Below are 42,645 nucleotides of genomic sequence, written 5' to 3'. Positions count from 1 at the left end.
GAAGATCCCCGTTTCGTTCGCCGTGATCAGGTTCTCCGCGATGAGGGCGTTGCCGATGTACGAGCGGATGCCGATGGTGTTGTCCTGAAAGGTCGAGCGGCGGATCCGGACCGGGCCGCTTCTGAAGCGCATGCCGCCGAAATTGTGCCGAATCAGGCAATCGGTGACGGCGAGATCCGTGAAATGACTGTGAATGCCCCAGGTGGCGTACTCGACGATGCAGTTGGAGATGACGCTTCCCGTGGCGTATTCCAGCAGGATTTCGTTCCAGTCGGAGGGCCCTTTGCGGTCGACAGAGGTGAACCGGATCGTGCCGTCCCGTTGTCCCGATGCAAGGAGCTTGCCCTTGATCTCAAGGCCGGTGCCGGCGGCGAACTGCACCGTTGTTCCCGGGGCAACGGTCAGGGCCGCGCCGGGGAGTACCGTCGTGGGGACGGCCACGGTGATGACGCCGCGCCAGACCGTATCGGCGGCCACGGTCGCCAGCGGCCAGACAAAGGGGGTGGGAGCGGCCCCCGGCCGGCCGCAATCGACACGCCCCAGCCGCGGATCGTCCCGCTGGTCGTTGATCACCTGGGCCGGGTCCCGTCCCCCCCACCAGTTGCCGGGGGCGGAAACATCGCCGCTACCGTCCAGATCGATGGCATAGAGACCGTTCCCGGCGAAATTGTTGCCGCTGATGATCCCGGCAAAGGACAGGATTCCCATCCCCCGTTCGCCGTTGTCGGCAATCAGGTTCCCCGTGATCAGGGAGCCGGAATCCTGGATGTTGAAGCCGCTCAGGCCGTTGGCCGTCACCGCGTTGCCGGCGAACTCGACAGAGTCGACGTTTTTCAGGGAGATGCCCGTTTCGGCGTTGCCGGAGATGCTGTTGCGGTTGACCTCGCCGTGGTAGAGATCGGCCGCCATGAGGCCGAACCGGTTGCCGTCGAACAGGTTCTCCCTGACCGTTACCGCTCCTTCGCGCAGGCGGAGCCCTTCCCTGCCGTTGGCCACGATCCTGTTCCCGCGGACCGTGAGGGTGGTGCGGAAGAAATTCCCTCCCACCTGGTTGCCGCAGAGCAGGTTGTCCACCAGTTCAACCTCAGAATCGCGCCCCTGAACCCCGCTCTTATTGCCGCAAAGGGTGTTGCCGTGCAAGGCCACCACCGACTCCTGGAACTGGATGCCGCGGTAGTTGTTCGTGAGGGTGGTGTTATGGATCGCCACCGTGGAGAAGTGGAAGTGAAGCCCCCGGTAGGCGTGCTCAATCCGGCAGTGTTCCACCAGGTTCTGGCCTGCCGAGCTGTTCATGATGTTGACGGCATCCCAGTCACCCATGCGCCGGTCCTTTTCGGCGGAACGGAAGGTGATGGGGCGGTCGGGAGTCCCCTTGGCCAAAAGGCGCCCCTGGATCATGATCCCGTTTTCGCCGATGCCGTCGCCGTTGGTGTCCCGCCGGGTAAACTCGACGATCGTTCCCGGCAGGATGACCAGGCGGCTCCCCTCCGGCACCCTCACCGTGCCGTCCACCAGGATTCTCCCCTGCCACAGGGTCTCGCCCAGCAGGACCATGTCCTGGTACCGGCGGCTGAGCGGCGCCTCCTCGTTGACCGGCGGCCCCTTCGGCAGGGTGTGGGGCCGGACCGCTGCCGTGTGGGCGTCCTTCTTCCGGTTGCGGGCCACCTCGGTGGCATGGGCGGTCACCCGGGCACCCTGAAGGGATACGACGCCGTAATCGTTCTCGATGATCCGCGCACCCTCCACCGTGATCCGCGACGCTGCCCCCTGCGCCACCAGGCCGTACCGGTTTTCCCGAAGCGTCGACGAGGAGAGATGCAGCGTCCCCTCCACCACGGAGATCCCGCTGTCGGCGTCGGCGACCAGGCATTCCCTGATGGCGGCGGTGCCGCCGTCGATGAGGATTCCCGCCCAGCTTCCCGCCCTCTTCTCCTGGCCGGAAAACCGGACCGGAGCCGTCACGGTGCCCTCAACCGCCAATCTCCCCCGGATGGTTATCTCCGTGAGGGGCGAGAGATATTCGGGGTCGGTCTTGGTGCTTTCCGCGGCCGCGACCGTGACGACGGTGCCGGCCCGGACGGTCAGGGTGACCCCCTCGGGCACGACGACGTCTTCCGTGACCGTGACGTTCCCCTGCCAGACCGTATCGGACGTTATCACCCCGGCGATCGCGCCGGCGGGGAGGCCGAACAGCAGGGCGGACAGCAGCGTCAGGGAAAGGGCGGCAATTCTGGCGAGCGGCATGGGTTCGAGCATAGTCTCACAAAAAGCAAAAGAGGTGCCGACGAATACGGTTCGGCACCTCTTTTAGGGATTGTGGCCGGTTTCTCAGCAGGGATGAACCACCGCACTCCCGACAACCCTCGGACGGATATAGCTTTTTTTCTTCACCTGATTTTCCTCCTTTGTTTCCGTGCGTACCGCACTCTGTGCATCTGCCGGGAACGACCTTCCAGCCGATGCCCTTATCGTTCCGTTGCCGGTGCCGGAGCAGGGCAGCCGCCGATGATTTCGCCGGCTGCCCTGCTCCGGCCTCGCCTGCTACTTGTCGTCGGACCAGCGCGGCGTCGGCTGGAAGTGGCAACTGACGTTCCAGCAACTGCCGGTGGCATCCGGGGACTGCTTCGAGTACCACTGTCCCTTATCGGCGTTGAACTTGTACGTCGGATCGATCTTCACGTTCACTGCCGACTTCTTCTGCTGGGTGCTGCCGCCGGCCCAGACCGACTCGTCGCCCACGTGGGCCGCGGCACCGTCGTAGTGGCAGGTGAGGCATGGGGTGAAGCCCTGGGACGGCCGCAGGTTCGACATGAGGTGACCCAGCTTCACGTGGGCGCCGCCGCCACCCGAGTAGTTCTCGAGACGTGCCGTCGAGTAGTTGGCCTGGCTGGCAACGAAGCCCCTGGGAGTCGGCGGGTAGCCGTGACACTCGTCGCATGCCTTCGGCTTGAAGGCAAACGTGTTGCGGTGGGAGTGGCAGTTCAGGCAGCCGGTTGTGGGGTGGCCGGCCCCCTCGTTGACGCCGCGCCGATAATGGCTCGTTTTGGTGTGGCAGGTCTGGCATACGCCGCGGTACGGAGCCTGTAGCTGCACGAGATCGGCCGTGGTGGCATAGCTGATGGTGGAGGTCAGTGCCCCGAAAACAAGGGTGGTCCGGACCATGGCCCGGTTGCCGGTGCCGTGGACGTCATGGCAGGTCTTGCACTCCATGGTGTAATTGCCCAGGTCCACGGCATGGCGGGTCACATTGCGCCTGGTGGCGGTGGGAACCTTGATGGCGTCATTGTGGCAGCCTGCGCAGAGGGTGTAGTCGTTCACGGCGATCCGCTTCTGGTCGCCCGAAGTGCCGTTGATGTGCCCGCTGTCGGCATCGTGGCAGCTTGCGCACTGGCGGCTGGCGTCGAAGCCGGCCCCGGCCTGGCCGTGGCCGCTGGCGGTGAAGTTCGTTTTTGCCGGTGCGGTCTTGCCGCCGATGACCGAGAGGAGCCCCGTGTGACAACTTTCGCAGGTCACGCGGCCCGAGGTCCAGGTGGCGCCGTTCTTGTGGCAACTGGACGTACAGTTGGCCGAAACCACCTGGACGGAGCCGTTCACGTGGGTGGCAGCCGTTGAGGTCGTGTAGGTGTGGCAGCTCTGGCAGGCGGATACCGTTGCCCCCAGGATGGCCTTGGGACCATAGTCGAGGGTCAGGTGGGCCGCGTGGCCGTTGGTCCCGATGGTCTGGGCGCTCGTGGCGGCGATGGTGGGGGTGGCGTAGTGGCACTTACCGCACGCGCCGGTCGTCGGATCGACCCACTGGGGAGTCGTCACCGGCGCGCCGCCGCGGCCGTCGCCGTGGCATCCGGCAACGCTGCAGGTCGCCGTGTTCACATTGTAGGTACCGCTGCCGACGTTGATGGTTCCCCGGGCGACGCCGTTGAAGACGACGGTTTTCACGCCATCCACGTGGACCGATTTGTCCTTGATGGTGGAAGGGCCGCTGAGCGTCGCGTAGTGGCAGTTCTGGCAGTTCATGATCCCTGCGTTGAAGTGGGCCGGGTGGGCGTTGGTCAGGGGGAATGCCGCGTGGCACGAGCCGCAGCCCGACAGCGTGCCCACGCCATTGCCCCACGTGAACGTCGTATTGCCCGGCGCGCCGACCACGGCCTGCAGCGAAGCGTTGCGGGGAGCGCCGTCCGAGTGGCAGTAGGTCGCCGTACAGGTGCCTTTGCCGGCCGGGTTGTAGGTGGGGTTGGCGCCGGAACCGATACTGGCGATGATGCCGGTCTTGTCGACGAACACATCCTGGAACGTGCCGGTATTGTGACTGAACCCCTTGTGGCACTGGTCGCACGCTATGCTGTAGTTGGCCCCGCCGCCGGCATGCCGGGCGTGGGGGGTCTGGGTTTCGTTCTTGAACACACCGGAGGTTGAATAGTCACGAACGCCGTCCTTGCCGTAGCCCGACGGCCCGCCGGCCGTGTTGACGGTGGGGGGAAAGCCGTGGCACTGGGTACAGTTGGCCGAGAAGCCCTGGGAGTGGGTGTGGCAGCTCCGGCAGTCGGCTGCGTTGGTGCTCGAGTGCTGCCCGATGGTGCCCGGCAGGGGCGAGTGGCAGGCCAGGCAGACGCCGAAGGCATCCTTGTTCCAGTTTTTCCGGGCAACCGAGGTGTACTGGTACATGACCTTGGCGTTGCGGACCGCCCCGTACTGGGTGGAGATGTTCATGTACCGGTTGATGAGATAGGCGTTGGGGGCGGTCCCGTCAGCCTCGTCCACGTGGCCGCCGTGGCAGTCGGCGCACTGGACGTTCTGGTTCTTGGTGCCGTTGTGGTTCTTGACGCGGGCAGTGGTGTTTGCCGGGTCGTCGGCCGACTTGTGGCAGTTGGTGCAGATGTTGGGATCGCTGACGGTCCTTCCCTTCAGGTCCGTGCGCAGCAGCATGCCCCGGGAAGTGGAAAGGAGCCCCATCCGGGCGCTTGATGCATTGTCGAAGGTGCGGCTATTGGAATCAGTGTAGTGCACCCCGTGACAGGTGGTGCAGACGACCGCGCCGCTGCGCGACATCCTCATGGCCGATGTGGGGTTGGCCGGGTTGCTGTTGCGCGGCGGGCTGTAGAATTCGTCGGGCCGGGCCGCGGCCTTGGTCGAGTAGTTCACCGTGACGGGGTGGGTTCCCCTGGTGTGGTCAACGGTCTTGCGGGGCCGGTGGCAGTCGAGGCAGAGCTGGTCCTCGTCGTTGCGCACCCGGAGGAACGGTTTCGAGTTGTAGGCCGATGAATAGAGGTCGTGGATGTTGTGGCAGCGGGCGCAGGACACGGTTCCGATGAGGAGCGACTTGGTGAGCCTGACGTCCGTGGGAGCCACCGCGCCCGCCTTGGGCACCACGTCCTTGCCGATCCAGTTGTGGGAGGTCTGGTACGTCACCGCAGGCCGGGCACTCGTCCAGGTGCGGAAGGGGTTGGCGAAGTCGGCCATAGCAAAGGGCTTGCCTGAGCCGTAGGGATCGCTCGGGTTGTGGCAGGTGAGGCAGACGTTGTTGTAGCCCGTGGAACCGAGGGTGCTGTGAACGGTATGGCAGGAGGAACACTTGTAGCCCTTGACGCTGCCGAGTTCGTGGGGAAAGTCGATGGCCCACGCGGCGATCGGGACGAAGAGCGCCACTAGTGCCGTGACGAGGGTCCTCAGTGGTATTCCGTTCATGGTTGGCTCCCGGACAATTGCACAAAAAGCATTAACATTATTTGTTGTGACAGGCGAGGCACATGGCACTCCCCTCATTGCTGCGGGTGAGGAACGGCGTCAGGGATTTGTCCCCCACGCCGGTGTCCTGCCGGTCATAGGTGTAGCCGTAGGCCACGTGGGGGTCGTGGCAGGTGGAACACTCCATCCGGTCGCGGTTGGGACCGAAGAACCGCAGCCCCTGGGACTTGGGGGTCTCAATGGGCCTCAGCGACGAGAGCCCCGCATCCACTTTTTCCTGGTAGGCTGCGGCATAGGAAAAAGAGATGGGGTGATCGTCCATGAGGTTGTTCCCCGCATAGGGATCCGCATCGCTCTTTCCCAGGTTAGCCCGGTAACCGCTGCCGAACATGGGAAGGTTGAGGGAGAAGTCCCCGGTCGGATGCGCGCCGAAAGGGTCGTCGTAATCGCCCCCGATGTCGACCTTCCGGTCACTGCCAGCGGCAATCCCGTAGTTGCCGGTATGGATGACGTTGATGGCGGTCCTGCCGTCATGGCAGGAGAGGCAGAGCAGGGATTCGGGTCCCGGCGCGGTCACCGCCTTGGCCGTGCTCGTCAAGGTTGCCGACGAGGTGTACATTTTGAATGCCTGGGTCGGCATAACCTTGTTCCAGAGTGGCTTGGCCGGCTCCGAATGGTGCGGCGTATGGCAGAAAATGCAGACCTGATCGACACCGAGGCTCACGAAATGGCGCTGCCCCTGGGTGAGCCCGCTGCCCGCATCCGTATTGTTGGACATATTGTGGGCCGTCCAGCGGATATTGTTGTTCCCCGCGTGGACAGCCGTCCAGGCCGTCATCACCATTCCTAGTATCACCGCTTGCACAACACTCTTCATCCGTGCGACCTCGTTCCGTATAGATCCGTTTTCAGGCTGCGTCCCGGCACCAATCCGGCCGATTCCCTACCAGCTTTGCAATCCGAGTGCCTTTCTCAGGATCAGAAGCGCGTCCACCAGGTCAATGACCCCGTTGGGCCGGGCCTTGCCCTGATAGAGGGGGCCGATGTCCCCGCTGGCCAGATGGGATGCGGTGGGAGCCATCTGGCCGGTGAAGATCCTGAGCGCCACCAGGGCGTCGAGCACCGTGACCTTGCCGTCGCCGTTCACATCGCCGTCAGGTGCCCGCACCACCAGGGTCCGGACCGTGCTGTTGCCCGCGGCATCGGTGGCCTTCACCGCCAGCGAATCGGGATCGTAGCCTCCCAGCGTCAGCACCGCGTGCCAGGTGCCGTCCGTAACCGCGACCTCGCCGGCGGCGCCGCTGCTGTCCTCCACGACCACGGTCGCGCCATGCTCCACCGTTCCGGACAACTCAGCCGGATAGGCGGTATTCACTTCGTTGAGCGACAGGGCGGGCGGGGTCACGTCGTAGATGAGGGTCCGCGTCACCACACCGGCGTTGCCCGCGGCATCCGTGACCCGGACGGTGACCGCGTGGGCACCTTCGTCGGCAAGGTGCACCGCCAGGGAGAATGCCCCTTCGGCCATGGTTACCTCAACCGGCACACCGTCCACTTCGGCAGTCACCGTCACGGGGCTCGTGTCGCTCACGCTCCCCACCAGCCCCACGACCTGACGATTGACCGCCATGTCCTGGGCCGGCGAGGTAATGACGATCGCCGGGCTGCCCGCATCATAGGTCAGGGTCCGCTTCACCGCGGTCGTGTTGCCGGCGAAATCCACCGCCACCACTTCGATCGTATTGAGCCCCTGTTCGAGCGTCACGTCGGCACTCCAGACGCTGCCGTCGAACCGTGCCGGCTGGCCCGCAACCGTTACGGTGGCAGCCTGGTCGACGGTGCCGCTGACGGTCACGTGTCCGACGGCAACGAAGGCCCCGTCCGCCGGTGTCGTGAAGGTCACCACCGGGCGGTCGATATCGAAGATGATAGTGCGCGCATTCACGGTCAGGTTGCCCGCAAGGTCGGCAGCGGCAACGGTAATGACGTTGGCCCCGGGGCTGAGCGTCACCGCCGTGCTGCCGGCACCGTTCGTCATCGCGACCGGCTGGCCGTTCACGGTAACCTCACCCGGATGCGCATCGCTCGCCTCGACCCGTACGTTCTGGACCTGTTCGCTGGTATAGCTGCCATCGGCAAGGGCCGAGACCGTAAGGACCGGAGCGGCGGTATCGAGAATCGCGGAGAAAGCGGCCAGGGCTGCCGCGCTCAGGGGACGCACCGCCTTCACCGTTACGCTGTTCACGCCGGGGGCGAGCATGACCGTATGGCTCCAGGTATCGCCGAACACCGTGGCATTGGCGGTGGCGCCGGTGGCCGCGTTGGTCACGGTAACCGCGCAACCGGGTTCCACTGCCCCGGAGATGTGCTGGGCAAAAACATTGGTCACGGAAGCGGGAACGCTATCGATCGTCAGATAGGGGGCCTGCTGCAGATAGGTGACCGATGCGGTTTTGGTGCTGGTATTGCCGGCCGCATCCCGGGCAATGACCGTCAGGACGGTTTCACCGGGGGCAAAGCCGGTGAGGGAGACTCTCCAGGTGGACGGCGTCGGGAAGGAAAGCGTGCCCACCGTGGTCCCGCCGCCGGCCGTCACCGTTACCGATGCCCCTGCCTCCACGGTGCCGTGAAGTTCGAGCGTCGGCGTGTAGAAGGGGCTCACCAGCGGATCGATGTCAAGGGCGGGCGGGATTGTGTCGGTTGTCAGACCGCCGCCGTCGATGCCGTAGACGGTCAGGTTGCCGTAGCCGTTCACGACCAGCAGACGGCCGCTGGCCTGATCAAAACGAAGATCCGAGGGGACCATCAGCTTGCCGTTGGCGGCGCCGTATCCCCCGATATACGAGAGAAACACCGGCACGGCGGCCGGCTCCACCACCTGGACCTGGCCCTGGAAGGTGTCCACCACATACATCCGCGCGAGAACCGGCGTCGGATCGTTGGAATACTCGAAGGCAACCCCTTGGGGGGCGGTAAATTTCAGGGGACCGGAACCGAAGGCGCCGATGCTCCTCACAAAGGTGCCGTTCGTATCGAAAAACTGGATGCGCCCGTTTCTGGTGTCCACGACCGCCAGGTGGCGGGCACGCTTCTCGAAGGCGATGCCCGTGGGGGTGGAAAACTGGCCCGCAGCAGCACCGAACGTGCCGAAGCGCCGCACGAAACCGCCAGCCGGACTGAACACCTGCACGCAGTTGTCGAGGCTGTCAACCACGTAGATGTAGCCGGTATCGTCGACGGCAATACCGTTGGCCATTTTGAACTGGCCGGCGCCGATGCCGAGCTGTCCTGTCACGGAACCGGCACCGTCGACCATGACCACGCCATTACCCTGACTGACGACCAGGCTGCCATCCGCGGCAACGGCTACGCCCTGGGCAGGCGCGGCCGTTTTGATGACATCCGTTAAATGACCAGCATTGTCATACTTCAGAACACCACCGGAAAGCGCATCGGTGACATAGAAATTGCCTGCGTCATCCCCTGCGATTCTAAGTGGAGAGCGAATTCCCTCCGTAACGGGAGCGTACGTTGCCACCACGGGAGCAGGTACGGCAAAAGCGCTCGAAACCAGCGAAATAACAACTAGCGCCAGCGAGAAGGCAGTAAACAGCGATCGTCCTGGTGACCTGTGCACCATGGCAATGCCTCCGGAGTTATTGGGGAGGACCGTACGGTTCCCCATTTCACGGCAAAATTATAGTTCTTCTACATTAAGGAGCAGCAATTATGGTGCCAACGGCACGGCAAAACAGCCTCTTGACACAGTCGCTGCCCTGACGGGACAACACCGCCCCTTCTCGCGGTGGCAGCAGCCTTGACAGGCCCGGCTTTAGAGGAGAGAGCACCATTGCAGACGTCTTCAGACTGACAAATTATCGACACGGAGACACAAGAAGCGGCCTTCAGGCCAATGGAAACGGCCCCCTGCGTATTCCCGAAAGGGGACAGGGGGCCGCTATATGACGGAGAGCTACTGAGTGGCGAGGCTGGTTATTTAAGGAAGCCGAACTTCTTCATCCGGTAACGGAACGCATCGATTCCCAGATTAAGCTTCTTGGCAGCCTTGGACTGGTTCCACTCGCTCATTTCCAGGGATTGGCGGATCAGTTCCTTTTCAACCTCTTCAATATCGACCCCGTCGGGCGGGAGCTTGAAGGTCGCCAGTCCCGTGGTCTGGTTGGATGCCTTGGCAACGATTTCCAGGGGCAGGTGCTCCAGCAGCAGCGTGTCTTCGTTGCCAAGGATGATGGCCCGCTCGATCACGTTCTTGAGCTCACGGATATTGCCGGGCCAGTGGTATTCCAGGAGCAGCTTCTCGGCCATCTTCGAGATGCCGGTCACGTGCTTGTTGAATTCGCGGTTGAACACCTCGATGAAGTGGTTGACCAGTTGCAGGATGTCTTCCTTGCGCTCCCGGAGCGGGGGCAGGTAAATGGGAATCACCTGGAGCCGGTAGTAGAGATCGTTGCGGAAATTCTTCTCCTCAATGGCCTTCAGCAGGTCGCGGTTGGTGGCGGAGATGATCCGCACGTCAACGGCAAAGGCCTTGGTGCCGCCGATCCGGCGAAAGGTCCTTTCCTCCAGGAAGCGCAGGAGCTTCGCCTGCATTCCCATCTCCATGTCGCCGATCTCGTCGAGGAAGACGGTGCCCCCGTCGGCCAGCTCGAAGAGACCTTTTTTCATTGCCTTGGCGTCGGTAAAGGCGCCTTTCTCGTGGCCGAACAGCTCGCTTTCCAGAAGCGTGGCAGGTACTGCCGCGCAGTTGATGGCCACAAACGGCTTTTCCGCGCGGGCAGACTGGTAATGGATCCACTTGGCCACCAGCTCCTTGCCGGTGCCGGATTCCCCCTGGATCAGGACCGTGGAGGCATCGCTCTTGGCCACCTTTTCCATCATGTCCAGAACGTTCTTCATGTGCCGGCTGGCACCGATGATGTCGGGGGGACCGAACTTGCGCGACTGTTCGCTGCGGAGCCGCTGGACCTCCCGGCGCAGATCGGAGGTTTCCAGTGCCTTGCGGATGACGATGGACATTTCGTCCAGGTTGAACGGCTTGTTGATGTAATCGTAGGCGCCGAGCCTCATGGCATGGACCGCCGTCTCCAGGGCGCCGTGGGCGGTCACCATGATGACGAGGATTTCCTCGTCGTATTCCTTGATCTTTTCCAGCGCTTCCAGGCCGCTTATCCCCGGCAACTGGATATCGAGCAGCACCAGGTCGGGCTGCTCCTCCCGGACGATCCGCAAGGCATCCTCGCCGTTACCGGCGGAAACCACGTCATACCCCTGCTTCTTCAGGTTCTGTTCAAGGGACCAACGGATGAGGTGCTCATCGTCCACCACCAGTATCTTTGTCTTTCTCACGTAAGCTCCTTTAACGCATTGAATCGTATAATGAACCCACTATAGCATTACCGGTAGCAGATAGGGAAATCCTTTGATGCGCACGGCGCACTCCCGTGCCGGCAGCAGCGACCACGCCTCAGGCGGCACCGCCGGTCTCCACCTCGGTCATGGGGAGGTCGATGGAGAAAACGGTACCCGTGGCGGGCGTGCTCAATACATGGAGGGTCCCGCCATGCTGGGTGATGAGCTTCTGGCAAATGGCCAGGCCAAGCCCTGTCCCCTGGGCCTTGGTGGTGAAAAAGGGCGTGAAGATCTTGCTGATGATCGGCTCGGGAATGCCCGGGCCCGTATCGGCCACCTCCACGCGGACCCACAGCCCCCCCTCGCGCTCCGCGATGCGGCTGGCGACCGTGAGGGTGCCCCCGGTTTCCTGCATGGCCTGAATGGCGTTCAGGATCAGGTTGAGCACCACCTGCTGCACCTGTTTGGGATCCACGAGCACCAGCGGGAGCGGCTCCTGGAGCTCCAGCCGCTTCTCGATGTTTTTCCCGCCCTTGTGCTGGAGGGCAAAGAGCAGGGTCTTGCGCAAGACGTCGTTCAGGTCGGTGGGAGCGGGCTCCGGATGGGTCGGCTTGCCGAAGAAGAGAAGATCGTTGACCGTCTTGTCCAGGCGGTTGACCTGCTCGATCACCTCGCCGATGATTTCCCGGCGGGGGTCCTCTTCCTGGAAATCCTGGCGGATGATGGTCATGGCGGCGGATATCCCGGCCAGCGGGTTCTTGATCTCATGGGCGATGCCGGCGGCCATTTCCCCCACGGATGCAAGCCGGTCGGCCCGCTCCATCTGCTGGAAGTGATACTGCTCCAGCTCCTGCTTGGCCTTGTCGAGCTTGTCGACCATGGAGTCGAAACTGGTGATCAGCCGGCCGATCTCATCCCGGCCGCCGTCGACCATCCTGACCGTCAGATCCCCCTGCTCCACCCGGGCCATGCTCTCCACGATACGGTTGAGCGGCTGCCGCACGAAACGCACCATGACGAGGGAGACTGCTGCTGCACTGAAAAGGATGATGGCGCCGGTGGAAAAGAGGAAGAGACGGGTCGCCTCGTTGATGCGCCGGTTGGTGTCCGCCAGGGAGTAATTGACGTTGAGCACCCCGATGACCCGCCGCTTGCGGCCGTGGCAGATGTGGCACTGCTCTTCGTTGTAGATCGGCTTGATCATGCCGAAGACTTCGCCGTGGCTGCCGCTGACGAAGATCCCTTCCCGCAGGCTGTTGGCAAAGAGCTGGTAGTCTCCGTCCGGCACCGTGCCGCCCATTTCAGAGGGAAGCGACGACTTGAGGACGACCCCCTGGGGATGGAAGATCCGCACCCCCAGGAGCTTCGAGTGGCTCTTGCCGACCATCTCCAGCATGCGCTGGACGTCCTGGGTGTCGCCGATGCTCATGGAGCGATAGATGCTCCGCTCGATGGTATTGAGGAGCAGGAGCGTATTCTCGCGGGCAGCCGCGATCAACTGGCGCTTCTCCCGCTTGAAGTTGAGATAGGTGAAGGTGCCGATCCCCACGGAAAGCAGGCCGACCAGAATGATAATCACACGTGTTGTGAGGCTTCTGAATACCAACCTGCCCCCATGGGCCGGCTGTTCGCGAAGGACAGCCGGCGGGTGATGTGGCTACGGAGAAAAACATCAGTAAGGCCGGAGCCGGAGCGCACCTACTGAATCGGCAACCGGGACGGCGTGGTTGCCTGCGTCCGCGCCCCCTGGTTCTGCTGTCCGGCCGGGGCACCGATGGTGAACACCCACTTCTTGTACTGGTCCTGGTTCTCGAAGGTGGCCAGTTCATCGGGGAAGTTCGTCTTCTTGAGCGGCTCCTTGTCGCTGGTGCTCATGACGCCCACAATCCCCTTGCCCGGCTGGACAATGGTAGCGAAATCCTCACCGGTGATCGGGTCCTTGTAGAGCCGCCGCAGATACTTTTGCCGCCTGGCGCTCTGGGGATCCTTGAGGAGATCCTTCAGGTCGTTGAGCGGCCTGGGAGCCCCTCCGCCCGATCTGGTCGGAGTGTGCCACTGCTCCAGGGCGATCCGGTACTGGTTTCCCCTGAACAGGAGCTCTTCCTCCCGCTCCCGCTTCATCACCATCTGCCAGCTCTGCCCCACGATCCCCAGCATGATTCCCATGAGGATCACGATCATCAGGGCGCCGACAAAGGTGAAGCCGCCGGAGGATGCAAGGATTCCCCTCACCCCTCGCCCCTCACGGCCGCTTGCGCGTGAGCACCTCGCGCCCCGCCTCGGCCAGGTCGGCCGGCATGAGCCCGAAATATTTCAGCAGTTCCTCGGCCTTGCCGGACAGGCCGAAGCGGTCATTGATCCCGACCCGCTTGAGCGGCACCGGGCAGTTCTCCGCAAGGAACTCGGCAACAGCCCCGCCGAGGCCGCCCACGATGGAATGCTCTTCGGCGGTGACGATGGCACCGGTCTCTTGGGCGGCGCGCAGCAGGACCTCGCCGTCCAGGGGCTTGATGGTGGCCATGTGGACCACCCGCGCGGAAACCCCCTCACGGGACAGAAGCTCCGCGGCGGCCAAGGCCTGGGCGGTCATGAGGCCGGTGGTTACGAAGGTCAGGTCCGTACCGTCCGCAAGCTGGGCCCCCTTGCCGATCTCGAAGGGAATATCGGGCGAGGTGACGGTGGGCACCTTGTTGCGGCCCAGGCGGACGTAGACCGGTCCGCGATGGGCGGCTGCGGCGCGGATTGCCCTGGCCGTTTCCGGGCCGTCGGCCGGGACGATGACCGTCATGTTCGGCACCGCCCGCATGATGGCGATATCCTCCACCGACTGGTGGGAACCGCCGTCCTCACCCACGGTGATGCCGCCGTGGGTGGCCACCACCTTGACGTTGGCCCTGGGATAGGCCACCGACTGGCGAACCTGCTCCCAGGCCCGCCCCACGGCAAAGATGGCGAAGGTGGACACGAAGGGAATCTTGCCCGCCGCGGCAAGGCCCGCGGCCGTACTGACCATGTTGGCCTCGGCGATCCCCATATTGAAGAAACGGTCCGGGAATTTCTTGGCAAAGACCGACGTCTTGGTGGAACCGGACAGGTCGGCGTCGAGGACGACGATACCGCCGTTCTCCTCCCCCAGTTCGGCCAGGGTCTGGCCGTAGGCATCGCGGGTGGCGATCATGGTGCTCATATGTCAATGTCCTTTCTGATTCAGTGGTGTGGCGCGCGGCACGTTACAGGTAGCACTGCTCCCCCAGGCACTCCAGCGCCCTGGGGAGTTCCTCGTCGCTGGGAGCGACGCCGTGGTAGGACGCCTTGTTCTCGAAGAAGGAAACGCCTTTCCCCTTGACGGTGCGGGCAACGATGGCGGTGGGCCGGCCCTTGGCCTCCGCGGCCTGGGCCAGGGCGTCGACGATGGCGGCCATGTCGTGGCCGTCGATATCGAGAACGTTCCAGCCGAAGGCGCGGAACTTGTCGGTGACCGGCTCCACGTTCATGACCTTTTCAACCTCGCCGTCGATCTGGAGGCGGTTCACATCGATGAGGGCGCAGAGGTTGTCGAGCTTGAAGTGGCCGGCTGCCATGGCCGCCTCCCAGACCTGGCCTTCCTGGAGCTCACCGTCGCCCAGCAGGGCGTAGACCCGGTTCGCACTGCCGTCCAGGCGCAGGCCGAGGGCCATGCCGTTGGCCATGGAGAGACCCTGCCCCAGCGATCCGGTGCAGACCTCGACACCGGGGGTCTGCTTGCTGTCCGGATGTCCCTGCAGGTGGCTGCCGAGGCGCCGCAGCATCATCAGATCTTCTTTCGGGAAATAGCCGGCCGCGGCCAGGGCCACATAGAGCGCCGGCGCCGCATGTCCCTTGCAGAGGACGAAGCGGTCCCGCCCGGGCCAGGACGGATTGGCCGGATCGTGCTTCATTTCGTGGAAGTAGAGGGCGGTCACCATGTCGATGGCAGACAGGGAACCACCGGTATGCCCCGACTGGGAGGAATGGAGGGTCTTGACGATGTCGACCCTGAGCCGCCGGGCCGTCTCTTCGAGCTGCTTGATCTTTTCGCTGTCCACAATGGTCCTTTCCGTGGGTGGTGTTGGTGGTAGTTCGTCTTAATCCGTATCGTCGGCCATGAGGAAGTCGAGAATGACCTCGTCGAGACTGGACGGCTTTTCCTGTGGCGTGGCGGGAGGTCTGGGCGGCGGAGCTGGCGGGGCGGCGGCCGGAGGGGCCGGCGGGGGGGCGGCAGCGGACCTCTGTTCCGGCGCGGCGGCAGGCCTGGCAGCCGGCGCCGGCTGTCGGGAGGGGAAGGCCCGGCCGTCAAACTCGCCGTTCTTGAGCCGGCGGAGCATGTCCTTGTGTTGCTCCTTCATGAGCTCCTGAACCACCTGACCCAGGTTATCCATCTTGATAATGTCGGCGTAGCTCGTCTTGCGGGAACAGATGATGGTCCCCCCCCGATAGAGGAGGGTTATGATGTGGGGATTGGCGATGCCGCTGTCTTCCGTCTGAACATGGAAGATCTCGCCCCGGTACATGACGTTGTGGTTGAATCCGACGTTCATGGCTGTCCATCCATCAAGAGACGCAAGGTGTTAAATTAGCACGCAACTCCGCGTGACGCAATGACTAATCCACCCCGAGGAGCGCCTTTATCCGCGCCACCGCCTCCATGGCGTCCCGGGCGTAGAGGTCTGCGCCGATCCGGTCGGCATACTCCTGGGTCACCACCGCCCCCCCCACCATGGTGAAGGTCCGGATCCCGGCGGCCCTGAGGCGGGCGAGCACGTTTTCCATCTCGGTCATGGTGGTGGTCATGAGGGCCGAGAGCCCCACCGCGTCGGCCCCATTGCGTTCGGCTTCCGCCACGATCCGGTCCGCCGGCACGTTCTTGCCCAGGTCAACGACCCGGAACCCGTGGTTTTCCAGCAGGGTGCAGACGATGTTCTTGCCGATGTCGTGGATGTCTCCTTCCACCGTGGCCATGAGGATGGTCCCCTTTGTTTCCGCCTCTCCCGCCATATCCTGCTTGAGCCGCGCGAAAGCGGCCTGCATGGCCTCGGCCGACTGCATGACCTGGGGGAGAAACACCTGGTTTTTCTCGAAGCGGCGCCCCACCTCCTCCAGCCCGGGCAGAAGCCCCTCGTTGCTCACCTGGAGCGGTTCGAGCCCCTGGGAAAGGGCCTCCTCCACCAGGGAGACGATTCCCTCCCCGTCGCCGGTGATCACGGCCCGCGCGAGCCGCTGCCGGATATCGGGGAGCCCGCCCGGCGCTGACTGCTCGGCCACGGGAGGGGCCACGCCGGCATAGGCGGCGATGTAGGCGGCGGCGTTCGGGTCACGGTTCAGGAGCACCATGGACGAATGCCAGGCAGCCATCATCTCTTCTTCCTTCGGGTTCACGATGGCGGCATCGAGCCCGGCAGCCAGCGCCATGGCGAAGAATGCCGAAGAGATGAGCGGCCGGCGGGGAAGGCCGAAGGAGATGTTGCTGACCCCGAGGACCGTGGGGCAGCCGAGCCGCTCCTTGACGAGCCGCACCGCTCTCAAGGTCTCCATGGCCCGCTTCTGCTCGGCGCTCACGGTAAGGGTGAGGCAATCGATCACCACGTCCGGACGCCGGATGCCCGCCTTGCCGGCCGCCTCGACGATCCGCTCCGCCACGGCCAGACGCCCCTCGGCGGTCTCGGGGATCCCCGTCTCGTCCAAGGCAAGTCCGATCACGGCGGCCCCGTACTTCCGTGCCAGGGGCAGGACGCGCTCCATGCTCTTTGCTTCGCCGTTCACGGAATTGAGGAGCACCTTGCCGTCGGCGGCCTTAAGCCCCCGCTCCAGGGCGGCGGGATCGGACGAATCAAGGACCAGTGGCGCCCCCACCGCAGTGGCCACGGTCACGACGGCCCGTTCCATGGCGGCGGGCTCGTCGATTCCCGGGGTGCCCACGTTCACGTCCAGGAGGACGGCGCCGCGGGCGGTCTGCTCCAGGGCCTCCCGCCGGATGTAGGAAACCTTTCCCTCCCGCAGTTCCTGGGCAAACCCCTTTTTGCCCGTGGGGTTGATCCGCTCGCCGATAATGGCGGCAGGAAGCCCTGCACCCATGGCCACCACGGTGGTGCGACTGGAGAGGAAGGTAACGCCCTCGGCCGGGCCGCAGTCGCGCACGGACTGGTCCCGCAGGGACAGAGCCTCACGGATGGCTCGGATGTGGGCGGGTGTAGTGCCGCAGCAGCCGCCGATGATCCGGACGTTCAGATCCAGCAGCCGGTCGTGGAAGGCCGTCATGTCGTCCGGAGTGCCGGGAAAGACGGTGACGCCGTCCACGAGCGCCGGCAGCCCGGCGTTGGCCTGGGAAATGAGCGGGAGCCGCGTGACCCGCCGCATGGCCGCCATGACGTCGCAGATGCCATCGGGTCCCAGGCCGCAGTTGGAGCCGACAATGTCGGCGCCGGCCGCCTCCAGGGTCACTGCGGCGGCCTCGGGCGAGGTGCCGAGCACGGTCCGCCCCTCGTTGTCAAAGGTAAGCTGGGCAATGACGGGGATATCCGACGAAACCTCGCGAATGGCGATGACCGCCGCACGGATTTCCTTGATGTCGAGGAAGGTTTCCAGGGTGATCAGATCCGCCCCGGCGTCGACGAGCGCCCGGGCCTGCTCGCGGAAGATGGCGGCCATCTCGTCGAAGGAAACATCTCCCACCGGCTCCACGAACTGCCCCGTGGGGCCGATCGACGCGGCCACGTAGGCCCGGTCGCCGCAGACTTCCCGCGCGATGGCCACGGCCCGGGCGTTGATCTCGGCGACCCGGTCCTGGAGACCGTAGTGCTCCAGCTTGGCACGGCTGCCGCCGAAGGTATTGGTGACGATGATGTCGGCGCCGGCATCCAGGTATTCCCGGTGGACGCCGGCAACCACCTCCGGCAGGGTCAGGTTGAGTTCCTCGGGGGACTGGCCGGGCCTGAGGCCCCGCGCCTGGAGCATGGTCCCCATGGCGCCGTCGAGGACAAGGACCCGCTCGGCAATGGCCTGAAGGAAGGGTTGTTTCATGGTTCACCAACCTTTGGAAATATTATGGATCGATTCGACCAGGCGATCAGGGACTCCGCAGTGCCCGGCGACCGGCCGGCGACCTCCCGGTCACTGGGTTTGCCGGGTCTCCGGCTCGGCGGGACGCTCTTTGGAGTAATCGGGGTCAATGGGCTGGCGCAGGTCCAGGTGCCCCGTGAGGGATTCGGCCTCGGCGCCGTCCAGAAGGAACCTGACCCGCTTGAGCTGGGGGAAATTGAAACAGACGGTGTTCACCACCGAATAGACCGCCATCATCTCGGATGAACTGCCGCCGGGGAGGCCGTCGGCCAGCTCGCGCCCGAAGTCGATCACCGCGGTGTCCCCTTCGATCCGCACCTGGCGGACTGTTGTCGTAGGAGGGACCGTGGGTTGAAGCGCCCCCAGGGGGCCGTTGATCAACTCGTCCACGACCGCGTCGACACAATCGGCAAGCTGGTCGCAGGCGGGCACCCCGCGCCCTTCCCGGGCCAGCCCCTCTCCATCCGGGGCGGCGAAGAACAGGGTCACCCTGAAGCTCCCGGCAGACCCCGGCACGGGTTGAACCGTGGGGAGCTCATGGCGCTGGCGATATTTGTCGAACATGAGAAGGCCGATGACCAGTGCCACCGCGGCAAAAGCGGCCAGCAGGACAAGGCTCCGGCGGTGGGGGGTGGAACGCTTCATGGCCGCTCCTTTTCCGCATCGAGGCTCACCTGGTAGACATCGCCGAGCCTGCCGCCGATGAAGCGGTTGCCGACCCGGATGAAACCGGCTGGCACGTCGGTGACGAAGAAGTGGTGATTGCCCTGCTCGCCCTCCGGCCGGAGCAGGCCGCGACTCCTCAGGATATCGGCCACGGTGCGCGCCGTCTCTTCGGCCGAGTCCACGAGCCTGACGTCTTCACCCACGGTTTCGCCGATGACCCTCTTAAGGAGGGGATAGTGGGTACAGCCGAGCACGATGGTGTCGACCCCCTGCTCCCGCAGGCCGGCCAGGTAAGTGCGGGCTGAGAGGCGCGCCACCTCGTTGTCGGTCCACCCCTCTTCGGCCAGGGGAACGAAAAGCGGACAGGCGCGGGTGATCACCTCCACCTCGGGATTGAGTCGCTTGATGGCCTTGGCATAGGCGCTGCTCCGGATGGTCCCCTCGGTGCCTATGACCCCGACCTTGCCGGTGCGCGTGGTGGCCACGGCCCGGCGGGCGCCCGGCTCGATGACGCCGACGACCGGGATGGGGAGCCGTTCGGTGAGGGCTTCGAGGGAGGCGGCCGAAGCGGTGTTGCAGGCCACCACCAGGAGCTTGATGTCGCGCTTCACCAGGAACGATGCGATTTCGAGGCTGTAGCGGATGACGGTTTCAGGGGACTTGGTCCCGTAGGGGACCCGGGCGGTATCGCCCAAATAGATGGTATCCTCCTGGGGGAGAACCTTGATGATCTCCTTGAGGACGGTCAGTCCTCCGACCCCCGAGTCGAAAATACCTATGGCTTTCCAGGGCACGATTCTTCTCCACACGCGGACGCTCGCCGATATCGCCGGCCCGTGGGCAACGGGCATCCCTGCCACAAAAACGACCGGCGCTTTCAGTTGTTGCGTCGCTTAAAAATGTATATACTAGGGAAGCCATATTACCTTGTCAAGCCATTTGCCCGGACACCCGACGGTGTAACCCCGCTTCATTTCAGGGTGAAAGTCCGATAGCCGCCTGGAGCCCCCATGGAAAAACAGGAACTGCTCGATAAGACCCGTGAGACCCTCAGCCCCTTCGAGACGGGAAACATCATCGCGTACATAAAGAGCCTGACGCTCAAGAGCGCCATGGAAAATCCGTGGATCATCAGTATCCTGGCCATCGTCATCTTTTACGGGGTGTTCAAGAGATCGAAATTCGTCCTGTCCACGGTGTTCGCCATCATATCCATTACGCTTCTCATCCGGCTCACCCTGCCGACGGGAGAGGGGAACGAGCTGACTCTCGGCTCCACCCTCCCCTTTGCCTTCGGCGGCCTCGTGATTGGCGCATTTCTCATCTATTTCATCTTCATCAAGTCGGAGTAACATCCCAGTGCACCGCGTCGGATTCACAACCACCATCCCGCTGGAGATCGTCCTGGCGGCGGGCATGACACCCGTTGACCTGAACAACGTCTTCATCACCAGCCCCCACGCCACCCGGATGATCGAGGAGGCCGAGGTGGACGGATTCCCCCGCAGCATCTGCGGCTGGATCAAGGGGATCTATGCAGCGGTGGTCGAATGCGGCATCCACGAGCTGATCGCCGTGACCGAAGGGGACTGCAGCAATACCAGGGCGCTCATGGAAGTGCTGTCGCTGAAAGGGGTGGAGACGATCCCCTTTGCCTACCCCCACGACCGGGACCCGGCAGGGCTGCGCTTAGAGATCGAGAAACTCATGCGCCGGTTCGGGGTCGGCTGGGACGCGGTGAAGCTCTCGCGGGAGCGACTGGGGCGAATCCGGCGTAAAATCAAGGAGATTGACCGCCTCACCTGGGAGGAAAACCGGGTAAGCGGCCAGGAAAACCACTACTTCCAGGTCTGCACGAGCGACATGAACAGCGCCCCGGACCGGTTCGAGGCGGAGGTCGACGCCTTCCTGGAAGAGGCGCGGCAGCGGGAACCCTTCCGGCAACGGCTGCGGCTCGCCTACATCGGCGTCCCCCCCATCATGACCGACCTCTACTCTTTTGTGGAAACGCTCGATGCCCGGGTGGTCTTTAACGAAACCCAGCGCCAGTTCGCCATGCCCTTCGATACGCCGGACCTGGTGGAGCAGTATCGGGCCTACACCTATCCCTACGACATCTTCCACCGCCTCTCGGACATCCTGATGGAGCTGGAGCGGCGCAAGGTGGACGCGGTGATCCACTACGTCCAGTCCTTCTGTTTCCGGCAGATCGAAGATATGATCGTTCGCCAGAAGCTCCCCATGCCGGTGCTGACCCTGGAGGGCGACAAACCCGGCCCCCTGGATGCACGGACCAGAATCCGGATCGAAGGGTTCCTGGAGATGCTGGCATGAACCTGGGGATCGATCTCGGCAGCAGAAAGGCGAAATTCGCCCTGGTGCAGGAAGGGCGCGTGATTCGCCTGGCTGACCACGATACGGTCCCCTTCTACAAGCGCTACGGCCGGCTCGAAGGGGAAGAGCTGGTCCTGGACCTGGCCGCCAGTGGTCTCTTCTCGACCGAAGAACTGGAGGGGGCAACGGTGGTGGTCACGGGATACGGCCGCAACACCCTGTCGCTGCGGGGCGCGCGGGTGGTGTCGGAAATACGGGCCCACGTGGCAGGGGCCCTTGCCCAGACCGGACTCGACGACTTCACCCTCCTGGACATGGGAGGGCAGGACACCAAGGTGGCCCTCGTGAGGGGCGGCAAGCTCGCCGACTTTGTGATGAACGACAAGTGCGCCGCCTCCAGCGGCCGCTATCTGGAGAATATGGCGGCAATCCTGGAGGTGTCCCTTGACGAGCTCTCGTCCCACTGGCGCGATCCGGTGCCCCTCGATGCCACCTGCGGGATCTTCGGCGAATCGGAGCTCATCGGCCAGATCCTGCGGGGGTACCCCATGGAGCGGCTCTGCGCCGGGGTCAACCAGACCCTGGTGAAGCGGGTGCTTCCCATGCTCAGGCGCTTCCCGTCCGAAACGGTGGTGCTCACCGGCGGGGTAGCCCACAATCGGGCACTGGTCCGCCTCCTTGAGGACGCCACCGGACGTGCCCTGGTTGTGCCGGAACACCCGCAGCACAACGGCGCCATCGGCTGCGCGGTAATCCGGGACCAGGGGCCAGGGACCAGGGACCGGTAAACGCTGACAAACAAGACAATCACGGGAATCACGGCAACGTGACCGAGGCGATGGCAACAGTGCCCACAGGGCTTTCCTGGTCCCCGGTCCCGGCCTTTCGGAGGTTTCATGAAGCTCGCAAAGAAAGACTGGTTTTTCATTGTTCTCATTCTGGTTGTGGTCGGAGTATTCTGGGCCATCTCCGGTGAGGTGCGCACGAAGAAGGTTCCGCTCGACGCCAATCACAAGCCGTTCTACGACGCATTCGCCCAGGGTGCGGGCAAGCTGGACCTGGACCGCCAGTGCGTGGGATGCCACCACGAAAAGCCCGGCGGCATCCCGTTCCCCAAGAACCACCCCGTGAAACCGGCGGACGGGCCCATGCGCTGCCTCTTCTGTCATAAGTTCAAGTAGCGGCACCATGGGGGTGTTGAACGTCACCCGGGAACTGGAGCGGCTCATCGCCCATGTGACGGGCCGCGTTCCCGAACTGGCGCATATTGATCCGACCCGGCTCCTGGTCTGCATTTCCTCCACCCGGGGGGCCGGCGTGCGCGGCACCTACGCCCGCATCCACCCCCTTCGCTTTCCCGGCGGAGCCCGGTCGGTGGAGCGGCGGCGGGGGCGTCACACCTGGGTCAGCACCATGCCGACGATCGTTCACCGCCAGGTGGAGATTCTGTACATCATCTACTTCCTGGTTCCCCGCTTCCTGGATCTTTCCCTCCGCGAGAAGCTCATCACGGTCTTCCACGAGCTGTATCACATCTCCCCCGCCTTTGACGGCGACATCCGCCGTTTTCCGGGCCGGAACTATGCCCACGGCAGCTCGACCCGCCGCTACAACACCCGCATGGGAGAGCTGGTGGATCTCTATCTGGCCGGCCATGGCAGTCCTGAACTGCTGGCCTTTCTGGAGGGAGACATGGCGGAGCTGCGTACCCGGCACCGGACGCTGGTGGGGCGACGGTTCCCGGTGCCGCGCATCACAAGCGAACGGGTCTGAAAAAATGATGCTAAAGAGTCTTTGCGCGCTGCCGATATACTACAAGTAACAACGTCCAACACGAGGGTATCGCCATGACAATCGGCTGGAGAGATGATCTGCTGACGGGCGTCGCCGAGGTCGACGACCAGCACAAGGAACTGTTCCGGAGGTTCGGTGAGCTGTTGACCGCCTGCAACCAGGGCAAAGGGGGCGAGGAGGTCCTGCGGCTCATCAGCTTCCTGGACGACTACGTGGTGAAGCACTTTACCGCGGAAGAGCGGATCATGCGCCAGCACGGCTACCCCGACTACCTGGAGCACAAGCAACAGCACCAGGGCTTTGTCCGCAGGCTGGGAGAGCTCAAGCACCAGTTCCGGGACGAAGGAGCGGGCCTCTCCCTGGTGATCACCACCAACCATATGATGATCGAGTGGCTGTCGCGGCACATCGAGAAGATGGACAAGGAGATCGCGAAGTACGTCAAATAGATCTGCAGGCAACCGCTCCGCAATGACGGGCCGCCGTGCACCTGTGCACGGCGGCCCGCGTGCGTTCAGCCGTAAGCTTCAGTTTTCGAGATCAGCGCGAAGGAACGGAACCAGCTTCGCCTTCTCTTCCTTGGTGAGGGGTACCGGTGACATGAGAGCGGCGGGACGGACGCTGCGGGGATTGTCGAGCCAGCGGCCGAGGCGCTCGGGGGTCCAGGGCTCGTCCGGCTTGAAGGGGGTAGGGTAAAACGGGGAGAAAAGCCCGGAAAGGTTCGGCGCGACGGTGCCGGCACCCAACCCTCCCTCGCCGGCGGTAAGGAGCCGGTGGCAGCCGCCGCACTTGGTGACGAACAGGTTGCCTTCCTTCGCGCGAACGGCCTCGAAGTGGACCACAAGAGGGACGGCAGCGGTCCCTTGTGCGGGAGCGGCCCCGGCAAAGGCCATGATGGCATTCACCACATCGGCGGTCCGACGGTCGTCGAACCGGAAGTCGGGCATGAAAAGAACCGGCTGCCGGATTGCCTCGAAGAGTCTCACCGGGTCGTCACCGGCCAGACGGTCCAGGTCGGCGGCCAGGCGCGTCCCCTTTTCACCCAGGCGATGGCAGCGGCGGCAGCCGAACCGCTCTGCCACGCGCTTTCCCTCCTCCACCCGGACGCTGCCGGGGATGGTGAAGTGGGAGAGTTCAGCCGGCACGAGCCGATAGTGGGCGATGGCCAAACGCGTGCTCCTGCCGTTACCCCGGTGACAGGAGACGCAGGTGCCCTTTTCCGCATGGTGGGGGCGGTGGCAGGAGCGGCATCCCTCGCCCGGCGGCGGTCCGACGCAGGCGGACAGAAGAGCGGCGATCAGGATCAGAAGGGCCAGACGAGCGACCAATTCTCCCCCCGGAAGACCATGGCGACCACGGTCAGGGCTACAATGACGGCACAGGCTCCCAGCGCGAGCCACGAGGAGGCGCGGTTACCCTCACCGAACCAGACGGCCCGCTCGGGCCGGTGCCTGCCAAGCCACGGCATGAGCAGGAACCAGAGAGAAAGGGCAACAATGCCCCAGGCGAAGCCGTTGCCGTGGCTCACGACCTCCTGGGTCCAGAGGAGGAACCAGGCCGATTTGGCCGGGTTCGGCGGGGCGGCCGGGTCGGCGGGGGCCAGGAGCGGCGCCGGGACAACCAGGGCGAGGAGCGCCAGCAGGAGCAGGCCGGCGGCAAAGGCCCGTTTGACCGGACGGAAAAAGTGGGGAGAGCTCCGGACGTACTCCCCTCCTCCCCGGGGACCGCGACGCAGGTCCCGCTCCGGTTCGCCGACATGCACAGGTTCTCTCACGGCATCCGCTCCTCTCACAGATAGGGAAGCAGCCCCTTGGTCTTGCGTACCCGGTAGAAATGGAGAAACGACAGCCCCATGATGCCCAACGGAACGATGACCACGTGCAGGGCGTAGAAGCGCAGGAGCGACAGGGACTCACCCACCCCGTCGGGGACGAGGACGGCCCGGAGCCAGCCGCCGCCCGGAAAGGTGGCCAGCAACTCCATGCCGGTACGGGTGGCCCAGAAGGCCAGTTGGTCCATGGGGAGCAGATAGCCGGTGTATGCCTCGAACACCGACAGTCCCAGGAGACCCACCCCCACCACCCAGGTCAGTTCGCGGGGCGGCCGGAAGGCACCGGTGAGCACGACCCGCAGGATGTGGAGGAACATCAGGCAAAGGAACCCGTGGGAGGCAAGCCGGTGAAGCGCCCGCAGGTACTTTCCCCCCACCACCCTCGACTCCAGGAACAAAATCGAATCAAAGGCCCGGTCCGGGGTCGGCTGGTAGTAGAACAGCAGTAGTACCCCGGACACGATCAGGGCGAAGAATGCCGTAAAGGCGAGCCCGCCCAGGCAGAAGGTGTAGCTGAACCGCAGGTTCTCCCGCAGAACCACCCGGGGGAAGAGATGTTTGGCGAATTCCTTGATCATCCGACGACAATCTCCACCCGCTCGCCCCGGTCCTCCACCCGATGGCGGGCCAGGGGACGGTCGGCGGGACCTTTGACAACGTTTCCCTTCAGGTCGAAGCGGCTGCCGTGACAGGGGCAGACGATCTCCGACGGTGTGACGGTCACCGTGCAGCCCAGATGGGTGCAGGTGAGGTCAAGGGCATAGAGGGTATCCCCATCCCTCATGACCGCCAGGTGCCGTTCCTTGAACACAAGGGCGCCCCGTGGGGGGATCGATGCCTTGGCAACGGTGAATCGCTCCCCCCCGCCCCGCGCCGCGGGAACGAGAAAGCGCCACGCCGCCGCCAGCGAGGCCGTGAATGCGGCTAACGCCGCGATGAACCGCCGGCGTCCCCGGTCAAATCCCGCCATCGTTCCAGATACCCTTTCGTGTATTCGGGGGTCCGCACCCCCATGCGCCGCACCCGCTCCGGCTCCATGAACGTACCGTTGGCCATCCGCTGGCCGGTGCGGTCCCAGAAGGAATCGAGGGAAAGACCGTCGGCCCGGGTCCGGTAGATCCGCTCGTGGGGCGGTTCCAGCAGAAAGCGCCGCGGGTTGTCGTGACAGCCGTCGCACATGACCGTTTCGCGCCGGATGGTGTGGGGGGCAAAGGTCTTCCAGCGGGCGGCCAGGAGCCGGTTCTCCTGCCCCACTACCCGTTCGTTGCGGAAATCCGAATGGTAAAGGATGAACTGGGGCCGAGCCGGGCTCACCCGCCCCGCTTCGTTGAGCGCGAGGGGGGGGGCGTCCTGTCGCTTGAGATAGGCGCTCTTCACCCAGTCGTCCTGGCGGGTGACCACCTGGAAGCGGGACTGGAGCCGGGGGCTGTTGGTGAAGCGCAGCCAGAAGGTACCGTACTCCTGGGGTGCCCACGCGGCATGGCAGGCAACGCATTCGAGCCGGTCCCGGTGGGCGGCGATGCGGTGTTCGACCACGCGCGGGTCCGGTGTGTGACAGTCGATGCACCCCTTTGCGGTCCGCTTGCCCGCGACCAGGCTCGCCATGGAGTGGCAGTCGGCGCACCCCATCCCCGCCTCGGCATGGACGTCGGGCAGCATGGGGAGGAAGGTCTCGCCATTGGCCAGCTCGCCCCGCTGGTAGCGCAGGGCATCCTCCCGGGGCGCCCGGCCGTGGTAGTCGGTGCCCACGAAGTAGCCCCGGTGGCAGGAGAGACACTGGCTGTCCCGGGGCCGGGTCAGGGCATGGCCGCCGCCGGGATGGCAGTCGAGGCAGCCCGTCACGTGGCAGCCGCCGCACTGATTGCGGAAGAATGCACCATCGGCTCGCCCCAGGGTATCGGCCACGAAGCGCCGTTCCGCGCTCCGGGTGGTCATGGGGTGGTCGAAGAGACGGTCGTATCCACGGTGGCAAGCCACGCACCGGGCGGCGCGGTCGGCCACGAGGGCCGGATTGCGCACCGTGGCCCGGTCGTCGCCGTGACAGGGGGAACAGCCGATGCCTGCATGGGGGCCGGTAAGGACATCCCGATGGCAGACGCGGCAGTTTTCGCCCGTGGCGGCGTCAGCGGGCCACGACGCGACCGGCGCTGCCAGCAAGCAGGCGGCGATGCAGAGCATCATCCAGCGCACGATAGTCGAGCTCCTTGCGGTAGATGGGATCGTCGGCCCGGGTGTGGCAGACGATACAGAGGTTTGCCCGCCAGACCCGTTTGGCCTCCGTGTCGTTCAGGGGGCGGGAGTTCTCGCGGGTAATGGCGGAGAAGGCCCGTACCAGGCCACCCTCCATGGTCTGGAACCCGTCCAGGGGCTTCTCTTCGTTCTTGGTGCAGCGTAATGTCCCGTCGATCCGTCCTTTTCCCGTCACATGCTGGCCAAAGCCGAGGAAGGCGGGGTTGGCGTGGCATTCGCCGCAGCCGATGGCCCGTTCGCCGGTGTTGTGGGAGTAGAACGGCGCGAACCGGAGCTGCCTTTTCCCCTTGAAGGTGGAGACGTAACCCTCCCGGGACAGGGTGCCGTCCGCCTCCACCACGGTGACGAAGGTCTGGCAGCCGGGAGTGACCGGCGCAATGCCCCCCCGCTGGTTCAGGGCCAGGGGGAAGGGATAGAGGGTCCGGTAATCCTCGGTTTCGGTGAAGAGCCCGGGGGTGTCCAGCCCCGAGATGAAGTCGGTGCCGGTGCGTCCCTTGTCGTATTTCGTATGGCAGCCGTAGCACTGGGGAACCGCCCGGGAATGGCAGGCGGTGCATTCGAGCCGGCCGTGGCCGACCACGGTGTGGGCCGGTGAGCCGGTAATGACCTTGCTGGTGAATACCCTGCCGCTCCGCTTGCCGAGCACCGCCACCCTGCCATCCTTCACGAAGACGTTGGAGTAGGGGCGCCCCTTGGCGGTGACGATCATGCGCATGCCCGGCCGCATCTGCATGGGGTAGCGGGCCGACTCCCGCACCGGCTCCTCGTTCTCCCGCGCGATCTCCCGCCAGCGGGGGGGCGAGGTTGCGCTGCCGTGGCAATCCTCGCAGCGGATCTCCACCTGGTGGTAGAGGTTTTCGTAGGCATAGCCGTCACCCATGATGTCGCGGGATGTGTGGCAGTCGATGCACTCCATCCCCCGGGCGTGGTGGATGTCGGGAGGGATGCTCGTCACGTTCCGGTTGCCGCTGGTGAGCTGGGGGCCCGGAAAGCCTCCCCTGGTCGGCACGAGGCCGTTGTTGCCGTCGTTCAACCCCAGGTAGGAGAGGGCGATGCGGCCGCTGCGGTTATGGCAGCGGAAACAGGCGTCGTTGCCGGGGAGCCCTTCCATCCGGTGGCTGGACGCGGCGGGCCCACGCAGTCGCATGGTCAGGTCGCTGCCCTTGTAGGCGGAATCGGCATTGCGGGGAAAGTGGCAGGCCGCGCAGCCGGAGCCGTGTCCCACGCCCCAGGCATAGCGGTTTTCGGTCCCCACATGGCAGAGGGAGCAGAACTTGCGGTAGAGCTCCCCCGAGAGGTTGTCCAGCTCGGCCACGCCGCTGACCCTCACCCGCTTCCCCTCTGCGTCGTAGAGGTCGTCCTGCCGCGCTCCGTAGCGCCGGCCGTCCTCACCCTCCCAGGTAAGCTGAATATTCCTGATGATTCCCGTGTTGGTATACATGAGCCCCGAACGGACCCGGCCCAGTTGATAGGGGTGGCAGGCGCCACAGCTCTTCTCCCACACGGCAGGATCCGAGGGGTTCCGCGGGGCGAACATGGTCCGGTGCGCGTCCTCCCTGCTCCGGGCCCGGCCTTCGCCGCCGTGGCAGGCGACACAGGAGGGGTGGGCCGGTGAGGCGTGCTCGATCTTCCCGTGGCAGGAGAGGCACGACGCGTTCTCCCCCCCGCTGCTGCCGCATCCGGCAGCGAAAAGGGACATAACGGCGACAGCCAGCACGGGAACGGTGCGGGAAATCCTGCTCATGGCATGGTTCGCTCGATAACGCACGGGGGCAATGGTACCACAGAAAACGGGCAAAGGTCCCTGCAAAAAAGGCCGGCAGCGGTACGGCTGCCGGCCATCACATGAAGGAGGTGCTGCGTGGGTGCTACTTGCCCTTGGCGCTGATGCTCACCTTCTGGGTGAACTCATGCCAGAGGAACGGATCGGAATTCATTGAGCCGAAGGGGAGATACCAGAGCTTCACCTCCACATCCAGGTCGTGGGCCAGGGTCTTGCGGACCTTCTTCCCGTCCTCCACCACGTCCTCGGTGGGGAAGAGGATATCGAACCGCTCGTGGATCTTCTTGCCCGGCGGCAGACCCGTGTCCTCGATCATGCCGCTCTTCTCGTAGGGGCCGCGCCCCATCCGGTCACCCCGGGCCAGTTGCTGGGGCACCGGCATGTAGATCTTCTCCTGATTGAACACTTCCTCGCCATCTTTTGTCTTTGCTATGACCGACAGAACCAGTCGGTTGGGGGTCGGTCAGCCGTCGGGGATCGAGTGACCCGCGTGGTTGGTCATCTCGACCTTCACCACCGCCTTGGGCGTCACCAGTGCCCCGTCCCGCCAGTGGTAGCCATAGGCTTCGGCCTTGAACTCAACCGCGGCCTTGGCCATGCCCGGGTCGCGGTAGCTCTGCATGTTGTGGCCGAGCTTGCTCTTCTTCATGTGGCATTCCTGGCAGCTTTCCCGTCCGCCCTCGGCCCTGTAGGCCCAGAGGTAGCTCGCATAGCTGGTGCAGCACTGGGTCGGGTTGTCCAACTCCATGTTCGGCCCCAGGCCGTGGCACTGGCCGCACTGGATGGACTCGGACATGATGGGGCTGACCTTCATCGCGGGGAATGCCGCGGAGGGGTGCTCCCCGTCCTTGGAGCCATAGACGACCCCTGCCCGGGGATAGCCGTCGGTCCACTTGTGGGTGATGGCGTTGCGGTTATGGCAGACGAGGCAGTTGATGTTGAGGCTCTTGAGCTTGTCGGCCTCGGCAGTGGCCTTTGCCGCATCCTTTTTCTTCAGCGCATCCTGCCAGTTGCCGATGGTTGCGATGATCTCCTTGGCAACCGAATCCTCGGCATCGGCCAACTGGGGAAGGTGGCACTTGGCGCACCCCATCAGGTGCTCGACCTTCACGTCAGACGGACTTTTCACCCCGGAATAGTCCCACTCCATGAGACCGTTGACCACGGCGGTCATGAAGGTGGCGGCGGTCCGGCCGGTACCGAAGATGGAGCGGGCATGGATCGACTGCTCCCACTCATCGTGGACTTCCTGGTGACACTCGATGCAGGAACTGGAATCGTACATCTTTGCCAGCTCGGCCATGGTCTTCGCCTTGCCGCTCTTGGCAGCGATCGTCTCCTGCCAGCCGATGCCCGCCTTTTCGGCAAAGACCGGTGCGGCGGCACAGAACGCAAGCACTGCGGCAGCAAGGGTCAGCCATGCGGTTTTGTGCTTCATGGTCTACTCCTTTTTTGTGCCATACATAAATAGCTGTATTGCAATAAATGAATTTTAGTCCATAAAAAGAAACCTCCCCGCCCCAGGGCGGGGAGGTGGCCATGACAACCGGCTAGCAGCCCTGGAGGGCGTCGCCGGCGGATTCGGAGATGGTCATGGAGGAGTCTGTCTTGATCTTGGCGGCCTTGGCCTTGCCGAATTTGAGGACAACTTCGTCGCCCTTCACCTCCACAACGGTCGGCATGCCACCGCTGGCCTGAACGTGGGCACCCTTCTTGACCCAGGCGGGGACCTTCTCGGCCTTGACGGTAACTTTTTCGCCATCAACCTTGACGACCTTGCCCGAGAAGGAGCCGGCGGCAAAAGCGAACGCCGCCATGGAAAGAGCTACGAGAGCCGCTGCGACCGACATCATGATCTTCTTCATTGTTCTTACCTCCTGCGTGTGGTTGTGCTGCGCTCAGCCCTAGAAGAGGAGCTGGAGCTGGGTGATGAACGTGGTAAAGTCCTCGCTCTTGACTCCGCTGAATGTTCCTTCCTTGTCGAAGTCGGTCTTGCTGACCTCGGCCGTGAGCTTCAGGTTCTGGCCCCAGATGTAGTAGTTGGCGCCGGCGCCGTACCAGTTGATATCCTGGTCCACCACATTGTTGAGGTTGGCGAAGCTCCACCGCTCGTAGCGCCCGAAGATCTGGAGCGGGATGGTGGGGAACATGTAACCGGCCTTGGCGTACCAGCCTCTTTTCTCGCCGTTGAGGCCGATGGCGCCGGAGTCCACGTTGGTGGACACGGTATAGGCGTCATCGATGCTGAAGTCGGCATAAGCCGCGGATGCGGTGAGCGTGCCGAAGCCTTCGACCGGATACTCGAAATAACCGTCCACGGTCCAGGCGGTGTAATCCTTGGAGTCGCTCTGGGTGGCGGCATTGCCGTAAGCGACGTTCGGCTCGTACTGAACCGCGGCGCCCACGGTCAGCACCTGCTTATCGCCCATGTAGGTACCCTTGTAGCCGTAATCCTTCTCGGGGTCGAGCAGGGTCACGTGGGCCCGGGCCGTGTAGCGGAAGTTCGAATCAGGAGAGGAATACCCGTTGGCATCCCGGTCGCCGGCCTTGCGGCCTTCCATCACGTCGAGGCGATACTGGAAGATATCGTCGAACAGGTTGCCCCAGACCGCCACACCCACGTCGCGGGTCGAAACATAGGGAGCGCGGATGAAGAGGGAGCGGTCCAGGGTGAGCGGCATTTCGCACGCCTCCAGGTTCTCGCGGGTCAGGTTATGCTTGAACTTGCCCACGTTCACCCGGAAGCTGTCGTGGAACTTGAAGCGCATAACGGCGTCGAGAAGCTGGAACTGCGTGTCGGCGCTGTTGTCGCCGACGCCGAGGGTGCTCACGTTGGGGTCCTCGGTGAATTCGGTCTGGACATAGAGGCTCAGCATGTCACCGTACTTGCCCATGAAGGCGAGACGGTTGCGGCGGAAGTTGAAGTTGGTGGTGGTGTCGTCGCCGTTGGCGCCGGAGCCGTTGTCGCGGACCGTCATCTGGAACTGGCCCTTGTAGTCGATCTGGAGGGCGCCCTGGTCCTCGGGGCCGAAGGTAATGCGGGGGCCGGCAAACGCCGTGCCGGCCAGCAGGGCCGTACCGAGGGCGACGCCGGAGATGGTCGATATCTTGCGCATATTCATCATGCATTCGCTCCTTTTTGATTAAGAGGTCCCCCGCCCCGGCGGGCGGGGGTCAAGAACGTCGCTCGCTGCTAGCAGCCTCCGCCGCCGGACGAAGAACCGCCACCGGTCGAGCCGCTGACGGTGCTGCGGTAGGCCCTGTCGGCATCTTCAATCTGGTTGCCGTTGGCATAGCTCGGCTCCACGCCGTAGACGCGGGATGCATAATCAACGATCACCTTGCTCCGGGGAGCATCAACGTTCCACGTCAGGTTATCCGTAAGCAGGGTGGTATCCCAGATGGACCCCACCGCCAGCTTGCCGCCACGGGTCGGATTTGACGCGTCCGCTGCAGCCATCAGGTTCCATTGGCCCAGGGAGCCGTCATACCATTTGACATCAACGTTGGAATTATAATAGACGATTCCGTCAAGGACGAAATAACCTATGGATGCATAGTTCCCTGCCCGGCAGAGGGAGATGAAAGTTTTCGTGGCATCGAGATTTGTCTCGCCGAGGGGAGTCGCACCATCCGTGCCGAATGCCGCCACGAGATCCGCTCTGATCGCGGCAGCGTCTTTGAAGTACATGCCGCTTGTCAGCATTCTGGTGGCGTGATAGCTGTAAGAGCCTTTAATGGCACCATCAAACGGGGTGAATTTTGTACCATCAAGCAGGTCTGACGTGGGACCCGAAACCGTGGCATTGACAGTCGTAGTTGATCCGCGGACAGTGTCGATGATGGTAACCTTGTCCGCATTGCCGTCCCTGATACCCTTGACATACGCAATCATCTCGCCGAGCGACACCCGCATATCGGTGTTCACGTTAGTAGTCCCGTTCTGGGCAACGCCATAGGTCGACTTCTGTACGCTCGGCACAACCGACGTCAAGATGTAACCGGCATCAGTCCACCCCTTATTCCCGCCATCAAGAACCTTGAGGCGATTTTTGGGGAACCCCCAGTAACGGAGCGTCGTATAGGCCCTGGCGGCATTGATTGCGCCAGTGGCGCTGGCGGCGTTGCTGGTCAGGACGATTGTCGTATTTTTATCAATGCCAGCGTTCTGTATCAGGGTGTCGATGGCGGCCCCGGTGCAGACCATGCTGCCGGTAATGCTCAACGGGCCCTCAGCACGTGTATTGTCCTGGAATGCACCTGAACCGGCTGAGATCAACTGTGCGCCGGGAATATGCCCGACCGTGTTGTACGCATTCGAACCGTCGCCAGCGTTGGCCGACACATCAAGGATCACGACACGGTCATAACTCCCCGGTGCTTTGTTCACCAACCCAGCGTCAACCCATGACTTGAGAGTCCCGGCATCGATCAGCGCGTTAGCCGTCTGCGTCGTGGCGGCAGACGTGGCCGGCTGGTCAAAACCTCCCCCCCCACAGCCCCACAACGTCAGCAGCGTCAGCGCGACAACGCCGAGCATGCCGGCCAGCACGCTGCGTCCCCTTCTCCATGCCTGCTTCGCCATACTACCTCCTTTAACTGGTTATTGCCTCTCCTCCCGAAGGGGGCGGCGCCCCACCCGCACGCGGTGCGGGGCAATGTACCGACTGATTCCGTCACTCATTGCAACAAAAGTGCCACGGGATTAAACACAAGACAATGCCGCACAAACTAAACGCCTATCACTGCTTGCGTTTTTTCATCTTGAACTATATCGTCCTTTTTGTCATAACTTGAAGTGAATCATTTTCATAACTACCATGCGCAACGCGCATAACGACTGCAACCAATGGAAATACAATGGATTTGACCCTGCTCAAGACATTCGTAAAGGTTGCATCCATCGGAAGCATCTCCAAGGCTGCAGTGCTGCTTTGCGTCACCCAGTCCGCGGTTTCGCGGCGCATCAAACTGCTCGAGGAACACTACGGCCATCCCCTTCTGGAGCGTACCGGGACTTCGCTCAAACCCACGCCGGCCGGAAAGATGCTCATCGAAAAGGCCATGTCGATCCTCGACATCGAACGCCAAATTCTCGACAGCCTCGGTGTCAAGGAATCGAAACAGAAAATCTCCTTCTGCTGCACCCCGTCCTTCGGCATCAGCAGCCTGCCGACGATCCTCAACTCCTTCCTCGCCGGCAAGGGAGAGGAAGCAGACCTCAAGTTCGTTTTCGCCATGCCCGAGGAGGCCCTTGACGGGATCAGGAGCGGCAGGTTCGACCTTGCCCTCATCGAGCACTGTGACGACCTGGACCTGAACGGTTACCGAACCCACCCCCTCCCCGCCGACGAGATGGTCTTCATCAGCGCCCCGGCACGCGGCATCGACACGCCCGAGCCGGACATCGACCGGCTCCTGGGAGAGCGGCTCTATCTCAAGAACGAGACCGGCTGCGCCAAACGGTTCCTCAACTGGAACATGCGCTCAATCGGGCGCGACGGCAACGAGTTCGTCAACACCGTATACTTTGACGACTGTCCGTTCATCCTCAGCCAAGTGCGGGCCGGCAACGGCATCGCCTTTGTCTCGGCAAGCATCGTTCAGGCCGAGCTTCACACCGGCACGCTGCGCGCGCACCGGATCGCCGGATTCAACCCGCTCCGTCCCCGTACCCTCGTGTTCAGCCCGCACATGGAGTGCTCCCCCGCGATCCACGCCTTCATCGAGACACTCTTTGCAGCCCATGGCATCCCCTGCCCCGCGTCCCTGCCCCCTCGCCAACCATCCCGATAAGACTGCCACTTTCCCGTCGCCCTCAATTTTCCTTAAAGTTCTTCGGTTATACACCGATACTCAACAACTAGATAACCACATGCAATGTGCGTTCTCGGCACAGGAGCCGACAGGCGCGAAGCACGTTGTTGCGGGTAGAACCGAAAGGAGAGATGAGTGATGCGCGTTATCAGGAACTTGCATCTGAGTACAAAACTGGTGGCGGGTTTCGTACTTGTGGCCCTCATTGCGGGCCTGGTCGGCCTCATCGGCACCATAAAAATCCGCATCATGGAAACTGCCGGCACCGAGATGTACGACCTGGTTACCGAGCCCCTCGGCACCATGGGCGGGGTGGCCATCGCCTTCCAGAAGGCCCGGGTCAACATTCGCGGCATGATCCTTGACGACAATCCCGCCAGGGCCCAGGCCAACGCGAACTCCATCGCCAAGCTCTACAAAGAGATCGACGAAGGGCTGGCGGACTTCGGCAAGAGCATCCTCAGCAAAGATATCCGGCAGGAATTCGACTCTCTCAGGAAAGCCATCGGTGAGTACGCGCCCGTGCGGGAAGAGATCATCGCCGCAACCCTTGACGGCGACCGGGAGACTGCACTGGCTCTCATGCGGAGCCAGGGGCTGGCCTTTGAAAGAAAGATCGACGAATCGATCAAGAAACTCTTTGACATGAAGATTGCCGGGGCCCAGAAGCGGAAAGACCTGAATGCCGCCGCCGCACGGAGTGCCCTGGCCCAGATGACGGTTCTCGCCCTGGCCGGCATGGTTGTCGCCGTTGCCCTCGGCCTCATGGTCTCCCGCCAGATCACCGCACCGCTCAGGAAGGTCGTCGGATTTGCCCAGGCCATTGCCCAGGGCGACCTGACCCACCGCCTGGATATGGAACAGAATGACGAGACCGGGCAACTGGCCGATGCCGTCAACACCATGGCGGATCGCCTCAACCGGCTCATCGCGGGCGTGGCTGACAATGCATCCCAGGTGGCAGCGGCGGCGACCCAGCTCACCTCCAATGCCGAGCAGATGGCGACGGGCGCGGAAGAAGTGGCGGCGCAAACCGGCACCGTGGCCACGGCCAGCGAGGAAATGGCGTCCACCTCGGCGGAGATCGCCCAGAACTGCACCGCTGCCGCAGAGGAGTCGCGGCGGGCAAGCGACACGGCAGTCCAGGGTTCGGAGGTCATTCGCCATACCGTCGGCGAAATGGAGCGGATTGCCGAGCGGGTCCGCGAGACGGCGCGGACCGTGGAAAGCCTTGGCGCCCGGAGCGATCAGATCGGTGAAATCATCGGCACCATCGAGGATATCGCCGACCAGACGAACCTCCTGGCCCTGAACGCCGCCATCGAGGCGGCCCGGGCCGGCGAGCAGGGGCGCGGCTTCGCCGTGGTCGCCGACGAGGTCCGGGCCCTGGCAGAGCGGACATCCCGCGCGACCAGGGAAATCAGCACCATGATCAAGGCGATCCAACAGGAGACCAAGGGTGCGGTCGCCTCCATGGAGCAGGGGGTGCGGGAGGTGGAGCGCGGAACGGCCGAGGCATCCCAGTCGGGCAGGGCCCTTGAGGAGATACTGGAGCAGGTGGGCTGCGTGACCATGCAGGTCAACCAGATAGCAACCGCAGCCGAGCAGCAGACCTCGACCACGGCGGAGATCAGCGGCAACATCCAGCAGATCACCGACGTGGTCCAACAGACGGCCCGGGGAGCCCAGGAAACCGCGGCGGCTGCGCGGCAACTCTCGCAACTGTCGGCAGAGCTGCAGCACCTGATCGGCCAGTTCCATCTGTCAGCCTGACCGCCATTCACTATCAGCAGGGAAGAAAGGACCTTCCGAATCGGAGGGTCCTTTTTTCATTGACCGCCGCATGGCTGGGGACGTTATCGGACGCATACATTTTTGATGACAAATAACGGGCTCAATGGTAACTATGGGCAAACGTTAACCGGAGTTCACATGAAGCAACTCAGTGCGGCCGCACTTTTCATATCAGGAGTCCTGCTGCTCCTGCTGCCCCGGATTCTTGCCCCCGTCTGCATCCACGTCTCGAACATCGACCCGAAGCTCGGCGCATTCATGCCGTGCAGCGATGCCGCAGCCATGACCTACGTGATCGGGGCCCTCACCATGGCGTGCAGTTGCGCAGTCATGTTCGCCCCGGACACAGGGACCGCGAAAGGGGCTCTCTGGCTGAGCCTGGCCCTGGCTGGGCTTCTCTTCTACGGCTATCTGCTGACGCCCGGCGTCTGCCACGCAGAGGGGATGCCGTGCCGGGCGAGCACCTTGCCGGCAGCTCTCACCCTGGGAGCCTTCCAGATACTCTTCAGCCTACTGGGTCTCTCCTCGATCGGATCATTCGACCGGCTCCGCGCCAGGCTCCGCCGCCGGACTTGAGCAGTCGCCCGATGGAGATGCTCCTTACCCTGACACCCGGTCCGGCCACCATCCCGCAACACGCCGCTCATGGAGCAAAATGGTTGCGGCAACCCGGCGCAGGCGCTAAAATCACCAGAAAAATCCATCCCACCAGCCACCCCGGCGCCCCGATATCTCCATGCGCGTCCTGATCATCGAAGACGAAAAGAAGGCAGCCGCCTACCTCCAGAAAGGGTTCGCGGAGAACGGCTTCACGGCCGACACCGCTCCATCCGGCGACGACGGCCTCCACTTGGCGCGGACCGAGAACTATGACCTGATCATCCTCGACATCATGCTTCCCGGCCGAAACGGCTGGGATGTGCTGGAAGAGCTGCGGCAAGAGGGGAGCGAGGTGCCGGTCATCTACCTGTCGGCCCGGGATGCGGTGCACGACCGGGTGCGGGGGCTTGAGCTGGGGGCCGACGACTACCTGGTGAAACCCTTCGCCTTCTCGGAGCTCCTGGCGCGGGCACGGACCATCCTCCGGCGGGGGCCGGCCCGCCAGCCGGAACGTCTGCGCGCGGACGATCTGGAAATGGATCTCGTGGGGCACAAGGCCCGTCGGGGGGGAGCGCCCCTCGACCTCACCGCCAAGGAGTTCCTCCTGCTGTCACTGCTCTTGCGCCGCAAGGGCGAGGTGCTTTCCCGCACCCTCATCGCCGAACAAGTGTGGGGGATCAATTTCGACAGCGACACCAACATCGTCGACGTGGCGATCCGACGGCTGCGGCGCAAGGTCGACGACCCCTTCGAGCGAAAGCTCATCCACACCGTCCGCGGAGCAGGCTATGTACTTGAAGCGAAGTAACGGCCCCTCCCCGGGAACCCTCTCCCTGACCGCGCGCCTCACCGTCCTTTCCACCCTCGCCACCACCGGCGTCCTCCTCTTTGCCATCGCGTTCCAGTTCCTTGCCCTGGTAAGCGACCTGGAGTTCGAGGACAACGACTTCATCATCGACAAGATCCGGGTCATCGAGGCGATCATCGCCCGCTATCCCGACGGCAGGGTTCACCTTGAGCAGGAAGTCCAGTGGGAAGGGAACATGCGGGAGGATAGCCGGTACCTGGTCCGCATCGTCGACTCCCGGAAGCGTGTCATAATGGAGACGCGGGGAATGGACCGCATTGCCCCGCCCGCCATGTTCCCCGCGCCGGCCCGGGACACCCACGCCATCGGCCGGGGGAAGAAGTTCACGACTCCCGAGGGTCGCGTCTACCTGGTGAACGCGGCCTGGACCGGCGGGCGGCAAGCCCCGGACAGCCGCCAGGTCCAGGTGGCGCTGGACGTTACCGAAGAAGAGGAGATGCTCGAAGGATACAAGCAGAAGATGGCCTTCGTGTTTCTGGCCGGACTCTTTCTCTCGGCAGGACTCAACGTGGTCGTGGTACGGCGGGGGCTGCGCCCCCTGGTCCAACTCACGGAGACGGCAGGCCGCATTGACGTGACAACGCTCAACGAGCGGATCGACGCCCGGGTATGGCCCCGTGAGCTGGCCCGCTTCGCCGCCGCCTTCGACGCCATGCTCACCCGGCTCGAAACCTCCTTCGAGCGGCTTGAATCCTCCTCCGCCAACCTGGCCCACGAGATCCGCACCCCCCTCAACATCCTGCGGGGCGAGGCGGAAGTGGCCCTCTCCCGGGCCCGGTCGCCGGAGGAATACCGCCGGGTCATCGAGTCGAGCCTTGAGGAGTACGAGCGGCTCTCGCGGCTCATCGACAACATCCTCTTCCTGGCCCGGGCCGAGCAGCGGATCGAGCCGGTCCCCCTGGACGCGGGCCATGAACTGGGACTGCTTCAGGACTACTACGGCACCCTGGCCGAGGAAAAGGGTATCGCCATTTCGTGCACCGGCGGGGGAACGATTTCGGCCGATCCGCTCCTGTTCCAGCGGGCCGTCGGGAACCTCTTCTCCAACGCCATCCGCTATACCCCAGCCGGGGGAGCGATCACCGTCAGCATCGACCGAGCCGAAGACGGCGGCACACTCCTCACCGTCGCCGACACGGGCATCGGCATCGCACCGGGCGACCTTCCCCGGGTCTTCGACCGGTTCTACCGCAGCAGCGAGGCCCGCACCCTCAATGCCCAGGGAACCGGGCTCGGCCTCGCCATCGTCCGTTCGATCATGGAGCTCCACCGGGGAAGCGTGATCATCGACAGCGCGCCGGAGCGGGGAACCGCCGTGACGCTCCGCTTCCCCCCAGCCTGACCAACAGCCTTTCATTCCAATCCCCACAGAAGGCTCCCGCCTCGCTACACGCCAGTTACACCAAGATGACAAAATTGTCATGTCCCCGTCATGATCCGGTCAGGTTCCCGCAGGTATGATGGCTTGCTGAAGTATGATCCCCTTCATGCGGAGCCATCATGACCCTGCGCCGTAACCTTGGCATCATCTCTCTCTTTTCGCTCATCTACCTGGCCATCGCCACCGTGACCCGAACCGTGCTCCTCGCCATGGTCCCGAAGGGGTCGGGGCTCACGGTCCCCCTGGTGGCACAGGCCTATGCGGCGGGGCTCCTGTTCGACGTTGCCTCCCTTGCCTATCTTCTCATCCCGGCGGCCCTCTACCTGATCCTCGCACCACGACGGCTCGTGGAACACAGGAAGCACGCCTGGCTGGTCCGGGCGGCGTTCTTGGTCATCATCGCCGCCCTCATCTTCGGCGCCGTGGCCGAATACTTCTTCTTCGAGGAATTCGCCACCCGCTTCAACTTCATTGCCGTGGACTACCTGATCTACACCGGCGAGGTGATCGGCAACATCCGCGAATCATACCCCCTCGTTCCGATCGTCGGCGCGATCCTGGCCGTGGCCCTGATCCTCACCCGGCTGCTGCAGGGCGTCATCGACCGTGCAGCAGCCACCACCTTTTCGGGGCGCAGGCGTCGCCTCGGCGCAGCGCTCCTGGCCCTTCCCCTGGCAGCCCTTCTCTTTGTGAACATCTCCGCGACTGCCATCTCCGCCAACAGCTATGCCAACGAACTGGCGGGCAACGGTCTCTACGGCCTGTTCGCCGCCTTCCGCAACAACGAGCTGGACTTCACGCGCTTCTACGCCACCCGCGACGACCAACAGGTCATGGCCCGCCTCCGGGACATGGTGAAGGAGCGGAACAACCACTTCATCGCATCCCCCCCGCGCATGACCCGCCAGATCACCGGCGAGGGGAGAGAGAAACGGCTCAACGTCATCGTGGTGGTGGAAGAAAGCCTGAGCGCCGAATTCCTGGGAGCCTGGGGCGACACGCGGGGGCTGTCGCCGAACATCGACCGCCTGGCCCGGGAAGCCCTCGTCTTCTCCCACCTCTACGCCAGCGGCACGAGGACTATCCGGGGGCTCGAAGCCCTCACGCTTTCGATCCCGCCGCTCCCCGGGACCTCCATCGTGAAGCGCCCCGACAACGGTGGATTCCGCTCCTGGGGCGAGATCATGAAGGAAAAGGGGTACGACACCCGCTACATCTATGCCGGTTACGGCTACTTCGACAACATGAACGCCTTCTTTTCCGCCAACAGCTTCGATATCGTGGACCGGAACAGCTTTGCCCAGGACGAAATCACCTTCGCCAACATCTGGGGAGTCTGCGACGAGGACCTCTTCCGCAAGACCATCCGGGAATCGCGCGCATCCTTTGCCGCGGGCAGGCCGTTCTTCAGCATGGTGATGACCACCTCCAACCACCGTCCCTTCACCTACCCGGCGGGAACGATCGACATCCCCCCCAAAACCGGCCGCGACGGGGGGGTAAAGTACGCCGACCATGCCATCGGCAGGTTCCTCGCAGAGGCGCGCAAGGAACCCTGGTTCAAGGATACGGTATTCGTCTTCGTGGCCGACCACTGCGCCAGCAGCGCCGGCAAGACCGATCTGCCGGTGAAAAAGTACGAGATCCCGCTCCTGGTCTACGCCCCCCACCACGTCAAGCCGGGACGGGTCGACCGGATGATGGCCCAGATCGACGTGGCCCCCACCGTGCTCGGGCTCCTGAACATGAGCTACACCACCGATTTCCTGGGCCACGACATACTCAAGGCAGACAACCGTCCGGAGCGTGCCTTCATCTCCACCTACCAGAAGCTGGGCTACATCGAGGGTGACCGGCTCCTCATCCTGAGCCCCCAGAAGGGGGTGAGCCTCGCCCACTTCGACCGCCGGAGCGGTGCCACCGAGCCGCTCCCCATGGATGAACGGCTCCTGCAGGAAGCCCTCGCCTGGTACCAGGGGGCCAACTACATCTATAAAAACCGGCTCAACAGGATACCCTAGCCATGGAGACGCGATCCTCAGCGCCCCTGGATGCAGGGTTCTGGCTCCGGCACTTTGCCGTGCCGCTCCTTTTGTTCGGCTTCGCCATCGCGGCCTGCGAAATAACCCACGTGGACCTGGCCCTGGCCGACCGATTTTACGATTTCGCTTCTGGCACCTGGCCAGCCCGGGAGTCATGGTGGGCCCAGTGGCTCATCCACAAGCGGGGCAGAGACCTGGTGGTGGTCGTGGCGAGTTTCTCACTGATCGCAGGGGTCCTCGCCTTCCAGATCGAACGCCTCAAGCGCTGGCGGTGGCAGGCGCTCTACCTGTTGCTGGTCATCTGTCTCGGCACCGGGCTGGTTGCCGTCGGCAAAAACCTGACCGGCCGCCACTGCCCCTGGGATATGGAGCGTTACGGCGGAACCGTTCCCTACACCCGGCTCTTTGAAGGTCCTTCTCCCGGACCCGACAAAGGGCGCTGCTTCCCCGCGGGGCACGCGGCAGGCGGCTATGCCCTCATGGGAATCTACTTTGCCCTGCGGGACCGCCGGATGGCGACCGCCCGGGCAGGGCTCGCGGCAGGCGCTGCCCTCGGCACCATCTACGGCTACGGCCAGATGGCCCGCGGCGCCCATTTCCTCTCCCACACCATCTGGTCCGCAGCGGTCTGCTGGTTCGCGGCGCTGGTGCTCTACGCTGCATTCAGGCCGCTCTTGGCTCCATCGGTGTGCAACAGCACCATCATGGATCGATCAGGAAACAATGGACCGGACGACGGTCGGAACGAACGGATGCCGCATCCGCCCGTTCCCGACATGCCGGACATGACGCAGTCGGCGCACGACGCAGAAGAACCCCTTGTCGTCCCGCGCCGTCCATAGCCTCCGCGAAACGCGTTCACTGCCGAATCTCTGGGACGTGGCGGCATTCCTGCTCGTCCTGGGGGTGGTGGCGCTCCTGGCATGGGGGAGCCGGGAAATGGCCGCGACCTTTGTCCCGGGGAAAATCGTGCCCTCGCTCTCTCTCGATCCGCGGCATCTCCCCTATTATGCCCTGCGCACCGTAATCCGCATGGGAGCAGCACTCTGCTTCTCCCTTGCCTTCACCCTCACCTACGGCACCCTGGCGGCCAAGAGCCAGCGGTTCAGCCCGATCCTCGTCCCGACCCTCGACATCCTCCAGTCGGTGCCGATCCTCGGCTTCCTCTCGGTGACCGTTACCGGCTTTATCGCCCTGTTCCCCGGCAGCCTCATGGGGGTGGAGGCAGCCTCCATCTTCGCCATCTTCACGTCCCAGGCGTGGAACATGGCCTTCAGCTTCTACCAGTCCCTGAAGACCATCCCCCGGGATCTGGGCGAAGCGGCCACCCTCTTCGGCCTCTCCGGCTGGCAGCGGTTC

General features: G+C 63.8%; 37 protein-coding genes. 14 read left to right on the top strand and 23 right to left on the bottom strand.

Going from position 1 to position 42,645, the window contains the following annotated elements; genetic code table 11:
- From AC6CDK_RS06305 to murI, 13 genes are all read right to left on the bottom strand, one after another.
- Positions 1-2,244, bottom strand: a 2,244-nt coding sequence (locus AC6CDK_RS06305; RefSeq protein WP_496639778.1) for a right-handed parallel beta-helix repeat-containing protein, incomplete at its 3' end; no start/stop codon positions are given.
- A 297-nt stretch (positions 2,245-2,541) separates the two neighbouring features.
- Positions 2,542-5,682: a multiheme c-type cytochrome gene (locus AC6CDK_RS06300; protein ID WP_039646582.1), complete on the bottom strand. Its 3,141-nt coding sequence runs from the start codon at positions 5,680-5,682 to the stop codon at positions 2,542-2,544.
- A 37-nt stretch (positions 5,683-5,719) separates the two neighbouring features.
- Entirely contained in the window at positions 5,720-6,520 is an 801-nt protein-coding gene (locus tag AC6CDK_RS06295) for a cytochrome c3 family protein (protein WP_226048474.1), read from the bottom strand.
- Positions 6,521-6,625: 105 nt separating this feature from the next.
- On the bottom strand, positions 6,626-9,322 hold the full coding sequence (locus AC6CDK_RS06290) for an Ig-like domain-containing protein (RefSeq protein WP_192905821.1): 2,697 nt from the start codon (positions 9,320-9,322) through the stop codon (positions 6,626-6,628).
- A gap of 353 nt (positions 9,323-9,675) precedes the next feature.
- Positions 9,676-11,049: a sigma-54-dependent transcriptional regulator gene (locus tag AC6CDK_RS06285; protein WP_039646588.1), complete on the bottom strand. Its 1,374-nt coding sequence runs from the start codon at positions 11,047-11,049 to the stop codon at positions 9,676-9,678.
- Between the two features lie 118 nt (positions 11,050-11,167).
- Entirely contained in the window at positions 11,168-12,658 is a 1,491-nt protein-coding gene (locus tag AC6CDK_RS06280) for a two-component system sensor histidine kinase NtrB (RefSeq protein WP_039646590.1), read from the bottom strand.
- A 92-nt stretch (positions 12,659-12,750) separates the two neighbouring features.
- Positions 12,751-13,284 carry a type II secretion system protein gene (locus AC6CDK_RS06275; protein ID WP_039646592.1) on the bottom strand — a complete coding sequence of 178 codons (534 nt, stop codon included), beginning with the start codon at positions 13,282-13,284 and terminating at the stop codon, positions 12,751-12,753.
- 10 nt (positions 13,285-13,294) lie between these two features.
- Positions 13,295-14,239, bottom strand: coding sequence for a transketolase family protein (locus tag AC6CDK_RS06270; RefSeq protein WP_082021157.1), 945 nt, complete (start codon positions 14,237-14,239; stop codon positions 13,295-13,297).
- Between the two features lie 43 nt (positions 14,240-14,282).
- Positions 14,283-15,116, bottom strand: a complete 834-nt coding sequence (locus AC6CDK_RS06265; RefSeq protein WP_039646594.1) for a transketolase — start codon at positions 15,114-15,116, stop codon at positions 14,283-14,285.
- Between the two features lie 39 nt (positions 15,117-15,155).
- Complete coding sequence (locus AC6CDK_RS06260; protein ID WP_192905822.1) at positions 15,156-15,608, bottom strand: RomY N-terminal domain-containing regulatory protein; 453 nt, start codon at positions 15,606-15,608, stop codon at positions 15,156-15,158.
- 64 nt (positions 15,609-15,672) lie between these two features.
- Positions 15,673-18,087, bottom strand: a complete 2,415-nt coding sequence (locus AC6CDK_RS06255; protein WP_039646598.1) for a homocysteine S-methyltransferase family protein — start codon at positions 18,085-18,087, stop codon at positions 15,673-15,675.
- Between the two features lie 90 nt (positions 18,088-18,177).
- Complete coding sequence (locus AC6CDK_RS06250) at positions 18,178-18,771, bottom strand: GerMN domain-containing protein (RefSeq protein WP_039646600.1); 594 nt, start codon at positions 18,769-18,771, stop codon at positions 18,178-18,180.
- Positions 18,768-19,586, bottom strand: a complete 819-nt coding sequence (gene murI, locus AC6CDK_RS06245; RefSeq protein ID WP_192905823.1) for a glutamate racemase — start codon at positions 19,584-19,586, stop codon at positions 18,768-18,770. The genes AC6CDK_RS06250 and murI overlap by 4 nt, the downstream gene beginning before the upstream one ends.
- 216 nt (positions 19,587-19,802) lie before the next feature.
- Between murI and AC6CDK_RS06240 the strand changes: the two genes are divergently transcribed.
- The 6 genes from AC6CDK_RS06240 to AC6CDK_RS06215 all read left to right on the top strand — a co-directional run bounded on the left by AC6CDK_RS06240 (position 19,803) and on the right by AC6CDK_RS06215 (position 23,369).
- Complete coding sequence (locus AC6CDK_RS06240; protein ID WP_010943555.1) at positions 19,803-20,144, top strand: hypothetical protein; 342 nt, start codon at positions 19,803-19,805, stop codon at positions 20,142-20,144.
- Positions 20,145-20,151: 7 nt separating this feature from the next.
- Complete coding sequence (locus AC6CDK_RS06235) at positions 20,152-21,126, top strand: 2-hydroxyacyl-CoA dehydratase family protein (protein ID WP_039646604.1); 975 nt, start codon at positions 20,152-20,154, stop codon at positions 21,124-21,126.
- Positions 21,123-21,914 carry an acyl-CoA dehydratase activase gene (locus AC6CDK_RS06230; protein ID WP_192905824.1) on the top strand — a complete coding sequence of 264 codons (792 nt, stop codon included), beginning with the start codon at positions 21,123-21,125 and terminating at the stop codon, positions 21,912-21,914. The genes AC6CDK_RS06235 and AC6CDK_RS06230 overlap by 4 nt, the downstream gene beginning before the upstream one ends.
- Before the next feature lie 108 nt (positions 21,915-22,022).
- Positions 22,023-22,307, top strand: coding sequence for a hypothetical protein (locus tag AC6CDK_RS06225; protein ID WP_039646608.1), 285 nt, complete (start codon positions 22,023-22,025; stop codon positions 22,305-22,307).
- A gap of 7 nt (positions 22,308-22,314) precedes the next feature.
- Positions 22,315-22,899 (top strand): putative metallopeptidase, encoded by a 585-nt coding sequence (locus AC6CDK_RS06220; RefSeq protein WP_039646610.1) that lies wholly within the window; start codon positions 22,315-22,317, stop codon positions 22,897-22,899.
- A 74-nt stretch (positions 22,900-22,973) separates the two neighbouring features.
- Complete coding sequence (locus tag AC6CDK_RS06215; protein WP_039646612.1) at positions 22,974-23,369, top strand: bacteriohemerythrin; 396 nt, start codon at positions 22,974-22,976, stop codon at positions 23,367-23,369.
- 78 nt (positions 23,370-23,447) lie between these two features.
- Here the strand turns inward: AC6CDK_RS06215 and extS are convergent, their stop codons facing one another.
- The 10 genes from extS to extH form a co-directional block, all read right to left on the bottom strand.
- Positions 23,448-24,248, bottom strand: a complete 801-nt coding sequence (extS, locus tag AC6CDK_RS06210) for a selenite/tellurite reduction operon c-type cytochrome lipoprotein ExtS (RefSeq protein ID WP_039646614.1) — start codon at positions 24,246-24,248, stop codon at positions 23,448-23,450.
- A complete protein-coding gene (gene extQ, locus AC6CDK_RS06205) occupies positions 24,224-24,694 on the bottom strand; it encodes a selenite/tellurite reduction operon b-type cytochrome membrane protein ExtQ (protein WP_237560745.1) in 471 nt (156 codons plus the stop codon). The genes extS and extQ overlap by 25 nt, the downstream gene beginning before the upstream one ends.
- A 14-nt stretch (positions 24,695-24,708) precedes the next feature.
- The gene (locus tag AC6CDK_RS06200) at positions 24,709-25,329 is read right to left on the bottom strand and encodes a cytochrome b N-terminal domain-containing protein (RefSeq protein WP_039646617.1); all 621 of its coding nucleotides are present in this window, start codon (positions 25,327-25,329) and stop codon (positions 24,709-24,711) included.
- Positions 25,326-25,721, bottom strand: coding sequence for a QcrA and Rieske domain-containing protein (locus AC6CDK_RS06195; RefSeq protein ID WP_039646620.1), 396 nt, complete (start codon positions 25,719-25,721; stop codon positions 25,326-25,328). Before AC6CDK_RS06195 ends, AC6CDK_RS06200 begins: the two co-directional genes overlap by 4 nt.
- The gene (gene extO / locus AC6CDK_RS06190; RefSeq protein WP_039646621.1) at positions 25,676-26,941 is read right to left on the bottom strand and encodes a selenite/tellurite reduction operon b-type cytochrome iron-sulfur cluster-binding subunit ExtO; all 1,266 of its coding nucleotides are present in this window, start codon (positions 26,939-26,941) and stop codon (positions 25,676-25,678) included. The genes AC6CDK_RS06195 and extO overlap by 46 nt, the downstream gene beginning before the upstream one ends.
- Entirely contained in the window at positions 26,874-28,745 is a 1,872-nt protein-coding gene (gene extM, locus AC6CDK_RS06185; RefSeq protein WP_192905335.1) for a selenite/tellurite reduction operon c-type cytochrome ExtM, read from the bottom strand. The genes extO and extM overlap by 68 nt, the downstream gene beginning before the upstream one ends.
- Positions 28,746-28,869: 124 nt before the next feature.
- The gene (extKL, locus tag AC6CDK_RS06180; RefSeq protein ID WP_264158250.1) at positions 28,870-30,222 is read right to left on the bottom strand and encodes a multiheme c-type cytochrome (seleno)protein ExtKL; all 1,353 of its coding nucleotides are present in this window, start codon (positions 30,220-30,222) and stop codon (positions 28,870-28,872) included.
- A 112-nt stretch (positions 30,223-30,334) separates the two neighbouring features.
- Positions 30,335-30,649 carry a selenite/tellurite reduction operon protein ExtJ gene (extJ, locus tag AC6CDK_RS06175; protein WP_039646627.1) on the bottom strand — a complete coding sequence of 105 codons (315 nt, stop codon included), beginning with the start codon at positions 30,647-30,649 and terminating at the stop codon, positions 30,335-30,337.
- Between the two features lie 39 nt (positions 30,650-30,688).
- Positions 30,689-31,909, bottom strand: a complete 1,221-nt coding sequence (gene extI / locus AC6CDK_RS06170; RefSeq protein WP_039646629.1) for a selenite/tellurite reduction operon porin ExtI — start codon at positions 31,907-31,909, stop codon at positions 30,689-30,691.
- Between the two features lie 68 nt (positions 31,910-31,977).
- The gene (gene extH, locus AC6CDK_RS06165) at positions 31,978-33,369 is read right to left on the bottom strand and encodes a selenite/tellurite reduction operon rhodanese-like protein ExtH (RefSeq protein ID WP_192905336.1); all 1,392 of its coding nucleotides are present in this window, start codon (positions 33,367-33,369) and stop codon (positions 31,978-31,980) included.
- 275 nt (positions 33,370-33,644) lie between these two features.
- Between extH and AC6CDK_RS06160 the strand changes: the two genes are divergently transcribed.
- From AC6CDK_RS06160 to AC6CDK_RS06125, 8 genes are all read left to right on the top strand, one after another.
- The gene (locus AC6CDK_RS06160; RefSeq protein ID WP_039646633.1) at positions 33,645-34,580 is read left to right on the top strand and encodes a LysR family transcriptional regulator; all 936 of its coding nucleotides are present in this window, start codon (positions 33,645-33,647) and stop codon (positions 34,578-34,580) included.
- A 159-nt stretch (positions 34,581-34,739) separates the two neighbouring features.
- Complete coding sequence (locus AC6CDK_RS06155) at positions 34,740-36,374, top strand: methyl-accepting chemotaxis protein (RefSeq protein ID WP_039646635.1); 1,635 nt, start codon at positions 34,740-34,742, stop codon at positions 36,372-36,374.
- 159 nt (positions 36,375-36,533) lie between these two features.
- Entirely contained in the window at positions 36,534-36,971 is a 438-nt protein-coding gene (locus AC6CDK_RS06150) for a DUF4418 family protein (RefSeq protein WP_039646637.1), read from the top strand.
- A 160-nt stretch (positions 36,972-37,131) separates the two neighbouring features.
- The gene (locus AC6CDK_RS06145; protein WP_039648371.1) at positions 37,132-37,803 is read left to right on the top strand and encodes a heavy metal response regulator transcription factor; all 672 of its coding nucleotides are present in this window, start codon (positions 37,132-37,134) and stop codon (positions 37,801-37,803) included.
- Positions 37,784-39,205, top strand: coding sequence for a heavy metal sensor histidine kinase (locus AC6CDK_RS06140; RefSeq protein WP_192905337.1), 1,422 nt, complete (start codon positions 37,784-37,786; stop codon positions 39,203-39,205). The genes AC6CDK_RS06145 and AC6CDK_RS06140 overlap by 20 nt, the downstream gene beginning before the upstream one ends.
- A 158-nt stretch (positions 39,206-39,363) precedes the next feature.
- Positions 39,364-41,265, top strand: a complete 1,902-nt coding sequence (locus AC6CDK_RS06135) for an LTA synthase family protein (protein ID WP_192905338.1) — start codon at positions 39,364-39,366, stop codon at positions 41,263-41,265.
- A gap of 2 nt (positions 41,266-41,267) precedes the next feature.
- The gene (locus tag AC6CDK_RS06130; protein WP_192905339.1) at positions 41,268-42,128 is read left to right on the top strand and encodes a phosphatase PAP2 family protein; all 861 of its coding nucleotides are present in this window, start codon (positions 41,268-41,270) and stop codon (positions 42,126-42,128) included.
- On the top strand, positions 42,106-42,645 hold a 540-nt coding region (locus tag AC6CDK_RS06125; RefSeq protein ID WP_496639775.1), incomplete at its 3' end, for an ABC transporter permease subunit. The genes AC6CDK_RS06130 and AC6CDK_RS06125, both read left to right, overlap by 23 nt.

The sequence above is a fragment of the Geobacter sp. PheSNFMC genome (assembly GCF_059620965.1).
The sequence above is the reverse complement of the archived record's forward strand: the minus strand, read 5'-3'. Positions and strand labels throughout refer to the sequence as shown.

What these genes read in the sequence shown, in the direction of transcription:
- AC6CDK_RS06300 (WP_039646582.1), bottom strand. Translation starts at nt 5,682, where the DNA reads ATGAACGGAATACCACTGAGGACCCTCGTCACGGCACTAGTGGCGCTC.
- AC6CDK_RS06295 (WP_226048474.1), bottom strand. Translation starts at nt 6,520, where the DNA reads ATGACGGCCTGGACGGCTGTCCACGCGGGGAACAACAATATCCGCTGG.
- AC6CDK_RS06290 (WP_192905821.1), bottom strand. Translation starts at nt 9,322, where the DNA reads ATGGTGCACAGGTCACCAGGACGATCGCTGTTTACTGCCTTCTCGCTG.
- AC6CDK_RS06270 (WP_082021157.1), bottom strand. Translation starts at nt 14,239, where the DNA reads ATGAGCACCATGATCGCCACCCGCGATGCCTACGGCCAGACCCTGGCC.
- AC6CDK_RS06260 (WP_192905822.1), bottom strand. Translation starts at nt 15,608, where the DNA reads ATGAACGTCGGATTCAACCACAACGTCATGTACCGGGGCGAGATCTTC.
- AC6CDK_RS06255 (WP_039646598.1), bottom strand. Translation starts at nt 18,087, where the DNA reads ATGAAACAACCCTTCCTTCAGGCCATTGCCGAGCGGGTCCTTGTCCTC.
- AC6CDK_RS06250 (WP_039646600.1), bottom strand. Translation starts at nt 18,771, where the DNA reads ATGAAGCGTTCCACCCCCCACCGCCGGAGCCTTGTCCTGCTGGCCGCT.
- AC6CDK_RS06240 (WP_010943555.1), top strand. Translation starts at nt 19,803, where the DNA reads ATGGAAAAACAGGAACTGCTCGATAAGACCCGTGAGACCCTCAGCCCC.
- AC6CDK_RS06230 (WP_192905824.1), top strand. Translation starts at nt 21,123, where the DNA reads ATGAACCTGGGGATCGATCTCGGCAGCAGAAAGGCGAAATTCGCCCTG.
- AC6CDK_RS06225 (WP_039646608.1), top strand. Translation starts at nt 22,023, where the DNA reads ATGAAGCTCGCAAAGAAAGACTGGTTTTTCATTGTTCTCATTCTGGTT.
- AC6CDK_RS06220 (WP_039646610.1), top strand. Translation starts at nt 22,315, where the DNA reads ATGGGGGTGTTGAACGTCACCCGGGAACTGGAGCGGCTCATCGCCCAT.
- AC6CDK_RS06215 (WP_039646612.1), top strand. Translation starts at nt 22,974, where the DNA reads ATGACAATCGGCTGGAGAGATGATCTGCTGACGGGCGTCGCCGAGGTC.
- AC6CDK_RS06200 (WP_039646617.1), bottom strand. Translation starts at nt 25,329, where the DNA reads ATGATCAAGGAATTCGCCAAACATCTCTTCCCCCGGGTGGTTCTGCGG.
- AC6CDK_RS06195 (WP_039646620.1), bottom strand. Translation starts at nt 25,721, where the DNA reads ATGGCGGGATTTGACCGGGGACGCCGGCGGTTCATCGCGGCGTTAGCC.
- extM (WP_192905335.1), bottom strand. Translation starts at nt 28,745, where the DNA reads ATGAGCAGGATTTCCCGCACCGTTCCCGTGCTGGCTGTCGCCGTTATG.
- extJ (WP_039646627.1), bottom strand. Translation starts at nt 30,649, where the DNA reads ATGAAGAAGATCATGATGTCGGTCGCAGCGGCTCTCGTAGCTCTTTCC.
- extI (WP_039646629.1), bottom strand. Translation starts at nt 31,909, where the DNA reads ATGATGAATATGCGCAAGATATCGACCATCTCCGGCGTCGCCCTCGGT.
- extH (WP_192905336.1), bottom strand. Translation starts at nt 33,369, where the DNA reads ATGGCGAAGCAGGCATGGAGAAGGGGACGCAGCGTGCTGGCCGGCATG.
- AC6CDK_RS06160 (WP_039646633.1), top strand. Translation starts at nt 33,645, where the DNA reads ATGGATTTGACCCTGCTCAAGACATTCGTAAAGGTTGCATCCATCGGA.
- AC6CDK_RS06155 (WP_039646635.1), top strand. Translation starts at nt 34,740, where the DNA reads ATGCGCGTTATCAGGAACTTGCATCTGAGTACAAAACTGGTGGCGGGT.
- AC6CDK_RS06150 (WP_039646637.1), top strand. Translation starts at nt 36,534, where the DNA reads ATGAAGCAACTCAGTGCGGCCGCACTTTTCATATCAGGAGTCCTGCTG.
- AC6CDK_RS06145 (WP_039648371.1), top strand. Translation starts at nt 37,132, where the DNA reads ATGCGCGTCCTGATCATCGAAGACGAAAAGAAGGCAGCCGCCTACCTC.
- AC6CDK_RS06140 (WP_192905337.1), top strand. Translation starts at nt 37,784, where the DNA reads ATGTACTTGAAGCGAAGTAACGGCCCCTCCCCGGGAACCCTCTCCCTG.
- AC6CDK_RS06135 (WP_192905338.1), top strand. Translation starts at nt 39,364, where the DNA reads ATGACCCTGCGCCGTAACCTTGGCATCATCTCTCTCTTTTCGCTCATC.
- AC6CDK_RS06130 (WP_192905339.1), top strand. Translation starts at nt 41,268, where the DNA reads ATGGAGACGCGATCCTCAGCGCCCCTGGATGCAGGGTTCTGGCTCCGG.